Origin of the sequence: Wolbachia endosymbiont of Aedes albopictus (genome assembly GCF_024804185.1) — a bacterium.
GTDB lineage: Bacteria > Pseudomonadota > Alphaproteobacteria > Rickettsiales > Anaplasmataceae > Wolbachia > Wolbachia pipientis_B.
This window is the reverse complement of sequence record NZ_CP101657.1, coordinates 1,038,086-1,094,395: the sequence shown is the minus strand read 5'-3', so window position 1 is coordinate 1,094,395 and position 56,310 is coordinate 1,038,086. Positions and strand designations below refer to the sequence as shown.

The following is a 56,310-nucleotide window of genomic DNA, read 5'->3' as shown; positions in this document are numbered from 1 at the left end:
GCTAACCCAAGCAACACGTCATACCGCCCATAGCTGTACGAACATTCATTTTTGAAGACAGCAAATGGTGTCATTCCAGTCTGGAATCCAGAAATTTTGCTTATAACTGAGCTGATGAGCTAAAGGTAGTTGTCTTACGCTAAAACAAACGTTTTTAATTAAGTTGCATAGAACCAGTGTCTGGGCACTAGTAAAGGGTCACTTAAACTTTTTAGCTGATGCAGTTTTTAGTGGTGATGTTGATAGCATTACAAAATGGGTAAAGGAAAGTTTGATAAGCGAAAATTCAAGTGTTGAACCAATAAGTAAGAACTCCTTTTTTGATGCAGAAAAATCATTAATTAGAGGGTATATTGCTGGAAATAAATTTGAAAAGATTAAAGCACTTCTTAGTGCAGTTGATAATGATGAGTTTAAGAATGAACCTAGTTATCGAAAATTAAAATTAAATCAATGTAAAGTGCTTGCAGATGCAATAAAAATGGCTGAAGGATTTTTAAAAGAGCAGGAAAGTGATGCTATGCATAAAGATCTTAGTGCCTTATTACAGGCTAAGCAAGGTGAATTAAAAAATCTTGATCTTGAAGAAAGGGAAAAGAATTTTAGGGATAAATCATTATCTACTTCAATAAACGAAGCTCTTAGCATAGTACAGGTTAGTTCTCCAGGCAGTTCTAAGAGTAAGTAGTTCTGTAAATATATGTGCTGGCTACACTATATGCAATAAGTCTTGTAAGTTATTCTTACTTTTTATTAAAGTGTATTAGACAGAACTTAATCTGACAATAAAGAATCAACTGACAGAAGAATTGAGGAAGTCAAAACTAATATCAGTCTCTTGTTTAATGCTACTAATATTTTTCTGAAAAGCAATATGCTTGCTATCAAGAAAAGTCTGCATAGGCGTTTTACCATAGCAATATTTACCTGAGTGAGGTCTGGTCTCATTGTAAGAACTTAACCAATGATCAACGTCTATCTGTAGATCTTCCAAAGAACTGTAGATTTTCTTTCTGAAGATGATATTGTAACACTCATCTTGCATAGTCTTATGAAATCTCTCGCATATGCCATTAGTTTGTGGAGAGTTGGCCTTGGTTCTAGAATGATCAACATTTTCAACTCCTAAATACAGCTGATAAGCGTGATTTTCTGGTTTGCCACAGTATTCCGTACCCCTATCAGTCAAAATGCGCAATAATGGCACGTTTTGTCCATCAAAGAAAGGTATGACTTTATCATTAAGAAGATCTGCAGCAGTAATTGCAGTTTTATCTGTATAAAGCTTTACCATAGCAACTCTTGAATATGTATCAATAAAAGTTTGCTGATAGATCCGTCCTATACCCTTCTACATAATAAGTGTCTTGAGAACCCAAATAACCAGGATGCTCTGTTTCAATTTCACCATGCGCTTCCCTTTGTTCTTTAGTTTTTTCTAAAGCTGCAAGTTGCTCTTCTGTTAGAATTATTCCATCTTGCATGACTTTTGCTTCAAGTGCCTTAAGCCTTTTTTTGAAAGTTTCAAGATCATTTCTTAGCCATACAGATCTCACTTATATGTTGAGAATAAGTCTTTATAAGCATTGTAAAGTGGTAATATAAGGACATGCAGAGAAGAGGAACCGTAGGTCTTCTTGGTCATAAGGACCGCGGTGGAGCAAGGTTCTCTCCTCTGTTTATTATCTGAAAGTTCCGAACAACTGATTGAGCTTTTAGGCTCGCATATAAGACTGGAAAATGCAGTATATGTTATTATTACGGAGGAATTATGAATTCATCAAACATTATTGCTGGCATTGACGTTAGCAAAAGCAAATTAGATATCCACATTCACCCATTTGGACATTATAAAACGTTTGAAAACAGTGTACAAGCCATCAATAAAACACTAGACTTTTTACGTTTGCATAATGTAACCAAAGTTGGTCTTGAGGCAACTGGTGGATACGAAAAATTATGTGCCTATACTTTACTAAGCAATGGTTTTGAGGTGTACGTTATTCAACCAAGGTGGGTAAGAGACTATGCTAAAAGCCTTGGTATTACTACAAAAACTGATAAAATAGACTGCAGTATCATTTCACGTTATATCAATAACACAGATATGCGTGTTACTCCTTTAACAGCTGATAATGGTAATATTGATTGCTTGAAACAAAAATTATCTCGTAGAAACCAACTTGTAGAAATAGCAAAAATACAAAAAACCCAAATCCAACAGGTAGCTGATACATCTATAATCAAACAAATAGAGGAGCTTCTTGCAATTTTACGTAATCAAATTAAAACTTTAGAAGATGAGATGATTACATTTATCGATCAAAATCAAGAGCTTAAAAGAAAATACATATCAATAACTAGTATACCAGGCGTAAGCAAAATCACAGCCATTACTTTGATTTGCTATTTGCCCAAACTTGGAACCCTTCAAGAAAAGCAAATATCTAGCCTTGCAGGACTTGCACCTTTTAATCGAGACAGTGGTTTCAGTAAAGGAAAGAGATGTATTCAGGGCGGTAGATCACAAGTTAGGACGGTTTTACATATGTGTATTCTCAGTGCACAGAAAGTTAATTCTTATATCAAACCTTTCTTTACTAGATTATATAATCAATATAAAAAGCCATATAAGATTGCTTCCACTGCTGCTATGAGAAAATTGCTTATCCTTGCTAACTCTTTGATCAGAGATGATAGAGTATTTACTGAGGAATATAGACCTTAGTTTATTTCTATCTAAGCTAAATTTTAGCAGTATCTGTGGATAAGTTCTCTAATTGCATAAAAGTCAACAATAATTTTTTGTATCATGAAAAATATTTTTTGATGTAAAATTCAGCTCTAATACAACCTTTTATTTATTATCTTATTCAATCAAAAGAGGTTTTATTGGCAATAAAAACATCAACACTAATTTCCAATTAATCTCTTTTAAACTATGTAGCCAATGAATATGTGGATAAATACGTCCACACAAACTTAAAGTATTTATCCACATATTCATTAAACTTATAAAAACTAAGGTATCATTCTTTCCCTCTATAGTCTTAATATAAGTTAAAAGTAGCATGCTTCCATTGTTCTCTCCGCGGTCTAATATGGCTAATTTATATTGTAGCCAAGCCGCACTATACTTGTTAGGCGGAAGTGGACGGCAACATGTACGCCACGAAGTCTATGCTTCAACTTATCCTCTTGCTTATCCCTTCCATCGGCATTGCTATCTTTACTTTCAGTAAAATTATTGTTTTATACTTCTTTAGTGTTTATTGATAGCAAAACTCTTTTCTATCGATTAGCATCTTGTGCATAATCACGGCTAATTTTCTTGCTACTGCAACAATTGCTTTTTTCATGCCCTTTTTCTTTTTAAGCTTCAATCCCCAGCTTCTTAATTTAAATATCCTTTTACATTTTACCAGTAAGACCTGCGCGGCTTCATATAACATATTCCTACAGTCCACTGGTCCCATTTTTGATATACTTCCGTGTCGATCAATCTCACCAGAAGCGTACTGTCTTGGACTTAATCCCATATAGGCTCCAACTGTATAAGATGTTTCAAACCTATGCAGATCATCTATTGCAGCTTTATATGTCATTGCTACTATAATACCAACTCCTGGAACAGTAGTTAATAATTTACAATCCTCATCTTTTTTGCTTTGTTCTGAGAGCATTTTATCAAGTTTTCTTGTTGATTCTTCTATTATTTCTAAACTATGTACTAATGATTCAATTGAGGTTTGGCTAATTTCATCTAGATTATTAACCATTTCTTGCACTTTTAAAGCAAAGTTTGCAGAACTAAGACGTTGATTAACTTTTATCCCGTATATTTTCAGTAATCCCCTTATTGTTCCCGCAATTTGCTCTCTGCAACGTATTAATTGTCTTCTGCTTCCAAGTATTATTTTAACCTGACAAGCTTCGTCTGATTTTACTAATACCTTCTTAAATAGCCCAACTCTCATCATTTGTGCTATGCCTCTTGCATCATTTTTATCATTCTTATTGATTCTCGCAGATAATGCTGCTGCCATATGCCTTGCATCTACACAAGTTACTGGTAATCCAAGATTCCTCAACTCTTTGCACATCGATATTGATAATTGCCCGCTTTCTATTCCTATGGACTCGTATTTTTTGTTTTGACCAAGCAGAAACTCAGCTATTGCACTGCTTTCACTTGCAACAACCCCTTCTTTAACAATTTTTCCTTTCTCATCAATGATACTAATAAAAGTTTCTTTGAGTGAGACATCTAACCCGCTATAATGTTTCATGACCTACTGTAAAAGTTTAAATTATTCTTGAAGAACTAATTCATTGAATTTGTTACTTCGTGCTAAAATAATGGAGTATGTCTCTCCATCGTTCAATAGCAATTACAGTATGTACGCCTACACAAACTTAAAGCACAGTTACACTGATTTATGGAAGATATAAGCCTAAATTAAGTTTTTTGTTATTTTTTATTCTTTTTAGCCAAATAATTTGTTGACAGTAAAGACAGTATCTTTTTTGTGGTTTTGGAAGGAGTAAATAATCGAACCTTCCGTAACGCTAATTCGCAGTATGTTTCTTGTCAATTACTTTTGTTGATCAAACTATTGATTTCTTTGTCAAGATGTGCTATAATTAAATATGGTGTTTTGGGTAGGGTATGGTTGTATCTAATAAAAAATGGAAAGAAATATTCAATGCTGCGGTGAGGTCTAGTCGTAACTCAACTGGAAGCGATATACTTGAACAAATAAAGGCTAATTTAAGAAAGAAAGATGAAGGTGTTTATCAAGAGTGGGCGCAGAAGGGATTTGATATGGACCACATGTTCACGTGGGAGGATGCTCCTCTTTGTACTACGCTGCTTTGTATTGCTGTTAGAGGTGACCATAAAGATATAGTAAAAACTCTATTGGACAAAGGGGCTAGTGTTAATGCAAAAGATAGTCTTGAAATGGCTCCTTTACATTGGGCTGTTATAGATGCCCGTGGAGATATGGTAAGAATTCTATTGGGCAAAGGGGCTGATGTTGACGAGGAAGGTAGTCTTGGAAGAACTCCTTTACATTTTGCTGCTGAAAAGGGCCATGAAGGTATGGTAAGAATTCTATTGGATAAAGGGGCTAGTGTTGATGAGAAAGATGATCGTGGAAGGACTCCTTTACATTTTGCTGCTGGAGATGGCCATGAAAATATAGTAAAAGCTCTATTGGACAAAGGGGCTAGTGTTGATGAGAAAGATGATCGTGGAAGGACTCCTTTACAGTGCGCTGTTGCAGTGAGCAATGAGCGGGCATCAAGGTTTTTATATTGGACTTTTGCAAACGGCCATGAGCGGACATCAAAGTCTTTAATAGAAAATGAAATTAAGTTAAGGGGTTTGGAGGTAGAAAAGCCAGAATGTCTACAAAACCCTAATACTGATCTAAGAACAGGGATGTCAAAATATTGGGATGAATGTCTAGAGGAAATAGAGAAGATGCAAGAAAAAAAGATTGAAAATATCACACTTTATGATATTCTTGTAAGCAAGGGTGCTGATAAATTAGTATCTTATATACGAAGCAGAGATGTAAGTGATGAATTAGAAAAAGTTAACTATAAAAATGAATTTCCTATATATGGTAATGGTTTGGAACGTCAATACAAAATAGGAAAGCAGAGGCTGGACGCTTTCGGTGTGGGCGAGATGGGTATTAAATATTTTGGTGGTTTTACGAAGAATGAAATGGGTCAATCCAGTTTGAAAATCGCTGAGTATTTAAGTAATGAGGACATAGAAAATTTGGAAAAAGCAAGAATCCAAGCTATAAATGAAAGTAATCATAAACCTGGAGAGTCTAGTAAAAAAGCACCCAGGTCTTTCAAAACCAATGTAGATGTAGAGCATGCAGCGAAAAAACAAGAGAGCGCAAGTCGTTGCATAGTGAGTTAAGAAAGTAATGGGGGCAATTCAAGCAGCAGGCTCAAGAGTATGCGCTATAAACCGTAAGACCAAGTTGAGAGGAGGTAGAGGTTAAGTCAGAGGTTTTTCTAAACTTATGGTTTTTCAAATAGCTTTTTAAGATCCTGAAGTTGAGTGAAGAGAGGCAACTTTCTCCACTTAGATAATGTTATTGCCGCTAGTTATTTGAGGTTTATGCATCAAGCTTGACTTGTTTTGCTACTGGTTAATTTATAAAGGTAAATTAGGTGGATGATAAAGAAAAAGTATACCTATTTAAAGTCTCTCTGAACAAGAAAATCTATCGTGAAATGGCATTCCTTTATAAGTTTGCAGATAGATGCTTTTGATTTTGAATTGATTTGGTTTTTACAGTAACACAAATGATTTTATAAAGGTGGTGGTAATTGGGAGTTTTTAGTAGAATGTTATTGAAGCAGAAGCTGGAACAAGATATCCAAAAGTTACTAAGGAGCAAGCCTCAACAATATCCTAACTATGACGATGAGTAATAGAGTTTAGATGTTACTTCCTATCAAATTCTTCTATTTTTTTAAACTTTGTAGTACGTTAAAGAAAAAAACAAGCCCCAGGGGTGACCTTAAAATCGCACTTTAGGCTTTGGATGTACTTTTAGGTCATCTTTTACAACTACTGCTGTAAACCCCATAAAAACCGTAGCAAATGAATCTATGGATTTAACGGCATAAAAGACCACAAGAATGCCAATTATGCTGGATTCAAAGAAGACTCAACAACTGGCTGTTCTATGTCCTCTACTTTCTCGAGCTTGGTGTTGGATATTATACAGTGCAAAACTTACACACAACTATCCCGCCAACTACCGCTATGGCATACATTTTCAATACATAAGCTACGATACTACTATGCCACACCAATACTACCAGCCATCGTCTTTGTTGCATTACTTTTGTTGATGGTTCTTCTTTTTCGTTTACAGTGTTTTCTTTTCCAGATCGATTATCAAAACATGATTTCATTTCAGTAGAAGACAAGGTATTGGCTTTATCTGTACTATCAGCAGTACTTAGAGTTGGTTGTGCGGCAATTTCTGTTAAAATATTGGTGGCACTGTTTTCACATATTCCAGAAGCTTTTCTATTGAAGCAGCGATATCTTTGTCCTCTATAGCTATTGCATTACTGTTTTCGCATGGTTTATGTTCTATAGATTCTTCAAGACTACTTTTATTACTATTTTCACATGCATTAGCCGGTGTCTCGATATTACCTTGAAGCACTTTTTCACTTCTAGCTGTAGTAGTTTTGGCTGTTACAACAGTGGACTGCTGGGTTACTCTCTTATTAACAAGTTCTCCGGAGAATTTTAAGATTTCTTCTACAGCCTCACTATTTTTATGTGCTTCAGCATAGGTGAATGGAGTGTAAGTTGTTTCCTCGCCATTTGAATGTTTTATTGTTATTCTTTTTTTGACAATCTCTTTCAAGATACCCTTTTCCTCAGAGATCTTTAACACTGCTCTAATCATGTTATTGTCTCTACGTGATATAGCATCTGTAAGTATTGTATGAGTTTCTTCCCGACCATCTGAATGTTTTGTGGTCATCTCTTCATTCAGAACTTCCTTTAATAGTTTTTGTTTTTTGGCTTCTCCTAAAAGATCTTTTACAGCTTGATTATTTTTATGACTTATAGCATAATGTAGTAGTGACAATGTCTCCTCTCTACCCTGATATTTGTAAGCTATTTTCGCTAAAAGAATCGTGCTTGCGTTATAGCTGGACTTTTTGAATATTCTATTTCTAAACTTTTCTGCAACACCTCTCCCTTCCTCTATTTTTCTTGCTAGTTTTTGTATATTCTTTCTATCTTTATTTGTTAACTCATATATATCACATACTAATTCACCAGTCAGTTTTGGCATTTTCATAGTTCCTCCTATTATAAGATTTGTTGATTTAGTTGTAGTAGTTGAAATAGCAAACCGGTTAAGTTGCCTAGTTTGGTTCTTTCTTTCAATCGAAGATATTCTACTGTTTTAAATTCCCTGTAAAGATTTAGCTTATCTTTTTCATCTAAACAGCATTAACACGATTTGCCTTTTTTTGGATGTAGGAATTTCCTAGGAATTGTTCTCTTAAACTCTATGGTATTTTGTTTAACATTCAAGCACGGGTCTCTTGCTGTTTAATCTGCACAGATGAAGATAACTGAATACCTTCAGTTTCATGATAAGGGGGCTGGCGAAACTTGTCAAGCAAGTTTTTTCGTTTCTGCGAGCTACCTGGTTTTCCTACTGAAATTTTGAAAAATGTAATCTACTTCTATATTCAAATATATCAAGCAGTAATTCAAAATCAGCCATTGCACCTTTTGCATTATTATACGCGAGATTGAGCAGCTCTCTGTCCTGATATAAATCAGCAAATTTAAATTCCATACATCCTGATTGTTTTGTGCCTAAAATATCCCCACTGCCTCTTAGCATCATATCCCTTTCAGCAATGTAAAATCCATCTTGTGATTCACACATGATCTTTAACTTTGAAGATGAGCTTTTACTTAAATTATCGTATAATAATACACAAAAAGATGGCTTGTTTCCTCGCCCTACTCTGCCTCTTAACTGATGCAATTGCGATAACCCAAATTGCTCTGCATTTTCTATAATCATAATGGTTGCATCTGGCACATCTATACCAACTTCTATCACAGTGGTTGCAACAAGCAGAGAAAATTCATTTCTTTTGAAGGAAAACATAACTTGATCTTTCTGCTCCTGAGTCAATTTTCCATGTATTATACTAACTTTATCAAGAAATGTTTTTTGTAATTCTTGAAAACGCATCTCTGCTGCAGCAATATTGGTCTCTTCGTTTTCTTCTATATATGGACAAATCCAATATGCTTTTTCGCCCCTGTTTATAGCACCTTTTAGCTTTTCAATAACATCTGGCACCCTACTAATGTTCATAGTTACAGTTTTTATTGGCAATCTGGATTTTGGTTTTTCTTTCAACATTGAACATTCAACGTCACCATACATAGCTTGCTGCAAGGTTCTTGGAATGGGAGTTGCAGTAACGAAAAGTATATCGGCATTTTCTCCTTTTCCTACCAAGCGATTTCTCTGCATCACTCCAAATCGCTGTTGCTCGTCTATGACTGCAAGCCCTAAATTTTTAAATATAACGTTAGCTTGAAATAACGCGTGAGTACCAATCACTATATTTAAAACACCACTTGCAAGTTCGTTCATAATAATCTTTCTTTCCTTGCGCGAAGTTTTACCAGTAAGAAGCGCAACTTTTATATCGGTACAGGATAAAACTTCCTCAATCCAATTATAATGTTGCTCCGCCAAGATAGTAGTCGGTGCCATTAGAGCTGCCTGCATGTTGTTTTCTACCACATTTAGCATCGCAAAAAGTGCAACTACGGTTTTGCCACTACCAACATCACCTTGTAGCAAGTTTATCATGCGGTACTTGGATTTTTGCCTCTCTGAGATTTCATCTATTGCACGAATTTGATCGTTTGTTAATTGAAACGATAATTCATTTAAAACTTGCTCTTTATATTTATTCAATACTATAAATTCTCTTCCCCTTTCTTTTACATGATTTTCTCTTGCAAGTTTCAGTGCTAGCTGATACGCAAACAATTCATCATAAGCAAGCCTTTTTCTACAAACCTCGGCTTCCACCAATGAGCTTGGTCTGTGCAACTTTATGATGCTTTCCCTCCAACTTAGCCATTTTTTTTGCTTGATTAATGTATCATCTATCCACTCTGGCAAATCAGGCAATTCTTTCAGGTTAGAGCTTATTATGTTTCCAATGCTCTTATTGGTAATGCCACGGCATAATTGGTAGACTGGCTCTATGCGAGCTATTTCTTTAAATTGGTTGATGTCAAGCGACACGTAATCTGGATGAGTAATCTGCCAATGCTCAGCAAATTTTTCGAGTTTGCCACTGATGATTACATAGGCTCCAATTGGAAATAGTTTATATAAATACTTAACTGAGTAATTAAAAAAGATTATGAATATATACTGACTCTCACTTTCAACGACTATTTTATATGGTCTACCTCTAAAAGTGGGCGACTGATGCTCATAAACTTTTGCAATAAAAGTTATAAATTCTCCAGCTTGAGCGTCGGGAAGTGACTTACTTCTATCTACATAACTAAGTGGCCTATAAAATAGCAGGTCCATCACTTTGTCCCCACCACAAAGTTTAGGCAATATTGCGGAATGGAATTTAGGTATATTCTCCAGCCTGCTATTTAGAAAAATCTGATTGCTCATTGAGATTCATACATGTGTAAAACTGTTATAGAGTCTTCTTAAGATCATGTCACCTTATAGTCAAACTATTTGCTATCATAGAACTTGCGTTTATATAAAATATTTTATTGACTTATTAATCATTTTTATGTACTATTATACTATTAATAATTCATATACAGGGTATTAACAATGAATAGCTTCATACCAGAAGAAAAGGAAAATCCAATAGTTACACTAAAAGCTCAAGCAGAGAAGTTTGGTTTTAGCAGGTTGAAGGCTGGTAAAGATAATGCTGAAGCGAATTCTGGTAACACAGCGTTCTGCGATCTGCGCAGAATGGATTTTGTTATTAATAAGAAAAGCACAAGTAGGGATTTTATTGCTAAGCTATACAAAAAACATGACAATTTGCTGCCAAAAAATGAGGACAACAATAAAGGCTATCGTCCTTTTGCAAAAGAAGTTTTTAAGGAGATGTTTAAATATGCTGAAGCAAAAGTTCCAAGTGATTCTATTCTAGAAGAACTGGTTACCAATTGTAATCAGGCAGGGTATGAAGCTGGTGTATTTATAGAATCTCAACTTGCACTTGGCCAACATTCATTTCTAGTACTCTCCCCTAAAAGAGTAATGAATATTGATTATATTGACCAAAATAATGTAAGTATTAGATCGGATATGAAATTACCAATATTTTTCCAAAGGAGTGATGGTAAAGCCGGTGACAAGGTGTGTGATCTATCCAGCTCAATTGAATTCACACTTGAATCTCAAGATGGGAAAGAGGGTGTAATATATAAAGATGGTAAATTGTCACTTACTGTTCCTAAGAGACTGAAGGACTATAATATAGGTGATAAAAACTTGTTTGATGTTATAAAAGAGTGTTTTCAGAAATTTTGCGAGAGGCTTGGATTTTTTAAAATAAAAATAGAGCATGGCTTGGATAAGCCACCAAAAGTGAACAGCCATCTGGAAAATATGGAACCGCCCATTCATAGCAATGAGCATGGAAATACACCTGGAAACTAACAATTAAAATATTTCAAGCGCTGTTAGCTCATTTGCACAATCAATTACTTCAGAACTTGGGAACTGGTTTTTAAACCAAGTGTACTGGCGTTTTGCGTAGTGTCTTGTGTTTGTTTGAGCAACCTGTATCGCTTCGTCTAAAGTAATCTCACCTTTCAAATACTTTACAATTTCTGGCACTCCATGTGCTTTCATAGCTGGCAAATGTGGAGCTAAGTTCATACTAAGTAGCTTTTTTACTTCATCAATTGCTCCATTTTCGATCATTTTGATAAAACGAGAATTTATTTTTTGGTATACATCCTCACGTTTAGGCAAAATTGTATGTATCTTAAAATTATCGAATAAAGGAGGCTGTCTATTTTCTTGCCATGCAAAGATTGTCTTACCAGTTTCAGTGATAACTTCAAGTGCTCTTGAAAGACGGTGCGAGTCATTAATACAGATTTTATCTTGAACTTTTGAGTCTTTGCTTAATACTAATTTATAGAACTCCTCTTTACTTAAATTTTTCCTGAGCTCACTTACGTTTTTTTTCACTTTCTGACTTATTTGTGGCATTGATGATAAGCCTTTGATTAAACTGCTGATGTAAAGCCCGCTTCCTCCAGTGATGACAGGTATTTGTGAATTTTCCAGCGCGTTATTGATTTCCTTCTTCAAATCCTCTAACCACAGACCCACAGAATAATTTTCTTTTGCTGAAACATAACCATATAGTTTATAAAATACTTCTTGCTTTAGTGGTTGAGCAGTAATTATGGGAATTTCTTCATATACCTGCTTTGAATCACAATTTATTATGCTGATATTATTATATTTTTCTATCAGGTTATCACACAATTCTGATTTACCTGAAGCTGTAATTCCTGTAATGATTACTATATTATTTTTCATTTATATTAATTTAATTAACATATGATAAGGTGTAGTAAAAATTTGGATTCTACAATCTAAAGTTTGGAGGTTTTTATGGCAGAAAACAATGACAATAATTCATTTACTAAGCGTTTTACAAACAGGACTCCTGGCGGTACAGGGGAAGGTTTTTCCAGTAAGTATTCATCTGGAAATACCAAGGAACGTGCACTAGGAGCAAAAGGAAAAATTTCTGAATTGGCAAACAAAAAAACCGAATCCAAGGAAGCTTTTTCTGAAAGTGGCGGCATAAAAAGTAAAAGCAGAACTGTCAATGAAAGATCTTTTGCTGATGCAACAAAAAGAAGTAGGTCAGATCTTATATATTTAGTCCGTGGTAAAGATCGTGGAAAATCAGCGTGGCATTATGTATTAGTTGATAAAGAGAAAAGAGAAATGTTTTTAGCAAAAAGCAGAACTGGCTCTATAGATGTTGCAGACTATGGAGAGATTTTGTATTCAGGATGGGGAGAGGATCCACCACAGGCAATAGTTGATAAAGTCAATGAAGAGTTTGGATTGTAGCAAGTCTGCATAACAAATGGTAAACTGCGTTGCATTACGTTCACAAAAACTAGCAGTTACTATATAAGATACAATTCAACAAAACTGATCTAGTTGTTATGAATAAGTTTTGAGCTATATGGTATCTAAAATAATAAATGCAATACAGAACAACTTGTTAGTGTGTTTTCCAACAGAAACAGTGTATGCTCTTGCTTGTAATGCACTAGATAATGAATCTATAGGAAAAATATATCAGATAAAGAAACGCTCTCAAAATAAGCCACTCTCCATATTTGTTAGTGATATTTACAATTTGATAAAAATAGCAAAGGTGAAGGAAAGATATATTGATTTAATAAACCACTTTTCTCCTGGACCGATTACCTATATTTTACCACTTAAAAACAATAATATATTGCCAAACGCATTCTTTAAAGATAGTATAGGCATCAGAATCCCTGAGCATCCTATTGCAATTTCAATATTAAATAAACTGAAAGTTCCAATAGTGGCAACTAGTATAAATATTTCAGGAGAAAAAAGTGTATGTAAGGCAGACGATATACCACAATCCATTAAGCAACATTTATCTGCAGTGATTGAAGATGATGAATTAGTTTCTGGTATAGAATCTACTATTATTGACTTAACCGAAGATAAGATTAAGGTTTTAAGGGAAGGTGTAGTTTTATTATAAACAGTAACCAATGCATTTTCAAACTAAGATCTATAGGAGAAAGAATGAAAAAAGTAATAGGTCACAACCAGGCCAAAAAAAAATTAATGAATAACTTATCTGTTCAGTCTTGGCTGATCTGTGGTAAAAAAGGTATAGGAAAAGCAACACTTGCAAAATCCTTCTCCAATTGGTTACTCATAAAAAGCTATAATGAAGTAGCATTGGACTTACACATTGTTGAAGGTGATACTATCGGAATAGAAAAAGTCAGAGAGATGAAAAACTTTCTACACTTAAGTCCCATTCAATCAGAACACAAAATAGCTATAATAGATAGCTTAGAGGCAATGACTAATAACGCTAAAAACGCAATATTGAAAATATTAGAAGAGCCGCCAAAAAATTCTAAGATATTTATAATTAGCCATAAGCCATATGATATACAAACTACTATCCGGTGTAGGTGCTTTCAGCTAAATTTACTTCCATTAACTTATGATGAAACAAAGCAAGTTGCTTCATCTCAATGTAAATTTGATGATCAAACGTTTGATGAAATGATCACTTTATTTCCTGGAATGCCAGGAATGATAATAAATGCAATAAGTAGTGATGCTTATGAAGCATACAAATGCTTTTATAAATTTCTTCATGATTTAAAGAATCCCAATATGATTAATAAAGTAATTAATAGCGAAATCGAACTAGAACTAGCATCATATATAATTCAGGCCTTCATTTTAGAAAGCATAAAGAGAGAGGTAAATGGTGTTGAAATTCTGCTAAGTCAGTGGAAAAAAATAGATAAACTTTTCGTTGCCGCAAAGCAACTCCACTTAGATAAAAAGCATGTTTTAGCTAATGTAGTTAATATCATGACATAAGTTTACGAAGTATAATACTTTTAACATAAATTCATGATAAAATTCTGTTAATTTAATACTCGAAGTATATAATTTGACTGATAATAAATTAACTGTATGGCAATCAATAGAAGTTTTGACGAAAGCCATATTGAACATGCAGAAAAAATTAAGCTTAATTAAGAATATAGCTTCAGATCAAGACGTAACCCTAGAAAAAGGAAAGGAGTTGTTAAGTGGTATTTATGAAGCAAATTTTAAGCTAAACAAGACAATCAATATAGCTACTTTGCCAAAAATTGGCTATCATATGCTAAATGATGAACTTGTTGTACGTAATCATATTACGGAAGAGGAAGTAAAGATTCCTAGAGATTTTCATTACCTTAAAGTCGTTAAATCCGATCATGATAATTATAAATTAACGTTTTGTAATTTTTTAGGTAATGAGTTTTTTGAATATAAAAAGTATGATCCACAATATTCTGGCGTTTCAGGTGAATATAAATTTGTGGATTTTGGTAGTGTAAAAAAGACTCATAATCTAAAATTTAAGGAATATGTTGGTCATGCACCTAAGTTTTTTGCTGCGGAAGGGCCTATTGAGCCTGGATCTCAAAACCATGTAATTGATCTATTTAGGCTAGTCAAAGATGGTAAAGGTAGCAAAGTGGGAGCCCTTGCTGATGAATTTGGTTATTTTGATGATCAAAATAAATTACATTATTATAATTATCACAAAAGTGCTGAAAGTAATATTTACAATCCTGAAAATTTCAGTGTAAAAATGATCAATGTAGATGTGAGCAAAATCGATAAATTCTACCTTATTGCGGAACAAGGTGATATAATCATTCATCCTATTTTGGAAAATTTAGACATATTTTAAAGTTTTTTAGAGTATCTAATCTTATTGTTATTATAGTTGGGTTTGGTAGCATTGTGTTATGGAAGATAAATTGCTTGAATCAGTAAAAAACAAAAGTTATTTCAGTAAAGCAGTCGAATGGTACTGCCATAGGTATCTGTTTTGTGTAGCAGAAAGGTCTTGGATGGCATTAATAGTATCGCTTCTCCTAGTATGCTTATGTTTATTAATATTAAACATATACCTGTTATTTCCTGTTAAAAAAGATTTAAATTTTGTGAAGTACATGAACCACACAGAAGATGAGTTCTCTGCAATGCATAAGCTTAGTTTCAGTAAAAAGGAAGATGAATACACTTCCACAGCGAGGTACTTAATAAGTAAATACATTGAAATATACGAGTCCATTAAGATCGTTGAACCGAAGTACCAAGAAAATTTTATAAGAAACAATTCTATACATAAAATCTATCAAGGCTTTCAGGAAAAAACGAACAAAGAAGCTGTTAGTTCACCTTCATCCAAAAGAAAAACTGCCAACATAAATGTAATAACATTATCTATTGATCGATCGACCAAGGACTTAGTTACATTTGCTGGAAATGCTACTGTCGTTTTTACAACCGAGCAAAATAAGGAAGTGAAAGATCATACTGTGGAGATTAGCTTCACTTTGTCGAGTATAAAAGCAACTCTGGCTGGTATAATACCATTTAAATTTATTGTTAATGGTTATAAATACAGATTTTAAAATATTACTTGGTAGCTAAAAAAAATAACTAAAGTGCATGTAGCAGTGATAACTGGAGGTAAAACTAGAAGAATTGGCGTTTTTTTAATAAAATAATTCTGAGAAGGTTTTAAGAAAAAGGCATTGTAAATTATCGGTAAAAAGTACAGAGCGTTAAGTATAGTGCTAACAATTAACACTAGAGTTACAAACACAGAAAGTATTACATTGCCAGAGTTGAAAACAGCTTGAAAAATAAGAAATTTACCCCAAAAAGTCGGAGCAGGCGGCACCCCTATCATAGACAATGCACCTATAGCAAATGCTGTCATGCTAATTGGCATACTGCGTCCTATACCATGAATCTTATCTATATATTTCTCACCTGTTTTCGTTATTATTGCTCCGGCAATGAAAAACAAAGTGATTTTTGCAAATGCGTGGCAAACTAATTGAAAAATTGCAACCCTCATGCTGAGCTCACTAAGAATTGAAGCAAATAATATAATATACGACAATTGAGAGATGGTAGAGTAAGCAAGCAATTTCTTTAATTCTTTTTGCTTTAATGCAATCAATGATGCAGTAATAATAGTAAATCCAGCAGCGTACGGAAGCCACCCTCCAGCAAACCAATTTTGCTGCACAAAACGTTGCATGTTATCGACGCCGAAAGTGTATAATATAACTTTTATGATGATGAAAACTCCGGATTTCACAACAGCAACAGCATGTAATAGTGCACTCACAGGAGTTGGTGCAACCATTGCTTTTGGTAACCAAAAATGCATTGGCATTAATGCAGCTTTTCCTATTCCGTAAATCAGCATAGCAAAACACACTACAATGAAAGTGATGAGTGAAGTATCAAATTTGAATATTCCACCACTTACAAAATCTAAAGTATGAAATTCATTATATAAGAGGCCTATTGCGGGAAAAAATAATACCAAAGAAGAGAAAAATAGCACGCCAAAGTAATAGCGTCCTGCAACTACTGACTCATTTGTTGAGTTGTAGGTAACCAGAGGGTATGTACTAATAGTTAGAAGCTCATAAAAGACAAATGTAGTGAGCAAATCTCCAGAAAAAGCAATAAACATTGCACAGCTAATTGATATTGAAAAAAAGCATAGAAAACTTGAGTGATTGCTATCAGCATAGTTATTCTGCATATAACATATTGCATATATACTGGTCAGCACCCATAAAAACGATATTAATAAACTGAATATTACTCCGATAGACTCTAGCTTTAAACTAATGTGCAAATTATTACCAAAATCCATGAGAATAAATTGAGGATGATCACCATATACCCAATATAAAGTGCACAGACACGTATACGTAAACAGAAATACAGAAGAAGTGACAGTAATACTATTGTTCACTCCGGGCCATTTACCAGTAAAAAAGATAATAAAAGCACTTAAAAGCGGAATCAACGCAGTAATTAATAAATAATTCTCAGTAATTGAGAATGGTAAGGAAAGATACATTAAGATATAGTCCATTAAATTTTCTGTTTAGGTAAAGCTAGAATTATACTCAAATCATAGAAAAACCGCCATGTTTTTTTGGCAAACTAGTTGTTTGTATATGCTATAGCTATATCAACTATGTTTTTTTTAAATTTTTTGAATTTAGTTTTATTACAACTCTTGTTTATAATTTTGTATTTTTATTCAATTAGAAAATGCATTTTTGACAATAAACACCCTAATTTATCATAGAAAAATTTTATATCAAACAACAGTTACTGCTTAGATTTTATGGTTAACGAATATGTGCTTTAAGTGTGTGTGGACGCACATATTCGTTAACTTATTTTCTATGCAGATTTTTTAATTCACATTAACTGCTTCTTTAAGCCTGGCATTAGCAATAACCATAATTTTACGCATTAGAGCTTACCATCTTCTTCTTACCACTTTCAATGAGCTTGGAATAAAAGGCACCAAGTGCAGATTTGGACTTTGCAGCAGCCATTGCAGCCGTAAAAAGCTTAGTACGAACATTGCTTCTACCGCCTGTTATTCTTCGATAACCAATAGCTTTTCCACTTTCTTTTGGATGCGGTGCAACTCCAGCAAGACTTGCTACTTCTTTTCTGTTTAAGTAGCCAAGCTCCGGCATCAGACACACAAAATCTTGTGATAACTTTGGACCTATTCCTGGCACTGTTCTCAGAATTTTTTGGCGCTTCTGTAACTCTAGATTTTTATCAATGATTTTTTGTATGGCATTATTGAGCTTATTTATCTGACTGTTAAAAAAGTCAATGGTTTTTTGGCAACTTTTTTTTGTGTAGTCATTTTCAGGTGCTTCCAACCTACATTTCTCTTGGGCTCTCATTTGTGTAAGGTCATCACGACGTTGACAAAGTGCAATCAAAGTTGATTGTTCTTTAGAAGTAGGGAGAAAGAGTTCTATGGCGCATACTGAGCAAGAGCCATTGCATCTGATTTATCAGACTTTGCTAAAGTTCCGTGAGACAAGATAAAGCTTTTTACTTTACGGGTATTAGCTCGATGTACAGCGATATTCTTGTCAATAAGAAAATGCGATAAACCAAGCTCATATTTTCCTGTATTTTCTAAAGTTACTAAAGAATTAGGTAAGATACCTGAAAACTTTTTAAACAATTGTTGCCAACCAGAAGCATTATTATCAAATTCGACAACACTCTTCTGTGTGTGAACCGCAACAACATTTTTAAATTTTCCGATGTCAATACCAATAAAGTTTTGATAAGATGTAACCATATTAACAACCTCGATAGTTTATTGATTTAAGATTGTAAACGGGTGCATACATATGTCCCATGCAACTATTCAAACGTATCGAGGGATAGGGCTAGTGTACCTTGATATAGACGGTTGTTATAACACCAACGCCGCGCACACGCCCGTGATAGCTCTATTCCTATAGTGAGTAGAGTTATCTTCCCTCTTGTTTCTTTTATAACATATTTTTAACTTACAACCGCCGCGGTGCTAACAAGAGATCCCGCTAACAAGCAGCGGGATGACGAAGTTATCGTCATTCCACCGCATACCGCCGCGGCGCTAACAAGTGGCAACTGTTCTCCCTCGTCATACCCTTACTTTTACCCACAATTTTGAGAGGTCATTATGTGAAGCATAACTATGCTCTCCTTAAGGTTTTCATAGCCCCGCCATAGAGTCATAGACCCTGGTAAATTATCACTTTTTCTATTCATAAATCCACCCAGTTTTCCTAACCAAATAATAGCTTGTTTTATGTTTGGAGGTTCTTCGGGTAATGTTGCTACCCAATACTCACGCATGTAAAGGACCTTCCACTCTTCGTTGCTTAAAATTTTAGTACAAATTTCCATGGGATTTGATAAAGCCACTTTTGTCAAATATAAAATTTTAAACGCGATTATACTTTTTATAGCAATTAACTTCTGTAATCTTTCTTTTGTAGCTAAGCGAGAGCTTTCTATCTTACATCCTGATTTTAAAATCCTAAAATACTCTTCAATTTTCCATCTTAGCTTATACCAATTTATCTTTTCTATGGCATCTAAAGTATGGTACATTAGTTAGTAGAGTCCAGTCGACAGCTTCCAATCCATCAGGAGCTTTTGCACTTACCACATATACAGGGACTTATTTTATGTATTGTATCTTTTGACCCATAAATGGAAGAAGATCTGATAGGCTTTCATATACTTAACTTCAATATTAGCTTTCCTTGATCTCTGGTTTCCACCTTTAGTAACTTCTAGAGAAATTTTCTTTTTTACTGGCAGTTGAGTGATGCGTGTTTGCAAATCTGTTTTTCCGACTTCAGTACAGATAAATCTTCTATTAGCTCGATTGCGGATTACATAAAAACTACCTAACGTCTCAGCCACCCATAAAAATTTGAAGATGTCTGCTTCCCTATCACCAAGGGTAACAAGTTGTACATTTGGAGGAAGGTTGTTTATAGTTTCTTTGAGAGCTGTTATCCACTTATAACTTTCTTTTTCTTCTATGGAGGTACGGTATTTTCTGTTTGCTTTTTCTTGTGCCGTTTCTTCTTCCCTAATAGAACGCGCCCAACATTGTTGGGAAGATAGACCTAAAGGTAATCCTTCTTTGCTGACTATTAAGGCACTATGCAACAGTAAACCCATTTTATGCTTTGTATAAGCTTTAGAAATACTCCCTAGTCTCTTGGTCTTTATATGAGAGTCAAAATCCAAATAACTTGTATCTTGAACTGAAAAGACCAACTGGTTTCCTTTTATTCTTTCCTTAGTTTCTTTACAATGGGAAGAATAAATTTCCTTATCTTCAAGCTTTTCATTGCTAAATAATCTATATGCACCCTTAGCTTCTTTCCATCCACTACAGCTTTGATTAATTGAACCAGATGCCTTACCCTCTATGCAATAACTTGTTTTTATAAGTCTTTTTTTAAGCCTTATATCTCCCAAATTAATGTGTTTTAACTCTCTTTCCAGCCATTTATCCCCTAAGCCATCTGTATATTGCACGCTTGTACTTGTTTCTATCATTTTGATCCTAAATTATTTAGCTTACTCACTTTTTACATTTGTGGGTAAAAGTAAGAGCTATAGGGCCTGGTTCTAAGTCATTTTTGCGAGCTAAAAACCCTCCTAACTTGGCCACCCACCTCACAATTTCTCTTATAGGTGGTGGAGTCTCAGGATAGTTTTTTGTCTTAAGCATTTTGGTATATAAAACCTTCCATTCGTCATCAGTCAGTATGACAGTGCAAGAAAGATTCGGATTTGTTCTAGCTACCAATGTGATAAAAAATATTCTCCATGCAATTATACTCATAATTGTAAGAAAGCGGATCAATCTATCTGCTGTTTGGAGCCTACATTCTTCAACTTTAAGACCGGATTTCAAAATTTTATGAAAAACCTCTATTCTCCATCTTAAGCAATACCATTGTATTTTTTCTACTGCTTCTTCAAAATTATTGATGTTTATATTTGTCAATAAAACCCAATTCACAGGCTCTTCGCCAAATGGGGGATATTTTTCTATAACATAGACAGCATTTAAATTTAAATTAGGAAGTTTTTGGGTTTTACGTCTAGCGTTGTTTTTTGACGCATTCATCACAAAGTTACTAAACTTTACTTCTAAAACTGTTGTTCTTTGAGGTTTGTTATCCCGAGCAGACTTGAATTTCTCCTTGACAAGACATGCGATTCATCAAATCCCACAACCTTTCACCACCTTTTTCAGAATAAGTCGACTTCTTGTTTACTGTTCTGTTTTGATTTCCTCTTACTACAAAAAGAGATTGATTAGTGGAAGCAACTTCAAATAAATCATAAATATCTGCTTCTCTATCACAAACGGTAACTACCTTAACATCCTTTAATCCAGGATGTTTAGTAGAGTCTTTAAGTGATGCTATCCACCGTATGCTTTCTTTCTCTTCTATGGGAAGAGCAGTGTTATGGCTTCTTCTTTTCAACTCCTTTAGATCTTCAGCTAAGGAAGGTCTAGTACTAATTTTTTGATCCAATAATCCTATAGGTAGTCCTTCTGTTGTAACTGCAAAGGATAATCCAGCATTAAATAGAAATTATCGGAGGCATAATGAAAAATTTTCTTCTACTTGTAGCTTTAATTCTCTCCTTTGCATTTGATGCAGGTGCTCCTCCTGTTCCCAACAAAAGTACTACTTTTGTTGATACAAATGATACAACATCATCGGTGATATGCAAGATAATAGGCTATACTCACGGCATAGGTGGCCCAATGATCACAATAGTGATAATTGGTGCAGCGTTGCTTGCAATATTCGGCAGAATGCCATGGCCAGCGCTTTTTGCACTCGGTGCATTTACTGCTGTGTTTTTTGGCGCTCCTGTAGTCGTTTCAAAAATAACACCAGGAGGTGTGATTTGTAAAGACGGTGCAGTAGCGAATAATCCATAGAAATTATAGGAGGCGTAAACGTAGTTTTCTTTACTTGAAAGTGGTAAGTTTTACCACTTTCAGTGTCTATAACTACCTAATAAATTCTCTTTCTGTAATCATATCAGTTAAAGTCTGGATTCCAGCGTCACGCGCTAGAATGACAAGGCTTATCGTCATGCCGCCGCGGCGCTAACAAGAGATCCCGCTGCGGGATGACGATTGTCATCCCAGCGTCTCTATGATGTCATCCCAGTGCCCAGACACTGGGATCCAGGAAACTTAACTTTAAATAAGTGGCTGCATAATAAAGACTAGATTCCAGCGTCACGCGCTGGAATGACACCCTACTTAACCGTCATACCGCGATTCATTCGCGGTATCTCATCCGCTAACACGCAGCGGGATACTTGACCTTTACAGGGATGACGGTTGTCGTTTAGCTATAAATGTTTAAGAAATTTACCAAACGAAAAAAAAGGCAAAAGAAGCCCCGTGGTGCGAGTTTTGACTCTATATTACTGTAAGTGGCGCTGTAATAATGTGCTAACGCTTAGTTTAAGCGCGATTTGGCTGAATGTAGAAAAAATAAAAAAGACATGCAGCCGCTATAATTTTATGTAATCCGCCAATAAATACCCTGAGTTTTTTACTGAATTTTGTCATTGAGCCTGCAGGTCAAAAACAAGTTTTGAGTCATAAATACCATTACTATCATAATAAGGGGACTGGCGGAGTTTGTCAAGCAAGTTTTTTCGTTTAATCCATTTCTATGAGCTACTTGGATAACGAGGAAAGAGCACTTACATATTTATGGCAACCTCATTACCTCCTCTCAAACAGTTTTTCAATATCACTCAATTTCATTTCTATATAAGTTGGTCTTCCGTGGTTACATTGCCCGGAATATGGTGTTTTTTCCATTTGTCTCAGCAGCTCATTCATCTCCTCCAACTTCATTTCCCTGCCTGCTCTAATTGATCCATGACAAGCGATAGTAGCTAATATCTTATTCACTTTGTCTTCTACTGGCAATGTATCTTCTATTTCCGTTAATCTATCAATTATGTTAATTAGCATCTCTTTCACATCTATTGCTCCCAAAATTGCAGGGATTTCTTTTACTATCACTTTATTCTCTGATTTGATTTCAATATCAAAACCCATTTCAAATAACTTATCTTTATAAGTTTCAATCATCTCCATTCCGGCTTGATTTTTGATTTCAACCATTTCAGGAAGAAGCAGTTTTTGTTTTTTTATACTTGATTTTCGTTTTAAGCATTCATATACTAATCTTTCGTGGGCTGCATGTTGGTCGACTATAATCAATTTGTCTCTTACCTCGGCAATAATATAAGTATTATAGATCTGACAGCGTGCAAACCCGAGCGGGTGGCTCTCTATCAAATCAACTTGTTCTAATACCTTTTTTTCTAGAACCATAATTTCCGCTTGTGATGGGGATTTTTGTATGCCGGTAAACGATTTTGACTGTTCTGATAAGCCTTTTGCTCTTTCATTTGGAGAAGTAAATTCTTTTATTAGTTGATTTTCAAAAGGACTTGGCCTTCTTTCATTTTGAACATTAGACTTATCAAAAGAATCTGATAATGAACCTTTCAAAAGACCCTCTATCGTATTAGTAGTACTAGCTGGAAAGGTGCCTATCCTTCTTGACAATGCTTTGATTAATCCTCTTGTCACTATCTCATATATGAGCTTCTTATTCTGAAACCTTACTTCTGACTTATTTGGATGCACATTTACATCTACTTGATCGTATGGTACTTCTAAGTGCAGCACTGCAAAAGGATATCTATCGCTTGAAATAAAGTCGTGATACGCATATCGAATTGCACCAATAAGTAGATTATCCTTGATTGGCCTCCCATTAACAAATGTATAGATCTGAGTTGACTTACCACGATTGACGGTCGGCTTACAGATGTGTCCCGTAAGTTTAATGCCCTCTTCTTCTTCATTAACTTCCAGCGCATTACCCTGAAATTCCTCTTCTATTTCACATAATCTGCTAAATAACGAAGTTTGCTTAGCGTATTTTAAGAGCTTTTTATTACCTGAATTGAAAGTAAACCCTATTCTATAATTTATCATTGCTAAGTTGTTTACGATATCAACAATGCTTTGAGTTTCTGCTCTTTCGGTTTTCAGAAATTTTAGCCTATTTGGAGTGGCAAAAAATAAATCTCTCACTTCAATATGTGTACCTTGCAATAAAGAACAAGGCATAAGCTCCCCTATTTTTTCTCCGCCCTCATACCTTATAGACCACGCTTCACTTGCTCCTTTTGCCTTAGATGATAATTTTATTCTGCTTACTGCTGCAATCGAAGGTAAAGCTTCTCCCCTAAAACCAAGATGTTTGATTTCTATCAACTCACTATCACTTAATTTTGAGGTGGCATGACGCATAAATGCGAGTTCTAAATCGTTTTTTTCTACTCCGTTACCATTATCTGTCACAATAATAAGGTTACGCCCACCACTTTCTATTTTGATCTCTATTTCTAAACTTCCAGCATCTATTGCATTTTCCACTAATTCCTTTACTACACTTGCAGGCCTTTCTATCACCTCCCCCGCTGCTATACGGTTTATGGTTTTTGTGTCTAGAAGGATTATTGCCATAGATTTATTATGAAACTGGTTTTTCTTTTACTTCTTTGGTCTGTCTCTCTCTCCACTTTTTTAACCTACCTGCAATTTCACTGTTGGAAATTGACAATATAGATACGGCGGTAATGGCAGCATTATATGCTCCATTTTCTCCTATAGACATGGTTGCAACTGGAACACCCTTTGGCATTTGAACTATAGAGAGTAGACTGTCCAGTCCATTTAATTGTTTACTATGCACAGGAACGCCGATAACTGGTAAACAAGTTAATGACGCAACCATACCAGGTAAATGAGCTGCACCTCCTGCACCAGCTATAATAACCTTAAAACCTTCTTCTTGTGCAGATTTAGCAAAATTGAAGAGCCTTTCTGGTGTTCTATGTGCAGATATTATGAATATGTCATGTGAAACTTCTAATGCTTTTAGCATATCGACGGTATGGACCATAGTGGTGTAATCTGACTCACTTCCCATAATAACGGCAACATCTTTTTTTATTTTTGTCATATTCAACACAATTTTACTTACTAACTAAATAGTGTTCCAGCTAAAAAGCAACAAATATTTAAGTTATATTATAAATATAATATATAGAATTCTCGTTAAAATAGAAATTTTAAAAATTTAAATAAATATCTATGTTAAGATATAGAGATATAAACTTCTTATGTAAGATAAATTTATAAAATAATTATTTTTGTATTTCAAGCTTTGTAATTTTAGCTTGTTCTTTCTGTAAATGATTTTTTCAGATGGGCTGATAGTAAAATGGTAATTTAAAATTACTAGAAATTTGATTGAAATATTAATATACAATCAACTTAAAGTTTTAAATTTGATATCATATAATTATTGACAAGTTATATGATATTAATATCTTGGTATATTAAATATTATGTTATAATGTTTAATAAAGTTAATTGATATGTGAGTGTAAGAATTATGGAAGTAATATCGTTAAATAACTTAGACAGTGCAGAAGTAAAAACAAAGTTGCTTTATATAATAAATAAAATTATAGAAAAAAATGCTTGGACTCAGGCTTTTGCAGCTGAGAAACTTGGTATTGATCAGCCAAAGGTATCACAAATTAAAAATGGTAAAATAGATGGTTTTTCTTTAGAGCGATTGTTAGGATTTCTAAAAAAGTTTGATCATGAAATAACAATCACAATGACAGAAAGCCAAGAAATAAAATCTGAGGCAGAAAAAGTAAAACATGAAATTGAATCGCAATAGATACAAAGTTGACAACTTGTTTTTTGTGATATAGTATAAAACTTATTAAGGTAGTATCTTATGGCTGAGTCTATTGTAGAAAAGTGTACAGAACAGGTAAGTAACCGTTTCAAATTGGTTCTATTGGTAAGTCAAAGAACACATGATTTAAATACAGGAGCAAGTAATCCAGTTCAAACAGTTCAGTTTAAAGACCATAAAAACACCATAGTTTCCTTACATGAAATAGCAGAAAAACAGGTGGATACTCATGAGCTATTTAACCTTTTGGTAGGTAGGTGCAAGGAGTACATGAAAGGAAATATGAATAATGTTTACAGCAGTAATACAAGTAAGCTAGCGAATTTATTAAATTTTTCTGATGGTCAATTTAACACAGATCTTGATGCAAGTCAAGAAAGCCAAGATTATGAAGTGGATGGTGAAATAGATGATGAAATAAATGATCAAGATGGCGATGAAGAAGTATCCGTTTAGAAATCTACTGAAGTTACATAGTCTTTAAATGCTTCACATTGCTATCTATACATTGTTGTTCTGTATGAGTGTAATGTTGTGCCGCATAGTGTCTAAGTCAAGTGATGTGTACAATAAGGTTTTAGCGTTCAATAATTTCTCAACGCAAGTAGTTGTACTCATAACAGCAATATCAATCATTCTGAATAATTTTTTTTTAATTGATATAGCATTGTTGTATGCTGGCGTTAGCTTTATATCAACTATAGCACTAATGAGATTAATGTTGTTTTAATAATTTATGATAGGATCCGTTCTTATATTTTTAGGCATTTGTTCAGTAATCATTTCAAGTGTGGGAGTAATTAGATTTCCTGATTTCTATACTAGGTTACATGCAGCAGGTATTACAGATTCTAGCGGTGCAACGCTATTGTTAATTGGTTTTGCTTTGCAGAATGGATTTTCAATCAATACTGTTAAAATAATATTATTAATTCTTATAATATGGGTAGCTAGCTCAACTAATGGTTATATTTTAGCGCGCACTTATTATAAAGTTAAGAAAAAAACTGTTAAAGAAGGTTAAGGTGTTAGAAATATTAAATGTAGTGCTGCTTTTGTTGTTACTAACAGTTACGGTTTTTATAGTCTTCTCGCGACATTTAGTCGTAAGTGCTGTTCTAATGTGTGTATTTAGTTCACTTATTGCGCTTATATACTTAATTATGAATGCACCTGATGTTGCAATTACTGAAGCTTCTGTTGGTGCAGGGCTCAGTACGATTTTTACGTTTGCAGCACTCTCCTTGATAAAGAATCATAAAGTAAATCTATCTCATAACCCTATAACGCTTTTTTTTATGTTATTTCTGGCTGTATGTTTGTCATATTTTATGATTCAATTGCCAGATTTTGGCAGCAACAATGCTCCTATCCACTTGCATGTCGCTCCTTATTATGTGGAAAATACCGAAAAAGCTATCGGTATTCCTAACATAGTGACAGCTGTTTTGGCAAGCTTTCGTGGTTATGACACGTTTGGAGAAACTATAGTAGTTTTTACTGCTGCGCTTTGTATAACGTTGATATTAAAAGAAGAAAAAGAAAATGATTAAAGATTCGGTATTAAATGCAGTAACATTTTTGATGATACCTTTTATCATTTTATTTGGTTTATACATACAATTTCACGGTGATTATACTCCAGGTGGAGGTTTTCAAGCAGGAATAATTATTGCCTCCGGGATAATATTATATTCAATGCTATTTGGTGTATCTACAACTCTAAAAGCAATACCTTATTCTGTGATTAGATTGGCTAACGTGTTAGGTATTTTAATTTATGGAGGAACGGGCGTTGCAACAACTTTACTTGGCCAAAATTTTTTATCTTATGATATCTTGTCAGCCAATAATAGAACCGGTCAAAAATTGGGTATTTTTTTGGTGGAATTAGGTGTAGCATTTACTGTCTGCTCCTCTATGTTAATTATATATATGAATTTTGCTCGTAGAAAAAAACAATGACTTTATATAATTATACGATTATTATTGTATTAATGGTGCTAGGTTTATATATTATTATAAACGATAAAAATTTAATCAAGAAAATGATAGGGGTAAGCGTCTTCCAAGCATCTGTTTTGTTGTTTTACATATCTCTAGGATATATAAAAAGTTCTTTGCCTCCTATATTGGTTTCAAATTTTTATTTATATAGCAATCCTATACCTCATGTTTTAATGCTTACTGCTATAGTGGTTGGAATTGCAACATTTTCAGTTGGGTTGTCCATAGCAGTAAAAATGGAAGAAAAGTATGGAACAATTGATCAAGACAAGTGTACATAAATTAACAGTATCTTAAACTATATGAAATAACAAATAGCCACAAGTTAAAAGTAAAATTATAGACTTGCTCGTTGTAAGTTTATTTGTTAATAAGAAATAAAATTATAAACTGTAAAGGTAATGATGTCAACTATTAATGATGCAGAAGATAAGAAAAAAATTATCAGAGATCTTGTAACTAAAAGTATAAAAAAAGGTGGTTTTGTCACCTTTGATGATATAAATGATAAATTATCAGATGAAAATTTTTCGTCTGATTTTATAGATGATGCTATATCTTTATTGCAGGATTCCGGAATTAATGTGCTTGAAAGTAGCGAAGATGAAGAAGATATTCCTTCCAACAGTGATGATAGTAAACTTGATGATGATGACACATTGCCAAATGTTACTGCAACTTTAGTACAAAATGATGATCCAGTGAGGATTTATTTACAAGACATGAGCTCTGTAAAGCTTTTGTCAAGGGCAGATGAAATCGAGATAGCAAAAAAAATTGAATCTGAAAAGCATAACATGTTACGTGCAATAATTGAAACATCAGTAACATTAAAGGTGATAAAAGTATGGCGTGATGATTTAAGTAGTGGAGCTCTCTTACTGAGAGAAATTATAGATCTGGATGCAATTTATAACTCTGACTTTAATGTGGTGCCCAAAGAAGAGAGTGAAGAAAGTGCTGAAGATGTTGAGGATTCTGAAGATGATGGGTACTGTAGTGATGATGAGAAAGATAGTAAAAAAAGTGATGATGAGAAAGACGGTGATAATGAAGATATAAATTCAGCGAATTTAAATGTTTCTATTCTTAAAATGGAAAGTGACTTATTGCCAAAGGTCATAGTTGCATTGGATGAGATAATTACTTTAACAAATGGAGCATTGGTATTAAGAAAAAATTCTAAAGATTCCTCTGATGAACTAGAGAATTTATATAGTCAAATATGGTCTATAGCATTACAAATTAAGTTAAGTGATGCTGCTGTTGCCAGAATTACACAAGAACTTTATAAGATAAATAGCTCCATCACGCTTGAAGAGGCTAATCTTATTGCTGAGGCTAGAAAATACGATATCGATAGAGAAAGTTTCTATAAAGTTTATGATGACGTGCTTTTAAAGCACGAATTGAAAAAGATAAGTCTTTTAAAGATCAATGAAAATCAGTCCTCTTTTACAGGTGAATTAAAAAATAAATTTTTAAGGTTTATAGACGATAACTCTGAACATATAGCTAGCACTTTGAACGGTATTAAGCAGCATATACAAGAAGATAACGTGCAAGAATTTAAGGAGCTAATCAGGAGAATACAAAAACACGAACGAGAAGTCTCTGAAGCAAAGCAAGAGATGATTAAGGCTAACTTAAGGCTAGTAGTTTCCATTGCTAAGAAGTATTCAAAAAGAGGCCTTGATCTGCTTGATTTGATACAAGAAGGCAATATTGGTCTTATGAAGGCCGTGGATAAGTTTGATTACAAACGTGGATATAAATTTTCAACTTATGGCACTTGGTGGGTAAGACAATCAATCACTAGGGCAATACCTGAGCAGTCTAAAGTAGTTAGAATACCAGTTCATATGGTAGAAATTATCAGTAAAATCAACAGAGCATTAAGAAAAATGGCTCATGAGATGGGAAGAGAGCCGACGTTAGAGGAATTGAGTGTAGAACTGGCAATGCCACTGGAAAGAATACGCAAAGTTATGAAAATAGCAAGGGACCCAGTAAGTCTTGAAGCTCCAACAGGAAAGGATGATAGTAGTACCTTCGGTGATTGTATAGAAGATAAGCGAGTCTCTAGACCAGAGGATGCTGCAATACTTGCTGACTTGCGTGGCATTACAACCAATGTTCTTGCAACTTTAACACCAAAGGAAGAAAGAATTCTAAGAATGCGTTTTGGCCTTGGTAAAGATGGGAAGGAGCATACCTTAGAAGAAGTAGGAAAAATTTTTAATGTAACGCGTGAGAGAATTAGGCAAATAGAGGCAAAAGCACTGCGCAAGTTGAAACATCCAAGCCGCGCTAGAAAACTTAGAGGGTTCTTTTAAGTATACGTGTCAAGTTAAGAAGAAGCTGATTTTGCCTGGAAAAAGTGGAGAGAAAGTTAGGCCAAAGTTGTATAATTTCACCACTATTTTTCTTTTTTTATGAATCTAATGAAACAACATGCTAATCTACGGTAAATATTATGACAAATAAACCAGATATAGGTAAAGAAGATTTATTTTGCATCATAATCGGCGGAAATGGTGTTATGGTTGCCACTGCTTATGACGATACTAAAGCGGAAAAAGTGTTGGAACAAGCAGTGAGTGAAATATGTAATGCACTTAAGGTTCTAAATGAACATGGTGTTAAGCATGTAGTTGTTGCAAACGCACCTGAAGTTGGCTCAATACCAGCTTTAATAGAGATGAAGAAGCAAGGGAACTAGCTACGAAGCTCACAGAGAGTTTCAATGCAAAATTGGCTAATGGCTTAGATTATATGAAGAAAAGTACAAATCTTGAAATAAAAGCATTTGATCTTAACTCTAAAATGAAAAGTATGCTTAGCGAATACAAGAGCAAAGGTTTAAATTGTCAAGATGCATGCACATCGAACATTGCAGACCAAATTGGGAGATTTAAAGAAAATATAAAAATACTCTTAAAGTTGATATTTAAAGGGAAACTTGACGTTCACTATAACCCTGGGTGTAGCGAAGAAACACTAAAGGATTATTTCTTTTTTTGATTATTTCCATCCAACTGCAGAACTTCATCATGAAGTTGGTAATGAAGTGTATGAGTTGATTTGACACAGTTTTTTGAACATTCCCTAGATCCCAGTGTCCCTATGATGTCATCCCAGTTCTTGACACTGGGAACCAGAAAAGTTTGCTTGTTCACAAGCAAACTAGCACAGAAAGTGATTACAACATTTTCGATGAGATTATATGGAAAACTGGATACCAGTGTCTGGGCACTGGGATGACATCGTTTACTATGTGCCATATTGCAATGTTCGTACAGCTGTGAGTCACGCACTTTGCTTCAATATTTGCACATTAGCCACTCCTCTGAACAGATACAGTCAGTTTAGCTATAATTTCCTAAGTTTGCTCACAATCTCTTGACTTGACCATATGTTTTTTTCCCAAATGTTACTATCTTCCTCCTTTTCCTTTCTCAATTGGTGCAACCATTTCCTTAACACTTACTTGTGTGGAAGGAGGATTTTTGCTGACATGAGATTTTGGATCAGATTTTGCTGTTATGTGTTTTGTTGCAAATCTTTTATTCTCTGTTAGAAATGAATGAGATTGTTTTTTCTTTATACCGATATCCGCATATTCATGCTCTTCATTTAATGAACTTCCATAGCCTGAATCTCCTGCTTGTAGCTCATATAAAGGATTTTCTTCTTGCTTTGATGCTGTTCTATCCTCTAAGTTCACTCCATACAATCTATATTCCTCCTGATTTTTTTTACTTTGCTCTAAATCTGAAATTTTCTTTAAAACATTTAGGTATTCGAATGTTATTTTTTCAGCAAGACTGGGCAATTTATCATTAGCAAAATTTCTTATATCGTTATCCTGAATTGAAGCATCTTTTCCCAAGATTTTATTAAATGTTTCCTTGAATATTCCAAAAAAACCTGATGGCTTTTTGTTCACCGGTTCTATATAATTATTCAAGTCACTACATATAACAAACTTAGCTACATCTTCTGCCTTATCTGTAAAACTCTCTAATGTCTGGGATAAATATCTCACTGTTTTATTATATTGTTCACCAATATTTTTCAGCTTTATAGCTTCTATCAAGGAGTCGAGATTTTTTTTATAGTTCTTACTTTTAAATGGATCATTCATACTAATTACAGCTCATTATTTATTAAAATATGGGTATAGGTTTAAAATATTAAGATTTAGTAAATATTACTTTTGTAATTCATGTAGAACTATAGCTATAATAAGTAAGATTTCCCTACGTTATATCGCCGCAGTATCCACAACTGTACGAACGTTGTAATTTTGGCCCATCAGGAGGGTGTCATCCATAAGTGTTGAAAGTGCTATAAGTGGCATTATATAAGGTGGTTAACGGTATAAATTTCAATGGTAAATTAAAAAAGCGCCTTTTTGCCTGTGGTTAGAAGGTTTAAGCGAATTTTCGACGTGGTTTATCTGCTTTCCCAACAACGAAGGTTGATATCAAGAGGAGATTTACATACCATTAATCACCTTGTGTGATTGCACTTTCAACACTTATGGGGTGTCATCCCAGTGCTTGACACTGGGATCCAGTCTTTTTTGCAATTTCATCAAAAACGCTCCCTTTTAACATAAAACCCTACACTTATCAAACTCAATACACAACCAAGTTTCCTGGATTGTATATTAAATCAAAGTCGCAAGGCTATAATGAGCAAGCTGTCAACTGGATTGATTGATAGAAATCGTAGGTACACTCCTTGCTTAAAAAATGTAGTACGAACGGTAGGGGGATCTAAAAAATCGAATCACAATCCTGTACATCATTTATATTGTTATTTAATTATATTTATAGGTGAAAAAATGGCTAGAACAGTTTTTATGGGTATTGATGTTTCAAAAGAGACACTTAATCAACAATAAACATCAGCGTATAGAAAATGCAGAAAAAGCTATATCTGAGTTTATAAAGTCAAAAATAGTTAATGTATTTGTTGAATTATGTGTAAACAGGCGGTTATGAAAAACTTGTCGTAAAATTGTTACAAGAACATAGTATAGCTGTTCATAGAGCTCACCCAAACCGGGTATATGCGTTTGCGAAAGCTTGTAACCATTTTGCAAAAAAAGACAAATTAGATGCAAAATTGCTAGAAAAGTATGCCGAATTTATTACAAAAAACGATGAGGTAGTAGAATGTATAGTTTCACAAAAACAAGAAGAACTAAAAGAACTAAGAGCAATTGAGCGTAACCTAAGCGATGATGTCCACGCAAATATGTGTCGTTTACACAATGTGACAGGAAAAGCCAGAGAATATATAGCAAAGCAGATAGAATTTGCCAAAAAACAATTAGAGCAAGTTAGGCGAGACATAGAAGACATAATAGACTCTGACCCTGATTTGAAGGAAAAAAGCAAACTTCTAACTAGCTATAAAGGTGTTGGACGCAAAATTGCGAGTATCCTACTCATAGAAGTACCTGAGCTTGGTAGATTAGATAATAAAGAAATAGCCTGTCTAATTGGAATTGCACCAAAAACTAATGAAAGCGGAAGAAAGGTAAGCAAAGCTCAAATCATAGGTGGCAGGTTTTATGCTCGAAAAGCATTATATATGTCTGCTGTGGTCGCAATGCGTCATAACAGGAAAATGAAAGCCCTTTACCAGCGCTTAGTTACTTCTGGCAAAGCCGCTAAAGTTGCATTAGTTGCTGTCATGAGAAAAATCATTATTTGTTTAAATGCCATGGTAAAAAACAATAGTTTTTATCTTGACGCTTAAGACGGTAGATTCCATACTGAAATAACACCATTTGCTGTGCAATTTACCTTCCAAAATGAATGTTCGTATAGCTATATCCATGACCTCCAGAATGTTGTTTCACATTAGAATGAGAAAACGTCCTACTAGGTTCGATGCTTACTATTACCCACAAGTATAGAATTCATGAGCAAGTCTCCATCCTTCTGCTAAATCAAAGAGACGTTTCCATCCCTTCCACAAAGCTATAGGCTTACTTTTACCCACAATTTTGAGAGGTCATTATGTGAAGCATAACTATGCTCTCCTTAAGGTTTTCATAGCCCCGCCATAGAGTCATAGACCCTGGTAAATTATCACTTTTTCTATTCATAAATCCACCCAATTTTCCTAACCAAATAATAGCTTGTTTTATGTTTGGAGGTTCTTCGGGTAATGTTGCTACCCAATACTCACGCATGTAAAGGACCTTCCACTCTTCGTTGCTTAAAATTTTAGTACAAATTTCCATGGGATTTGATAAAGCCACTTTTGTCAAATATAAAATTTTAAACGCGATTATACTTTTTATAGCAATTAACTTCTGTAATCTTTCTTTTGTAGCTAAGCGAGAGCTTTCTATCTTACATCCTGATTTTAAAATCCTAAAATACTCTTCAATTTTCCATCTTAGCTTATACCAATTTATCTTTTCTATGGCATCTAAAGTATGGTACATTAGTTAGTAGAGTCCAGTCGACAGCTTCCAATCCATCAGGAGCTTTTGCACTTACCACATATACAGGGACTTATTTTATGTATTGTATCTTTTGACCCATAAATGGAAGAAGATCTGATAGGCTTTCATATACTTAACTTCAATATTAGCTTTCCTTGATCTCTGGTTTCCACCTTTAGTAACTTCTAGAGAAATTTTCTTTTTTACTGGCAGTTGAGTGATGCGTGTTTGCAAATCTGTTTTTCCGACTTCAGTACAGATAAATCTTCTATTAGCTCGATTGCGGATTACATAAAAACTACCTAACGTCTCAGCCACCCATAAAAATTTGAAGATGTCTGCTTCCCTATCACCAAGGGTAACAAGTTGTACATTTGGAGGAAGGTTGTTTATAGTTTCTTTGAGAGCTGTTATCCACTTATAACTTTCTTTTTCTTCTATGGAGGTACGGTATTTTCTGTTTGCTTTTTCTTGTGCCGTTTCTTCTTCCCTAATAGAACGCGCCCAACATTGTTGGGAAGATAGACCTAAAGGTAATCCTTCTTTGCTGACTATTAAGGCACTATGCAACAGTAAACCCATTTTATGCTTTGTATAAGCTTTAGAAATACTCCCTAGTCTCTTGGTCTTTATATGAGAGTCAAAATCCAAATAACTTGTATCTTGAACTGAAAAGACCAACTGGTTTCCTTTTATTCTTTCCTTAGTTTCTTTACAATGGGAAGAATAAATTTCCTTATCTTCAAGCTTTTCATTGCTAAATAATCTATATGCACCCTTAGCTTCTTTCCATCCACTACAGCTTTGATTAATTGAACCAGATGCCTTACCCTCTATGCAATAACTTGTTTTTATAAGTCTTTTTTTAAGCCTTATATCTCCCAAATTAATGTGTTTTAACTCTCTTTCCAGCCATTTATCCCCTAAGCCATCTGTATATTGCACGCTTGTACTTGTTTCTATCATTTTGATCCTAAATTATTTAGCTTACTCACTTTTTACATTTGTGGGTAAAAGTAAGGATTCCACTACTTTTTCATCCAATAATTTTGATCTTAATGCCATTTATACCTCGCTATTACACTTAGTTTAGTATGGCTTTTTTTCCATTATTGTCTATCTGTTTGTTGTGCAGTGAGAATTGGTATTAGCTATCCAGGACACGAGTTATATTTCATATAAAAATCATAAAAAGACCGAAGGATTAGGGATTATAGCAGCAAGATTAACATCTAAAACAACTAATTTTAAAACCCATGATGCATACAACGTTTGCAGTTACAACAGAAGGACTACCTATAGGATTATTGGATCAAAAAATTAGTACTAGACCTTCCTTAGCTGAAGATCTAAAGGAGTTGAAAAGAAGAAGCCATAACACTGCTCTTCCCATAGAAGAGAAAGAAAGCATACGGTGGATAGCATCACTTAAAGACTCTACTAAACATCCTGGATTAAAGGATGTTAAGGTAGTTACCGTTTGTGATAGAGAAGCAGATATTTATGATTTATTTGAAGTTGCTTCCACTAATCAATCTCTTTTTGTAGTAAGAGGAAATCAAAACAGAACAGTAAACAAGAAGTCGACTTATTCTGAAAAAGGTGGTGAAAGGTTGTGGGATTTGATGAATCGCATGTCTTGTCAAGGAGAAATTCAAGTCTGCTCGGGATAACAAACCTCAAAGAACAACAGTTTTAGAAGTAAAGTTTAGTAACTTTGTGATGAATGCGTCAAAAAACAACGCTAGACGTAAAACCCAAAAACTTCCTAATTTAAATTTAAATGCTGTCTATGTTATAGAAAAATATCCCCCATTTGGCGAAGAGCCTGTGAATTGGGTTTTATTGACAAATATAAACATCAATAATTTTGAAGAAGCAGTAGAAAAAATACAATGGTATTGCTTAAGATGGAGAATAGAGGTTTTTCATAAAATTTTGAAATCCGGTCTTAAAGTTGAAGAATGTAGGCTCCAAACAGCAGATAGATTGATCCGCTTTCTTACAATTATGAGTATAATTGCATGGAGAATATTTTTTATCACATTGGTAGCTAGAACAAATCCGAATCTTTCTTGCACTGTCATACTGACTGATGACGAATGGAAGGTTTTATATACCAAAATGCTTAAGACAAAAAACTATCCTGAGACTCCACCACCTATAAGAGAAATTGTGAGGTGGGTGGCCAAGTTAGGAGGGTTTTTAGCTCGCAAAAATGACTTAGAACCAGGCCCTATAGCTTTGTGGAAGGGATGGAAACGTCTCTTTGATTTAGCAGAAGGATGGAGACTTGCTCATGAATTCTATACTTGTGGGTAATAGTAAGCTCTAACAAGCAGCGGGATGACGGTTGTCAGGGTGTCAGCTACTCGGATGAAACCCTTTCCCGGTGGAGATCACTATCAAATCACATAAGAGAAAACTAAGACCAATCACATTTTTTATCTTGCGGTTTTATTTGCAATATTGCTACCACACTGACCAACAAGCAGAAGACTATATAAAGCCCAGCAGCAAGGTTTGTTTGAGGAAATGTTACAGTCAACCAAATACAAACCATAGGAGTAAATCCTCCATGTAACGCATAAGAGATGTTGCGTGATAAGCTCACACCACTAAATCTAACATTGGTGGGAAAGAGTTCAGATGCAACTATTCCTATGGGAACTATACCTCTTTCTATTATAGAAAGAGCCATTACACTGAGCATAATTATAAGGTAATTCTTGTAGTAATATGCAATAGATAAAGCAGGACAACACAGTACCATTGTAATTACTATAAATAAGATTGCAGTGCGCTCTTTTCCAACTTTATCAGCCAACATTCCAAACGCTATTGAAGATATCGGCATTAATACACTGGTTATAATCAATATAATTTCGTTGATATATGTCGTTACATACACATCCACTAATGCTATTTCCTTTGCGAGTGTTCGAAGAAATATGGTAAATCCGACAGCAACATTAACAGGTACAGATATTAAAATAGCAAGTATAAGAGCTCTCTTGTGGCGCTTTATAAGCTCTATTATTGGCAAATCAGGTAAATTTCTTTGTTTTCGATTTTTTTCATATGCTGGAGTTTCTCCCAATGTGTATATACTATACGCGCTAATTAATCCTAAAATAGCTGAGAAAATAAATGGCAATCTCCAACCCCAGGCACAAAAATCAGTAGTTTTTTTGCAGATAATTACTATCACCGCAGAAAGCAAGACACCAATGGAACGACCAAAGCCCATTATTCCAAAATACATCCCTAAGTTTTCTTTCCTACTGGATAAATGCTCTATAAGATAAACAGAACTTCCTTGTTCACCACCAAGTGCAATTCCTTGTGTTATATGGATTGCAAGAAGCAATATAGTAGCTACTTGATTGTGACTTGGAATAAATGCAATAAGACTTGATGGTATCGATATTAGCAAGATAGTAATTATTAATGCTATCCTTCTTCCATACCTGTCACCAATGTGACCAAATATGAATGCACCAAGTGGCCTTACAATTGCGCCTATTCCTACAATTCCAAATAATTGCATTATGTTACTGTAGACATCTTTTGCAAAACAAAACTCTCTGCTGATTATGTTAATCAAATCAATAAAGAGCATGTAGTCATACCATATTGCGATTCTGCAGATTATGGTTGATATCAACACCCTTGTTTGCACTAAATTCAATTCGTAAATGTTTGCTTATTCTATTCTGGCTGCTTTTTGGGATTTTGCAACCTAAGGTGTGGGTTGACTTTTTTGTTATGGTATGTGATAATTGAGATTAGACTTCTTTCAAAATTAGAAGAAGGAGTGTAAGATCAAGTATTTGAAAGCATGAAATATAAGGAAATAGAAAAGTTAGGTATCCGTTCAGGCAATGGCGTCAACTTAAGGGATGTTAAGGAGTAAAATACTACAAGAAACAGCACTTTTGTTTCTATTTTATTTCAACAAAAAAGTTTAAAATGTGTCCTTTTTAGAGGATGCATGCAGAAAGGAAAAAATCTTATCTTACAAATTAAAAATATAATATACTCGAAAACTTTTCAGAAACTCCACTGTATTGGAAAAAATAGTTTCACACGAACAAGAAAACTTCCTTTTACGACAGTATTTTCTATGATTTTAAAGTTAATTAAGAAAAGTTTAGGAATAGAATGTGAGCTTATGGATCCATTGACTTGTAAAGTTCCACCCTCAAAGCAAGCTTTTTCTAAAGCAAGATATAAGATTTGTCATACAGGTTTTAAAGAATTATTAGAGCTAAGCATCCAAACAGCCTATCAAGATGAGCCTGAGTATGGAACTTGGAGAGGCTATAGGCTTATTGCAGCAGATGGTTCTGGTATTCGATTACCGAGCTCTGAAGAAATTGTATCCGAGTTTGGCCGTTTTAAACCAAATGGAACAACAGGTATAATGCCACCATTAGCAAGGGTTTCTTTGTTTGTTGATTTATGTACTTCGCTGATTTGCAGTGCTCGCCTTGCGGCTTGGAATGTGGGTGAGCAAACATTAGCAGAAGAACAATTACCTGAAGTCGTTACTCAAATGCGTTCATTAAATCAAGATAGATTATTATTTATCTACGACCGTGGCTATCCTTCACTAAAATTCATTCAGCAGCATTATGAATTGAAAGTAGACTTTATTTTTCGCTTGCAAAAAAGAAATTATAGCAAGCTATGGAAACGAATTTCATCTGATGAATTAGATTTTGATTTTATACTAGAAAATAAAAAGCTAGAAAATAAAATGAAAGGACAAAAAGTCAGGGTTATAGTACTTACATTAGCCAATGGAGAAACAGAAGTGCTGATTACCTCACTTTTTGACCGAGACTTTGGAAGATATCAGCAAAGCTTATGTATTAAGGTGGCACATAGAGGAAACGACTCAAAATAGGTGCAGAATTAGAGAATTTTTCTGGAGTAAATTTAGAGGCTGTATTACAAGAATTTTGGGCGAACTTAGTTATGTGCAATATATTGTCGCTTCATATGTGTGATGCACAAGGGCCTTGGAACCCAGATCAAATCGCTGAATATCGTTTAAATTTTTCAGTTTTATTTGGTGTAATGAGACAGAAACTCTATCAAGTGCTGGTCGGAAATTGTTCGCCAAAAGATTTTCAAGCTCTTTTTGATAGAGCAAGTATACGTGCTAAAGTTAAGATCCGACCAGGAAGATTGTATAGCCGCAATAAAGTAGATAAGCCTAAACGCCATCATGTCTTTAGGAGAGTTTGCTGATGGAGGCTCTTAAGTTGACGCCATTGTCTGAACGGATACTCTGAAGTTGCTAAACTGCTGGCAGAATTAGACAAAGTTTAGGTTTTGAGCAATACTAGACTAACAACAACTCATTTGAGCTACACTTCCAAAACTAATCTATTTGGATCTTCTATGTAATTTTTTACCTTAACAAGGAAAGTTACTGCTCCTTTGCCGTCAACTATTCTGTGGTCGTAGGAGAGGGCAATGTACATCATAGGTCTAATTTCAATTGAGTTGCCAACAGCAACTGGCCTGTTTTGTATTGAATGCATTCCAAGTATTCCAGATTGCGGAGGGTTTATTATCGGAGTGGAAAGAAGTGAACCGTATACTCCACCGTTTGAAATAGTAAATGTTGCACCTTCCATTTCTGATACTTGTAATTTACCTTCTCGAGCTTTTTTGCCAAGAGCAACTAAAGTCAACTCAATTTCTGCGAATGACATCTGATCAGCATTCCGAATAACTGGTACAACAAGACCTTTATCGGTGCCAACAGCAACACCTATGTCATAGTAATGTTTATACACGATTTCATCGCCTGAGATCTCAGCGTTAATTTCAGGGATCTCTTTCAGTGCTTGCACCGCTGCCTTTATAAAAAACGACATAAAACCAAGTTTTATTCCATATTTTTTTTCAAAAATGTCCTTATATTTTGCTCTTAGATCCATGACATTTTTCATGTCAATTTCATTGAACGTGGTCAGTATTGCGGCAGTATTTTGCGACGCTTTCAAACGAGCGGCAATTACTTGCCTTATTTTGCTCATTTTTACTCGTTCCTCTCTTTGCTCTCCACTTACTATACTTTTTGGCAATTCATATTGTTTTATTGCAGGCTGTTCTGCTTTGTTTATATGGCCTATCACATCTGCTTTTGTTATTCTATCCCCCATACCAGTTCCTTTAACACTTTCTGCATTGATTGCATTTTCCTCCATAATTTTGCGAGCTGACGGAGCATCTTTTTTAGCAGAACTTTCGCTTTTATCTTCTTTTCTCGCTTCCTCTTTTACTTCCCCCACAGAAAGCTTCGCTAACAATTGATCAGGACTTATCACATCATCTTCCTTTACAAGAAATTCAGTTATTTGCCCTGAAGCTTCTGCAGTTAATTCGAGTGCTGTTTTGTCAGTCTCAATTTCAAAGATCAAGTCATCTACTTTTACTGCTTCTCCAATATTTTTCTTTATTTTTACTATACCTTCCGTAACTGACTCACCACCAAGAGTTTTTGGCGCTCTGATTTCTATAATTTTGCTCATAAAACAACTTCCGTATAAAACTTTCTATAGATTTATACATGAAAAGAGACATGTAATAAACTAATAAATTTATTGAGGCTCTTATCATTTAGAAGTGACAAACGGATAACATACTTCCAAATGTCATTCCAGTGCGTGATGCTAGGCCATCTTGACACATTTTGCCAACCCCGTCTCTCGGCTATGGTATTGCTAATCAAACAATGACTATACAAAAGACCTGATAACATGTATAATCCATAAATAATTTTTGAGGTAGATTGTGAAACTAGGTGTTAATATTGATCACGTTGCAACCCTCCGCAACGCACGCGGAACTTCCTACCCAGATCCATTGAAAGCAGCAGAAATAGCTATTGATGCTGGAGCAGACTTTATTACTGTACACTTACGAGAAGATAGAAGGCATATTAGAGATGAAGACGTATTTAACCTAAAAAAGAGCATTAGCACTGAGCTAAATCTTGAAATTGCAGCCACGGAAGAAATGCTTGAAATAGCAAAGAGGGTAAAACCCTATTCGATTAGTATAGTACCAGAAAAAAGAGAAGAATTAACAACCGAAGGTGGCCTGGATATCGTGAATATGCACAGTAAACTTTCTAATATAATAGAGGAAATGCATAGCTCTAGCATAAAAATCTCACTGTTTATCGATCCAAATATTAATCAACTAAAATATCTTGAGAAGCTAGAGATAAAACCTGACATAATAGAAATTCACACAGGGGATTACTGTGATAATCCATCAGAGAAAAAGTTACAGTTAATTACTAATGCTGCAGAGTACATCAATAAATTAGGAATAGAATGCCACGCAGGACATGGCATAACTTATAAACACGCTAAGAAGATGACAAGAATACCTCACATCTCAGCTCTTAACATAGGCCACTATTTAATTAGCGAAGCTATATTTTATGGCTTACACAGCGTAGTAAAAACAATGAAAATGATAATGTCTACCTAACTGCTGCTTTTTTCTTCTCATTTAAAATACTTAAAAGAGTTTGGCTTGTTTTAAACTTTACCCTTGTCTTTTCAGGAACAGTCATGATCTCACCATTTTGGGGGTTACGACATTGTTTCTCCTGACTTATAGCAGTAGAAAATGTTCCTATTCCATGCAAACGTATTTCACCTTTCCCATGCAGCTCATCCTTTATTATTTTAATAAATGCATCATGAATCTTGCTCAAATCAGATTTTGTTATATCTATATTCTGACCAGAACAATCTTCCTTTAATTGTTTTATTATATCTTCTTTACTCATAAATTACCTTAATATTGAAAAAATCACACAAATAGCATATTATGTTGACACCGATAGTCAACTAAATTCATCACAAAAATATAGGGTATCATACACTTTTGCAAATATTTTTATAATACTTACAAAAAAATACCACTATGAAATAACTATCTCTTAGAAAATTGACACTTTTTCCGAGCTTTATGTTGACCATATTTCTTACGTTCAACAACACGCGAATCTCTAGTTAAGAACTCACCATTACGTAATATAGAATGCAAATCTTGGCTTACACTACTCAAAGCTCTGCTTATTCCATGAGCTAGAGCACCTGCTTGACCAGATAGCCCTCCACCTTTTACAGTTGCAAATACATCATATTTGTCTAACGTAGAAGTTGCTACAAACGGCATTTTCACTATTTGGCATACTGACTCTCTTTTAAAGTAAGAAATTAGATCGCCTTTTTTGTTAACACTAAATTTTCCACTTCCCGGCTTTATCCATACCCTTGCTACAGATTCTTTTCTTCGGCCTGTAGCATATAAACGACCAAGCGAATCAACTGCTGATTTAATTGTCTTTTCTGACCAATCATTATTATTTATTGTAGAACTCTTCATTTTTACTCCATTACTTTTTATTTTTACGATTCAAAGAGGCAAAATCTATCTTTTCAGGTTGCTGCCCTTGATGCTTATGCTCTGAACCAGAATAAACATACAAATTTTCAAAGCGTCTACGCGCCATAGGGCCATCATCAAGCATCCTTTTCACTGCCATTTTTATTATACGCTCAGGAAATTTGCCATTTAAAATATTATTTGGAGTAGTTTTCTTCAAACCACCAGAATAACCTGTATGCTTATAGTAAACTTTATCTTTAAGCTTCTTCCCGGTAAAATGCACCTTTTCTGCGTTAATAATAATTACATTATCGCCACAATCCATATGAGGTGTATACTCAGGCTTATGCTTTCCACGCAATAGTGTCGCTACAAATGCTGCAAGCCTTCCTACCACTAATCCTTCTGCATCTATGACAAACCATTTTTTGTCGATTTGTTTCTCTTTTAAGAAAAAAGTTTTCATTGTAATTTAACTAAACAATAGTAAGCTACTATATACTTAATTTCTCAATAGTGTCAACAATATTAGTTGTTGATTATTAAAGTAATTTATGTTAGTAATTGAACTGCGTAACCAATATGCACAGGAAGTAGAATGTTTCGATTGATTATTACACTTGCGATCATTTTTGGTACTATAAGTTGCTATGCAACTGATGTGGGAGAAGTGATAAGCAAAGCCATCAAAAATAGCTCAAAAATAAAGTCTCAATTTTACCAATATAAAAGCGCAGAAAAACAGCTTAAGTCTTCTGGGTTAGCTGGATTTTTACCTGACATTAGTTTGCAGTACAATTTTGATAGTAATTTTAATCTTTATAATCAACCTAATTTACCTGGAAAACGTCTAATATTAAGCCAAAGGATAATAGATGGCGGTGGCACCTTTGCCACATTCAGTCGATCAAGTCATCTTCTCAAAGCAGAAAAAATGCGATTTCAGCAATTAAAACAAGAGGTTGCACTTAATGCTGTGAAAGCATATGTTGGTGTTTTACAAAAGACAGAAATATTAAAGCTCAGAGAACATAAAGAACGCGTTTCTTTGGAACATTTGTCAGCTATGAAAAAACGCTTTTCCCTTGGAGAGGTAACCAATGCTGAAGTTTTGTTAGCAAAAGCAAAATTCTCGTCTTCTATATCCGAAAGAGTTGATGCTGAGGGTAAATTAAAGTTGGCAAATATTGCTTATTATCATTTAATTGGCGAAGATGCTGATGAACTTTCTGAGGCTAATGATAAACTACCTTCTGTTCCAGAGCTAAATGAATGTTTACAATTAGCAAAAACCAATAATTTATCTTTAAAAGCAGCAGTTTATCAAAAAAGAGCAGCCGGAATGGAAGTGATCGCTGAAAGCTCCAAGTGGCTTCCTTCTTTAAATCTAAGCGCAAGCAAAAATTTTGGGAAGGATGGTGTAAAATTAGACAAGCTATTAGAAAATGTTCATATAGTTTTTACTCTTGATGTTCCAATCTTTAAAAAAGGAGTGAATGCTTTTGGTGTCAGTAGAGCTAAAATGGATGCAAAAAAATCTACCTACAATTATTATGAAATGGTAAAAAATATAGAACAAGCAGTTGTAAATGCTTGGAATAATGTGCTAACAGCAAAAGCCATTATTAAAGCAAGTCAAGAAGCGGAAAGAGCAGCAGCTCTAGCATTGGAAGGAGTTGAGCAAGAGGTAAACTTAAATTTAAAGAGTACATCTGACCTTTTGGACACTGAAGATGCATTATTTAAAGCACGTTTAGACTTAGTTGAAGCACAAAGCAATTATGTGATTAGTGTTTACAACTTGCTTTTTATGATAAATAGTATAAACCTCTAAATTTAATGGTATTAGCACTATGCATGATGAACAAGGCAATCAATCTGTAAAAGATATTCTAGAAGATATAAAAAAAGCTATATCGGGTAAAAACGCAAGTAACGATAAAGCAGAAATAAAGGATGAAAATGATGATGTGCTATGCCTTGAAGAAGAGTATCTAGAAGATATGGAAGAAGATGGCAAAAAAGAAAATGGTAAAGAAGAGGACATTGATAATGATGACCAAAGTGAGGAAATGGCTTACAACAATAACCAATTTAATGGCCATAGCTGCAATTCAGAAGAAAAAAAAGATATTTATTTGTACGATAACATCCAAATGAGTAATAACAAAGCAAGTAATAGTGGCTTACAAGCGCAAAATAATGATCATCTAATTTTAAAAGAGAATATGGAAGAGATCAAAGCGCTGCTTGGAAAAATGCAAAACAAATTGCAGCATAAACAACAAAAAAGAGCGAATCTTACTGTTGAAGAATTAGTTACATCTCTTTTAAAACCTCAGCTCTCAGAATGGCTGAATAAATATCTACATGCACTGGTAAAAGAAGTAGTTGAAAAAGAGCTCAAAGATATAATCAATAATAAGTAGGGTATTAGCAATAAAAACTAGAGTAAAGACGGCTAGAGGCAGAAAACTATCTTCAACAAGGTGGCTACATCTTCATTTGAATGATCAGTATGTGCGAAAAACTAGCAAGGATGGTTATAGGTCACGCTCAGCATATAAGCTGGTAGAAATGGATAATAAATTTAAATTATTCCAAGAAGGGCAAAAAATTATTGATCTTGGTGCTTCTCCTGGTGGATGGTCACAAGTCGTGTCTCAGAAAGGTGCAAATGTAGTTGCTCTTGACATGAAACCAATGAACGCAATTAATGGAGTAGAGTTTATACAATGTGATATTATCAATGGGCTTGAAATTTTAAGAGAAAAATTCAAGGATCAAAAATTTGATGTAATTTTATCTGACATGGCGCCCGAATCTTGTGGTTTAAAATCGTTGGATCATATCAGAATTATGCTTTTATGTGAAGCAGCACTCAATTTTGCAAAGCATTTCTTGAGCCATGGTGGGACGTTTGTAGTAAAAATTTTCCAAGGAGAATCTGATAAAGATTTTTGTAACGAGCTAAAAGAAATGTTTAAAACAGTAAAATATTTTAAACCGAAGTCAAGCAGATCTGAATCTACAGAAATGTATTTGGTAAGTTTAGGCTTTATTGGCAGCAGACCTTTTATATAATATTAACCCAGGTAGCCCGCAGAAACGAAAAAACTTGCTTGACAAACTCCGCCAGCCCCCTTATTATGATAATAAGGGTATTTGTGACTCAAAACTTGTTTTTGATCCGCGCGGGTTCAATGACAAAATTCAGTAAAAAACTCAGAGTATTTATTGGCGGATTACGTAAAATTATAGCGGCTGCATGTCTTTTTTATTTTTTCTACATTCAGCCAAATCGCGCTTATTTTAAGCGTTAGCACATTATTACAGCGCCACTTACAGTAATATAGAGTCAAAACTCGCACCGCGGGGTCTCTTTCGCCTTTTTTTTCGTTTGGTAAATTTCTTAATGTTTATAGCAACATGAACTGGGCAGGAAGGTGTTATTCCAGTGCTCCTTTTTTTGTCATCCGAGTAGCCCTCTTCTTGTCATCCCAGTGCGTGACACTGGGATCTAATTTTTTATGCAAAATTACTATATTTGCAAATAGATACAATTTGAAATAATTTATACTATGAAGTTACGAAATGAGATCCCAGTGTCACGCACTGGGATGACAAAGAAATAGGCACTGGGATGACACCCTTTTGGATGGAAAGCTACTTTCATGACATCATCATAAAGTAAACCAGTGTCAGCTACTTGCATAGAAAATGTTTATGACTAATTTTTAGATCAAACATGGAATTTCGACAAACTTAACTTTTTTGTGATACTATTCAGCAATAATAAATAAATTGAGAGGAAATGTTATGGCAATAGAAAAGGAAAAGTTTTTTGAAATAATAAATGAGGTAAGCAAGAGTAAAGATTTAAATAAGGATAATTTGCTTGAAAGAATAAAAAATGAGTTACACAAAAAAAATGAAGCAGAGTATAACAAATTTTGTTATTTTTTTGATAAGGATCATCAATTCAGTGTAGAAACTTCAAGTAAAAGAGAAGATTGGACATTATTACATCTTGCTGCGGCATGTAACAATTTATTGACAGTAGAACTTCTACTAGAAAGGAAAGCAAGTGTTAACGCTCGAGTGAAAGATGGATCTAAAGATGATGGACTAACTGCTTTGCACATTGCTGCTTTTTATGGCAATGAAAACATAATAGAGCTGTTACTAAGTGATAATCGAGTTAATCCTTCATTGAAAAGCAAAAATAGGACTCCAAGAGAGATGGTTGGTAATGTGCCAAGCAGGGATACTATAATAAAAATGTTAGAGGCAGCAGAAGAAAGTTATCGTACAAAGCCTAAGGAAAAAGCAAGAGATCTTAACATAAGGATTGAAGGAGGAGGTAGCTACCGTTTATTGCAGGGCAATCATGGAATTCCGGCACAAACTGTGAAAAAAAGAAGTATTGCAACTGCTGCACTAGAAAATGGTAATAAACGGACCTCTTTAAATTCTACTGATGAAAGTAGTAGTAGTAACGACAGTGGAATATTTACTGAATTAGAAGGTGAAGAAGACATTGATGCAAAGAAGGAACAGAACCAAAAGGAGAATGAATCACTAAAACAAAAAATGCAAGATCTAGAAAATAAAAACGCAGCGCTTAAGGATAAATTAGACAAAACAGAAAGTCAGCATTCTAATTGCTTAGAAGAGAATCTATCACTAAAACAACAAATACAAGATCTAAAAAGTAAAAACACAACGCTTAATAGTGAATTAGAAAAAACAAAAACTAAAACAAATGAAGTACCATTAGAAAAAGCGCAAAAAGAACTAACAGAATTGAGAAGTTATTTCACTGGACATGGGGCTAGGCTGGACACACTGGAGAAACTCAATGAAGAGAATCAATCACTAAAACAAAAAATAAAAAGTCTGGAGAATGAAAACACACCACTTAAGGGTGAACTAGACAAAACAAAAACTAAAACAAATGAAGTGTCGCTAGAAAAAGTAGGAAAAAGACAATTTTCCCCAAAAGTTGCCTACGCGAGCCTTGCAGCTATGTTAACAGTAGGTGCTGCTCTTAGCATTGCTTCCGGATTGTCTGCTCTATTAATAGTTACAGCTTCTGTGGTATCTGCACTGATAGCCGGTGGCATTACATACACAATATCAAAACCCATTGCTCCTGACACTGAATTGAAAGAAGTGGATATTCAAGGTTTAGCACAACATGGTGTTTGTAAAACTTAGCACCTACATCTGTACGAACATTGCAGTTTGTAGGTGGCAGATGCAAGTAGCTGCACTGAAATCCCCAAAAAAGGATGATGTCGTTCCAGTGCTTGACACTGGAATCCAGCCTTGCCGTAATCTCATCAAGAACGTTGTGTTTTAACATAAAACGGCTACTTTTATGCTTACCAACTTAATAAAATTCCTGGATCCCAGTGTCAAGCACTGGGATGACAAGAAGAGGATACTTCGATAAAAGACATTGCCCTCCTGGTAGGCCCAAATTGCAATGTTCGTACAGTTATGAGTTACACAGTAGTGTGAATTTTTTACTTCGGTAGTTTTTCATTATCATTATAATCATAATAGTAGTTGAGTTTAATTGATATGAAAACTTTTACGAAAAATTTTAAAAATAAAGAAAAAAAGCTAGAAGAGTTTAATAAGGAAATTGAAGATATAACAACTATAGCTCAAGATAAATTTGCACATGAACTTGAAAACATCGCATATGACAGTGTGCAAAAATTTCGCAGTCTGCTTGCTAAAGAGTTAAACTCCATCTTCAATAATATTCATTCTCAAAATGTTAATCTACTAAAATCCAGCCTAGTTGAATATGCTATAAGTTCAAATTTTATCAATAAAAAAGGAGAAGCAGCTTTAATACGTTCTCTTCTTAATATATTCATACGATAAAGAATTCAAGCACTCAGAGTTGTTGCTGCGCCAATTCAACTTAATTTGAATGCAAGCTGCATAGCTAAAGTAAGTAAGATTTACCCCACGATAAACGAGGTAAACCTTACTTATTCTAACTATATCAAAAAGGAGGGTTATCATGTCAACAAGATCTACTTCACCAAGAATACATGTGCAACGTAAATCTAAGCCTGAATCTTTTCCAGTTACTTTAGAAGAGGTTAAATCTTTTTTACGTATTGAGAACGACCAGGATGATAAGTTGATTTCAGATCTAATTTTTATGGCAACTGATTATGCTGAGTGGCATATGGAAAAGTCACTGGTGAAACAAACATGGCAAGTTTCATATGAAGATTATGTACCTCGTAGGATCTATTTAAGCTATGGCCCTGTGAGTAAGATAGTATTGGCTACTGCAATGATGTCTAAAGGTCAAGAGAAGAGAACACTTAAGTATTATTTTAGTGATGTAGGGGGCTACGTTGAGTTTTTCAATTATTTGAATGCAATAAGAGTTGATGTTGTATACGAGGCTGGCTATGACAATGTTCCTGAGCAGATAAAACTAGGTATTATGCGGCATGTTTCTGCTATTTACAAAGATCGTGAATCGGGGGTAAGTAGCCATTTGTCTGAAGTGAAGAAGATGTATTCTCCATTTCGCGAACCAAAGGTTGTTTTGTAGGTAGGTATTACAGTAATTGCTGGCCACAACTGTACCAACATTTTGATTTGAGTCCACCAAGGAGGGTGTCATTCCAGTGCGTGACACTGGAATCCAGAAATTTCGATTTGTAAGTAAGCACACTGAGCTGGGTGAGCATAAAAGTAGCTGTCTTATGCTAAAATAAATGTCTTTGGTGAGATTGCGGGAAGGCTGGATTCCAGTGTCTGGGCACTGCCGTCTTGGATGAAAAGGCTGGATCCCAGTGTCAAGCACTGGGATGACATCATAGAGGCACTGGAATGACACCTTCCTAGTGGAAATTGCTCTCAAATCATAATGTTCGTACAGTTATGGATTCATTCGCGGTATCTCTTAGCATAGATCCCGCTAACAAGTAGCGGGATGACGAGTTTGTATCACTGCTTATGTTTTAGCTATATATCTTTACGAGGATTAATCATGAAAAAAATTCAAGCTATAAACGAGTTGTACAATAGTATTTATGCAGCACTAAAAGCAAACTCTGATTTAAGGAAATATGTTACTAACATTTATGACTACTTACCTAAACAGGTCACCATTCCTTACCTGAGATTGCGCGTAGTGAATTATAATAACCTGCATATGCTGTCAAATTTTGCTACAAAGGCAAGATTTTCATGCGACATATATACCCATCATATAGGCAGTATGTTTGCCATTATAAGGCATATTAACTTGATACTTAAGAGTATTAAATATTCTGATAATGAAACTATTTTGGAAAGTAATTGTACTATGAGTCAGCATGATGAAATTTTACATTCAACAATTAATTTTGATATTTTAATGAAAGGAGGCGATAATGAGCAAATTACAGCTAAAAATTAAAGATCATGACAATAATTTTATTGTGTTAAATAATATACGAAACCTAAGGTTTACTTTGCGTAATAACAGAGAAGAGATGAAAGATATTTCTTCTTTTGGCTGGAGAAAAGTGCTCGATTGTGCTGGAAGCAGACACATTACAATAAAAATTAATGGAATTTTAGACTCGGTATTAGCTGATGAATTATTACGTAATTCTGCTATATCAAACTCTAATCATGATTATGAAATTAATTTTAACACTAAGGAAAAGATCAGATTACGGTGTTCAGTTGAACTGTATGAGAGGTATTATGACCCCGCTGCTTTTGACAGTTTTACTGTAATTTTAGCGAGTGCTGAAGTTGTAAACGCTTTTCATTAATGTTAATTTAATTTTTTCATATATAATATGAACTGGTGAGAATTTTAACTAAATTAAAAAAAATCATGAACGACGAAGACCTTTTCGAGGAAGACGGTAATAATATTGAAGAAAATAACGATGATAAAAGAGAGAGAAGTTTAGAAAATGAAAATCAGCAAAATCAAGAAGAACAATACAAAGAGGAAGATAAGCAATACATAATACAGTATATTCAAGACTATTTAAAAGTTTTTGAGGATATTCTAAATCAGATCGACGAAGGAATTGATAATTCGGATAGTTACGAAAGGACTATGCAAATAAAGCGAAGCATAGACAGGCTCATAGAGACTTTATATAGTCAGGCTGCATCTGAAGATATTGATGCAGAATTTGAAACCACAAAGCATACTCGCGATAAATCAGAATCTATGAAAAGAGTTAGGGAGAAAAGAAGGAAGCAAGCAATAGAAGAAGTATTAAGCAGCATGTTTGCCCAGCAACAAAAGGAGCTAATGAACGCTAAACACTTAAGTCATGGAGATGAAACAGCACATGACGATGAAGCAAAAAAACGAGTGAAGTCTTCAATCAGGGGAGTGTTGTTTTCGGTGATTGCTCATAGGATGGATCCAAGAAGGAGAGCAGGGGAAACTGCTGACGATAACGAAAAGCAAGCTCATATATATGGCAGGGAAGCAGTTGGTGGAGCTTTAGGTGCATTATTAAAAACATTTTTAACAGCAGTTACTGCCGTTGTGCGCGAAATTGCTAAGCCACTTCAGCATATCAGCAAACAGGAAACATCTTTTGCAAAACAAGTTGAAGAAAGCAGAAACGCAGATTCACAAAAGGGTCGATCTGTGTAAGATTTCCCCTTGTAATAATCTTTCGATTCTACTGTCTGTTAATTCATAATTAGGGTATAGTTATAATATTTACGTGCTACCTTCACTTCCGCCAAGATATTGCCGCTCTATTATCCCCTTTTCCATTCTTCGCAGATATTCTTTTGTATCAGTACCACTAGCAAATAAACCAACAATCTTTTTACCTTCTACAGTAAAATTAGTATTACAAGCATAATTATTTAAATTAAACACTTTAACCAGCTCTTTTATATCCATAACTACCTCTATTAAAAATTGTTCAGCAACAACAACACCACTTGCTTTTTCCTTTATCTTCACTATTACCGGCACTAATAGCACTACTACTATCCAGTTGTGTGTTAGACCTACTGCGTTCACGTGACAGCTTGAGGGGTTTATACTTATCAGAACCAATCTGCTCAATAATTGAGCTTGGTGAAGTTCGCTTATTACCACCACCATTGTCATTACTACTATGCATATTAACCTCCAATAAAAATATTGTATAATTAATATACTAAAAATAAAATTAAGTGCAAGCACTTTTTTATATTTTTTAGTATAAATTTTATTCGTCATCTTTATACTCCTGGATTCCAGACTGGAATGACACCATTTGTTGCACAACTGTACGAACATTGTGCTACCAGAAGGGCAATGCCTCTTATCCAAGTACCCTCTTCTTGTCATCCCAGTGCCTATTTCTTTGTCATCCCAGTGCGTGACACTGGGATCTCATTTTATTTTATGATGATGTCTGAAAGTAACTGACACTGGGATCCAGAAGACTTAATTTCAACCAAATAATAAAGGCTAGATCCCAGTGTCTGGGCACTGGGATGACAAAAAAAGGAGCACTGGAATGACACCTTCCTGCCCAGTTCATGTTGCTACAAATATTAAGAAATTTACCAAACGGAAAAAAAGGCAAAAGAAGCCCCGTGGTGCGAGTTTTGACTCTATATTACTGTAAGTGGCGCTGTAATAATGTGCTAACGCTTAAAATAAGCGCGATTTGGCTGAATGTAGAAAAAATAAAAAAGACATGCAGCCGCTATAATTTTATGTAATCCGCCAATAAATACTCTGAGTTTTTTACTAAATTTTGTCATTGAGCCTGCAGGTCAAAAACAAGTTTTGAGTCATAAATACCCTTATTATTATAATAAGGGGGCTGGCGGAGTTTGTCAAGTAAGTTTTTTCGTTTCTGCGGGCTACTTCTCGACACCAGTGGTGTTAAGTGTTCGTACAGTTATTGGTATTATTAAGATACTCCTTAATCTTCTTCAAATCCTCCCAAGCTAAACGTTTTTGCATTGGCTGACGCAGTAGGTAAGCTGGGTGAAATATAGCAGCTATAGTGATTGAGTGAGATAAATATTGGTTAGTGTACGTATGAAATCTACCACGCAAATTCGATATAGTTTTTGTGCTGTCAAGAAGGCTATAACACGCAATTCCCCCGACCAAAATTAGAATTTGCGGTGAAACCAGTGCAACATGCTTCTCAACAAATGGTCTGCACATATCAAGCTCTAGGTCGGTTGGCTTTCTATTGCCAGGTGGGCGCCAAAATACAGTATTGCTTATGTATACCTTAGTGCGATCAAGATTGATTGCATTTAACATTTTATCGAGCAACATTCCACTTGCACCACAAAATGGTATGCCTTGAAGGTCTTCATTTGCTCCTGGAGCTTCACCAACAAGCATAACTTTTGCATTTGGATTACCATCAGAAAAGACAGTATTAGTTGCAGTTTTTTTTATCTCACAACCTTCAAATGATTCAACTGCACTTCTTAGTTCATCCACACTACTACATTTACTTGCAAGTTTCCTTGCTTCAATTATCCAATCACTTGGAAACATGTCTTTTCCATCTTTAGTGTCACCCCAGCGCATATCTGCATCTTTCTTCTGGGTACCAGTTTGGATAACATAGGGTTGCACACCCTCTTTGCTCTCCAACTTTTTTTCCTCTTCACCCTCTGTTAGTGTGCAATCAACGCCCACTTCATGGTAAAATTTTAATAATTCTAGGTCTTCATTGTTCATAATGCTTTTTAACCTTTTGTGCTTTTTTCATGGCTATATCATACTTTAATTTAGATAAATGTCTAATATATAATATGCCATTTAAGTGATCTAGCTCATGCTGAATACACCTTGCGAGCCAGCCGCAAGCTTTTAGCGTCTGTTCCTCATTATCTAAATCCTTATATTTCACAGTCAAATATTTTGGACGCTTAATTTCATAGCTTTGCTCTGGAATTGAAAGGCACCCTTCTTTGAGAATTACTTGTTCATCGGATAATTCCGTAATTTCAGGGTTAATCATGTAAAACTTGCCAGTCGATTCATACCCTACTGGCTCGTCTTCAGCTCGAGAGAGCTGAATGTCCATAACAAAAACTCTCCTCAGCACCCCAACTTGCACTGCAGCAAGGCCAAGACCTTCTGCATCGTACACAGTTTCGAACATGTCGTTTACTAATTCTTTAATTTTATCGTTTATATCTGTTACTTCACTGGCACGTGTGATTAGCCTTTCATCAGGGGCAATTACAATTGGTAATATGGACATAAAATGGACATAAAAATTGTAATTCTATGTTTTGCTTTTCTTTTTGTCCAGAATTTAGTGTATATTAAAATGTTGCTATATCTATAATAGAAATATAAATTATTAAAGAAAGCTACAATTTAAATGAAATTGCGTAATAAGGTTAACTAATGTACTCTGCAGTAATAGCAAAACCAAAGAGAAACGTTTTTGCTGTTCTAGACATAGGTACAACAAAGATTATTTGTCTAATCGTTAAAATAAATGACAACTTCAGCTATAAAGTAACAGGAACGGGCTATAAGATTGCAGAAGGTGTAAACGGTGGGTCGATAACTAATGTAAAACACGCAAATTACTCCATCTCATCAACTATAGGTTTAGCTGAGCAAGTGTCAGAGGAAACTATAGACCAAATATATGTGAGCATTGCTGGATGTGGCATCTCATCTTTTAATGTACATAATGAAATTATTGCAGCTAATCATGAAATTTCTGACCGGGATATAAAACGTGTAGTTTTTCAGACGTTTGAGAAATATATTGAAGAAAATGTTATCATTCACAATACACCACTGAAATATCACTTAGATGACATGACTGACATAAAAGAAGTTGGTGGATTGTACGGAAAAAGACTATCTGCTGATGTTAATGTTGTCACTGCTTCGCGTCCAGCGCTTACCAATATTGAAAACTGTATTACCAATAATGGTGGATTAAATATGGCAGGTTGTATTGCTTCTGCATATTCTGCAGGTCTTGCGTGTCTCAGTGAAGATGAAAAAGAGCTCGGGACTGCTATTGTTGATATAGGCGGTGGGTGCACTGCAATTGGAATTTTCAAAAGAGGGAAACTTGTGTATGCAAGCAGCGTTCCAATTGGTGGCGTTCATATCACTCGAGATATTGCTTACGGGCTATGCACAAGCATAGAACGTGCAGAGTATATAAAAATACTGTATGGTAGCACTATCATAACTTCAATAGATGAGAACGAATATATTACAGTCCAAAATAGTGAAAATGATGAACCTACTCAAGTATTCAAATCTGAGCTTATTAACATCATAAGACCAAGAGTTGAAGAAATACTTGAAATGGTAAGAGAGCAATTTCAAGAGCAGAAAGATCCAATTAATAAAGTAGTGATCACAGGTGGAACTAGTCAACTCACAAGCATGAAGGAAATTGCAGGCTATATATTCAATAAGCAAGTTCGAATTGGGTGCCCTGAGTCTTGTAGCGGTCTTGATGGCGAATATGATAAAAATCCTGTATTTTCTGCTGCTATAGGTTCTATAAAGCTAATAGTTGACACTTTCTATAAAAATAACTCTGGAATGCTCGGTCAAGATGGTAAAATAAGTAAGTTGTACCATTGGGTTAAATCAAAAGTTACAGTTTAATTTTGCTGAATGAAATTCTTATATCTTTCAAAGGAAACATTATGAATAAAAAACATTGTTTCAAAATTAATAAACTTGTTTGTGATCATACAACTGAAATTATACGTTCCCATGGAATTATTGTTTATGAGAGGGTGATGGAAAAAGATGAACAAATTGAAGAAAAGCGTATCTCTAAAAAACAAGAGAGAGGTGGTTTTGAGAATCGTATCTACAATATTTACATTGAGGTGAATTCTAAGAGCATCGATTACTATCACAAAAAACCTTCAGATTATCCTGAGATAATAGTTGTATAGTTCAGATTATTAAATAGACTTCTTGCTTGACCACCTTTCATACAAATGACTTGACGCTAGGATCCATAGGGCTTATTTTCATAATACGCAAAGTTATTACATTTATGTACTGCAAGTAAGCGTACCAATTATGATAAGACATGGAAAATATGAACATAACTATACACTCACAAGAAGATTTTGAATTTATGCGCAAGGCTGGCAGGCTTGCTGCTGAAACTCTTGATTTCATTGCACCGTACGTAAAGATAGGGGTAACAACTAATGAGTTAAATGATCTATGTCATGATTTTATAATTAATGCAGGTGCAATTCCAGCACCACTAAATTATAGGGGGTATCCAAAATCAATTTGCACTTCAAAAAATGCAGTTGTGTGCCATGGTGTTCCCGATGATAAACTGCTTAAAGATGGAGATATTTTGAATATTGACGTTACGGTGATTTTAAATGGCTGGCATGGTGATACAAGTCGCATGTTTTGGGTTGGCAAACCATCAATAAAAGCAAAACGTTTGTGTGACGCTACTTATCATGCATTGATGGAAGCAATTAAACAAGTTAAACCCGGCAATAAGTTAAATGAAATAGGGCTTGCTATAGAGAAATATATTAGAGATTTTGGATATTCTATCGTACGTAGCTACTGCGGACACGGTATAGGAAAAGTCTTTCATGCTCCGCCAAATGTAGTGCATTTCTATGATCAAGATGAAAATCTCATCTTGAAGGAAGGTATGTTTTTTACAATAGAGCCAATGATTAATGCTGGAAAACATGAGACTCTGCTCAGTAAACTCGATGACTGGAC

At 34.6% G+C, this 56,310-nt stretch carries 63 protein-coding genes and 6 pseudogenes (1 of these 69 running past the window's edge); 41 read left to right on the top strand and 28 right to left on the bottom strand.

Annotated elements, in window-relative coordinates:
* The first annotated feature begins 163 nt into the window (after positions 1-163).
* Positions 164-688 carry a hypothetical protein gene (locus NHG98_RS05740; protein WP_096616512.1) on the top strand — a complete coding sequence of 175 codons (525 nt, stop codon included), beginning with the start codon at positions 164-166 and terminating at the stop codon, positions 686-688.
* A gap of 105 nt (positions 689-793) precedes the next feature.
* Here NHG98_RS05740 and NHG98_RS05735 read toward each other — a convergent pair.
* Positions 794-1,556, bottom strand: a pseudogene (locus tag NHG98_RS05735) (integrase core domain-containing protein); the annotation flags it as partial.
* 215 nt (positions 1,557-1,771) lie between these two features.
* Between NHG98_RS05735 and NHG98_RS05730 the strand changes: the two are divergent.
* A complete protein-coding gene (locus NHG98_RS05730; RefSeq protein WP_096616601.1) occupies positions 1,772-2,728 on the top strand; it encodes an IS110 family RNA-guided transposase in 957 nt (318 codons plus the stop codon).
* A gap of 541 nt (positions 2,729-3,269) precedes the next feature.
* Here NHG98_RS05730 and NHG98_RS05725 read toward each other — a convergent pair.
* Positions 3,270-4,289: an IS110 family RNA-guided transposase gene (locus tag NHG98_RS05725; RefSeq protein WP_096616603.1), complete on the bottom strand. Its 1,020-nt coding sequence runs from the start codon at positions 4,287-4,289 to the stop codon at positions 3,270-3,272.
* Between the two features lie 380 nt (positions 4,290-4,669).
* On the opposite strand from NHG98_RS05725, the gene NHG98_RS05720 reads away from it, so the two are divergent.
* Positions 4,670-5,944, top strand: coding sequence for an ankyrin repeat domain-containing protein (locus NHG98_RS05720; protein WP_096616605.1), 1,275 nt, complete (start codon positions 4,670-4,672; stop codon positions 5,942-5,944).
* 812 nt (positions 5,945-6,756) lie between these two features.
* On the opposite strand, the gene NHG98_RS05715 is transcribed toward NHG98_RS05720, so the two are convergent.
* The 3 genes from NHG98_RS05715 to recG form a co-directional block, all read right to left on the bottom strand.
* Complete coding sequence (locus NHG98_RS05715; RefSeq protein WP_259245378.1) at positions 6,757-6,969, bottom strand: hypothetical protein; 213 nt, start codon at positions 6,967-6,969, stop codon at positions 6,757-6,759.
* A gap of 59 nt (positions 6,970-7,028) precedes the next feature.
* Entirely contained in the window at positions 7,029-7,865 is an 837-nt protein-coding gene (locus NHG98_RS05710; protein ID WP_096616610.1) for a WD_0033/WD_0034 family tandem repeat-containing protein, read from the bottom strand.
* 363 nt (positions 7,866-8,228) lie between these two features.
* Entirely contained in the window at positions 8,229-10,250 is a 2,022-nt protein-coding gene (gene recG / locus NHG98_RS05705) for an ATP-dependent DNA helicase RecG (protein WP_259245377.1), read from the bottom strand.
* Positions 10,251-10,421: 171 nt separating this feature from the next.
* Between recG and NHG98_RS05700 the strand changes: the two genes are divergently transcribed.
* Entirely contained in the window at positions 10,422-11,264 is an 843-nt protein-coding gene (locus tag NHG98_RS05700) for a hypothetical protein (protein ID WP_096616612.1), read from the top strand.
* 3 nt (positions 11,265-11,267) lie between these two features.
* Here NHG98_RS05700 and miaA read toward each other — a convergent pair whose 3' ends face one another.
* Positions 11,268-12,161 carry a tRNA (adenosine(37)-N6)-dimethylallyltransferase MiaA gene (gene miaA / locus NHG98_RS05695; protein ID WP_096616614.1) on the bottom strand — a complete coding sequence of 298 codons (894 nt, stop codon included), beginning with the start codon at positions 12,159-12,161 and terminating at the stop codon, positions 11,268-11,270.
* A gap of 75 nt (positions 12,162-12,236) precedes the next feature.
* Here miaA and NHG98_RS05690 point away from each other — a divergent pair, with 75 nt between their 5' ends.
* From NHG98_RS05690 to NHG98_RS05670, 5 genes are all read left to right on the top strand, one after another.
* Positions 12,237-12,707, top strand: a complete 471-nt coding sequence (locus tag NHG98_RS05690) for a hypothetical protein (RefSeq protein WP_096616617.1) — start codon at positions 12,237-12,239, stop codon at positions 12,705-12,707.
* A 118-nt stretch (positions 12,708-12,825) separates the two neighbouring features.
* Positions 12,826-13,386 carry an L-threonylcarbamoyladenylate synthase gene (locus tag NHG98_RS05685; RefSeq protein ID WP_096616620.1) on the top strand — a complete coding sequence of 187 codons (561 nt, stop codon included), beginning with the start codon at positions 12,826-12,828 and terminating at the stop codon, positions 13,384-13,386.
* Between the two features lie 44 nt (positions 13,387-13,430).
* Complete coding sequence (locus NHG98_RS05680) at positions 13,431-14,252, top strand: AAA family ATPase (protein ID WP_096616622.1); 822 nt, start codon at positions 13,431-13,433, stop codon at positions 14,250-14,252.
* 73 nt (positions 14,253-14,325) lie between these two features.
* Positions 14,326-15,120 (top strand): hypothetical protein, encoded by a 795-nt coding sequence (locus NHG98_RS05675; RefSeq protein WP_096616624.1) that lies wholly within the window; start codon positions 14,326-14,328, stop codon positions 15,118-15,120.
* A 58-nt stretch (positions 15,121-15,178) separates the two neighbouring features.
* A complete protein-coding gene (locus tag NHG98_RS05670; protein ID WP_096616626.1) occupies positions 15,179-15,850 on the top strand; it encodes a VirB8/TrbF family protein in 672 nt (223 codons plus the stop codon).
* On the opposite strand, the gene NHG98_RS05665 is transcribed toward NHG98_RS05670, so the two are convergent.
* The 5 genes and pseudogenes from NHG98_RS05665 to NHG98_RS05645 all read right to left on the bottom strand — a co-directional run.
* Positions 15,847-17,343: a proton-conducting transporter transmembrane domain-containing protein gene (locus NHG98_RS05665; protein ID WP_096616628.1), complete on the bottom strand. Its 1,497-nt coding sequence runs from the start codon at positions 17,341-17,343 to the stop codon at positions 15,847-15,849. The two genes, NHG98_RS05670 and NHG98_RS05665, sit on opposite strands and share 4 nt — an antisense overlap.
* Positions 17,344-17,673: 330 nt before the next feature.
* Positions 17,674-18,594, bottom strand: a pseudogene (locus NHG98_RS05660) (IS110 family RNA-guided transposase).
* A 344-nt stretch (positions 18,595-18,938) separates the two neighbouring features.
* Positions 18,939-19,397 carry a transposase gene (locus NHG98_RS05655; protein ID WP_096617925.1) on the bottom strand — a complete coding sequence of 153 codons (459 nt, stop codon included), beginning with the start codon at positions 19,395-19,397 and terminating at the stop codon, positions 18,939-18,941.
* Positions 19,398-19,472: 75 nt separating this feature from the next.
* Positions 19,473-20,363, bottom strand: a complete 891-nt coding sequence (locus NHG98_RS05650) for an IS4 family transposase (RefSeq protein WP_096617923.1) — start codon at positions 20,361-20,363, stop codon at positions 19,473-19,475.
* A gap of 25 nt (positions 20,364-20,388) precedes the next feature.
* Positions 20,389-21,394 (bottom strand): annotated as a pseudogene (locus NHG98_RS05645) (IS4 family transposase); the annotation flags it as partial.
* A gap of 35 nt (positions 21,395-21,429) precedes the next feature.
* On the opposite strand from NHG98_RS05645, the gene NHG98_RS05640 reads away from it, so the two are divergent.
* Together NHG98_RS05640 and NHG98_RS05635 are read left to right on the top strand one after the other, a co-directional pair.
* Positions 21,430-21,771: a TrbC/VirB2 family protein gene (locus NHG98_RS05640; protein WP_259245376.1), complete on the top strand. Its 342-nt coding sequence runs from the start codon at positions 21,430-21,432 to the stop codon at positions 21,769-21,771.
* Positions 21,772-21,972: 201 nt separating this feature from the next.
* Complete coding sequence (locus NHG98_RS05635; protein ID WP_259245375.1) at positions 21,973-22,068, top strand: WPE palindromic element domain-containing protein; 96 nt, start codon at positions 21,973-21,975, stop codon at positions 22,066-22,068.
* Between the two features lie 507 nt (positions 22,069-22,575).
* Here the strand turns inward: NHG98_RS05635 and mutL are convergent.
* A complete protein-coding gene (gene mutL / locus NHG98_RS05630; RefSeq protein ID WP_096617032.1) occupies positions 22,576-24,402 on the bottom strand; it encodes a DNA mismatch repair endonuclease MutL in 1,827 nt (608 codons plus the stop codon).
* Between the two features lie 7 nt (positions 24,403-24,409).
* Complete coding sequence (gene purE, locus NHG98_RS05625) at positions 24,410-24,901, bottom strand: 5-(carboxyamino)imidazole ribonucleotide mutase (protein ID WP_253307285.1); 492 nt, start codon at positions 24,899-24,901, stop codon at positions 24,410-24,412.
* A gap of 435 nt (positions 24,902-25,336) precedes the next feature.
* On the opposite strand from purE, the gene NHG98_RS05620 reads away from it, so the two are divergent.
* The 11 genes from NHG98_RS05620 (at position 25,337) to NHG98_RS05570 (ending at position 30,925) form a co-directional block, all read left to right on the top strand.
* Positions 25,337-25,633, top strand: a complete 297-nt coding sequence (locus tag NHG98_RS05620; RefSeq protein ID WP_096617036.1) for a helix-turn-helix domain-containing protein — start codon at positions 25,337-25,339, stop codon at positions 25,631-25,633.
* A gap of 60 nt (positions 25,634-25,693) precedes the next feature.
* Positions 25,694-26,110: a DNA-directed RNA polymerase subunit omega gene (gene rpoZ / locus NHG98_RS05615; protein WP_096617038.1), complete on the top strand. Its 417-nt coding sequence runs from the start codon at positions 25,694-25,696 to the stop codon at positions 26,108-26,110.
* A 28-nt stretch (positions 26,111-26,138) separates the two neighbouring features.
* Positions 26,139-26,384: a monovalent cation/H+ antiporter complex subunit F gene (locus NHG98_RS05610; protein ID WP_096617040.1), complete on the top strand. Its 246-nt coding sequence runs from the start codon at positions 26,139-26,141 to the stop codon at positions 26,382-26,384.
* Between the two features lie 6 nt (positions 26,385-26,390).
* Entirely contained in the window at positions 26,391-26,678 is a 288-nt protein-coding gene (gene mnhG / locus NHG98_RS05605) for a monovalent cation/H(+) antiporter subunit G (RefSeq protein ID WP_096617042.1), read from the top strand.
* Position 26,679: 1 nt separating this feature from the next.
* Positions 26,680-27,207 carry a DUF4040 domain-containing protein gene (locus NHG98_RS05600; RefSeq protein ID WP_096617044.1) on the top strand — a complete coding sequence of 176 codons (528 nt, stop codon included), beginning with the start codon at positions 26,680-26,682 and terminating at the stop codon, positions 27,205-27,207.
* On the top strand, positions 27,200-27,619 hold the full coding sequence (locus NHG98_RS05595) for a Na(+)/H(+) antiporter subunit B (protein WP_096617046.1): 420 nt from the start codon (positions 27,200-27,202) through the stop codon (positions 27,617-27,619). Before NHG98_RS05600 ends, NHG98_RS05595 begins: the two co-directional genes overlap by 8 nt.
* The gene (locus NHG98_RS05590) at positions 27,616-27,942 is read left to right on the top strand and encodes a cation:proton antiporter subunit C (protein ID WP_096617048.1); all 327 of its coding nucleotides are present in this window, start codon (positions 27,616-27,618) and stop codon (positions 27,940-27,942) included. Before NHG98_RS05595 ends, NHG98_RS05590 begins: the two co-directional genes overlap by 4 nt.
* A 123-nt stretch (positions 27,943-28,065) precedes the next feature.
* Positions 28,066-29,997, top strand: a complete 1,932-nt coding sequence (rpoD, locus tag NHG98_RS05585; RefSeq protein WP_096676736.1) for an RNA polymerase sigma factor RpoD — start codon at positions 28,066-28,068, stop codon at positions 29,995-29,997.
* Positions 29,998-30,137: 140 nt separating this feature from the next.
* Entirely contained in the window at positions 30,138-30,383 is a 246-nt protein-coding gene (locus tag NHG98_RS05580; protein ID WP_096617030.1) for an SGNH/GDSL hydrolase family protein, read from the top strand.
* A 53-nt stretch (positions 30,384-30,436) separates the two neighbouring features.
* A complete protein-coding gene (locus tag NHG98_RS05575; RefSeq protein ID WP_259245374.1) occupies positions 30,437-30,685 on the top strand; it encodes a hypothetical protein in 249 nt (82 codons plus the stop codon).
* A gap of 60 nt (positions 30,686-30,745) precedes the next feature.
* Complete coding sequence (locus NHG98_RS05570) at positions 30,746-30,925, top strand: hypothetical protein (protein ID WP_259245373.1); 180 nt, start codon at positions 30,746-30,748, stop codon at positions 30,923-30,925.
* 172 nt (positions 30,926-31,097) lie between these two features.
* Here NHG98_RS05570 and NHG98_RS05565 read toward each other — a convergent pair whose 3' ends face one another.
* Positions 31,098-31,808 carry a hypothetical protein gene (locus NHG98_RS05565; protein ID WP_096617028.1) on the bottom strand — a complete coding sequence of 237 codons (711 nt, stop codon included), beginning with the start codon at positions 31,806-31,808 and terminating at the stop codon, positions 31,098-31,100.
* Positions 31,809-32,513: 705 nt separating this feature from the next.
* Here NHG98_RS05565 and NHG98_RS05555 point away from each other — a divergent pair.
* Positions 32,514-33,436, top strand: a pseudogene (locus NHG98_RS05555) (IS110 family transposase).
* A 238-nt stretch (positions 33,437-33,674) separates the two neighbouring features.
* Here the strand turns inward: NHG98_RS05555 and NHG98_RS05550 are convergent.
* Positions 33,675-34,133: a transposase gene (locus NHG98_RS05550; RefSeq protein WP_096617925.1), complete on the bottom strand. Its 459-nt coding sequence runs from the start codon at positions 34,131-34,133 to the stop codon at positions 33,675-33,677.
* A 75-nt stretch (positions 34,134-34,208) separates the two neighbouring features.
* Complete coding sequence (locus NHG98_RS05545) at positions 34,209-35,099, bottom strand: IS4 family transposase (RefSeq protein ID WP_096617923.1); 891 nt, start codon at positions 35,097-35,099, stop codon at positions 34,209-34,211.
* A 178-nt stretch (positions 35,100-35,277) separates the two neighbouring features.
* Here NHG98_RS05545 and NHG98_RS05540 point away from each other — a divergent pair.
* Positions 35,278-36,455, top strand: a pseudogene (locus NHG98_RS05540) (IS4 family transposase); the annotation flags it as partial.
* A gap of 103 nt (positions 36,456-36,558) precedes the next feature.
* On the opposite strand, the gene NHG98_RS05535 reads toward NHG98_RS05540, so the two are convergent.
* Positions 36,559-37,755 carry an MFS transporter gene (locus tag NHG98_RS05535; protein WP_410543659.1) on the bottom strand — a complete coding sequence of 399 codons (1,197 nt, stop codon included), beginning with the start codon at positions 37,753-37,755 and terminating at the stop codon, positions 36,559-36,561.
* 372 nt (positions 37,756-38,127) lie between these two features.
* Between NHG98_RS05535 and NHG98_RS05530 the strand changes: the two are divergent.
* A pseudogene (locus tag NHG98_RS05530) lies at positions 38,128-39,392 on the top strand (IS4 family transposase).
* A gap of 119 nt (positions 39,393-39,511) precedes the next feature.
* Here the strand turns inward: NHG98_RS05530 and odhB are convergent.
* Positions 39,512-40,684, bottom strand: coding sequence for a 2-oxoglutarate dehydrogenase complex dihydrolipoyllysine-residue succinyltransferase (gene odhB, locus NHG98_RS05525; protein ID WP_096617252.1), 1,173 nt, complete (start codon positions 40,682-40,684; stop codon positions 39,512-39,514).
* 262 nt (positions 40,685-40,946) lie between these two features.
* Here odhB and NHG98_RS05520 point away from each other — a divergent pair, with 262 nt between their 5' ends.
* Positions 40,947-41,654, top strand: a complete 708-nt coding sequence (locus NHG98_RS05520; RefSeq protein WP_096617250.1) for a pyridoxine 5'-phosphate synthase — start codon at positions 40,947-40,949, stop codon at positions 41,652-41,654.
* Here NHG98_RS05520 and NHG98_RS05515 read toward each other — a convergent pair.
* The 3 genes from NHG98_RS05515 to rplM form a co-directional block, all read right to left on the bottom strand.
* A complete protein-coding gene (locus NHG98_RS05515; RefSeq protein WP_096617248.1) occupies positions 41,647-41,958 on the bottom strand; it encodes an HU family DNA-binding protein in 312 nt (103 codons plus the stop codon). The two genes, NHG98_RS05520 and NHG98_RS05515, sit on opposite strands and share 8 nt — an antisense overlap.
* 146 nt (positions 41,959-42,104) lie before the next feature.
* The gene (gene rpsI, locus NHG98_RS05510) at positions 42,105-42,560 is read right to left on the bottom strand and encodes a 30S ribosomal protein S9 (RefSeq protein ID WP_006279875.1); all 456 of its coding nucleotides are present in this window, start codon (positions 42,558-42,560) and stop codon (positions 42,105-42,107) included.
* Between the two features lie 10 nt (positions 42,561-42,570).
* Positions 42,571-43,029: a 50S ribosomal protein L13 gene (gene rplM / locus NHG98_RS05505; RefSeq protein ID WP_096617246.1), complete on the bottom strand. Its 459-nt coding sequence runs from the start codon at positions 43,027-43,029 to the stop codon at positions 42,571-42,573.
* Between the two features lie 132 nt (positions 43,030-43,161).
* On the opposite strand from rplM, the gene NHG98_RS05500 reads away from it, so the two are divergent.
* The 4 genes from NHG98_RS05500 (at position 43,162) to NHG98_RS05485 (ending at position 46,136) form a co-directional block, all read left to right on the top strand.
* Complete coding sequence (locus NHG98_RS05500; RefSeq protein WP_096617244.1) at positions 43,162-44,397, top strand: TolC family protein; 1,236 nt, start codon at positions 43,162-43,164, stop codon at positions 44,395-44,397.
* 19 nt (positions 44,398-44,416) lie between these two features.
* Positions 44,417-44,992: a PopZ family protein gene (locus NHG98_RS05495; protein WP_096617242.1), complete on the top strand. Its 576-nt coding sequence runs from the start codon at positions 44,417-44,419 to the stop codon at positions 44,990-44,992.
* Between the two features lie 76 nt (positions 44,993-45,068).
* Positions 45,069-45,647, top strand: coding sequence for an RlmE family RNA methyltransferase (locus NHG98_RS05490; RefSeq protein ID WP_096617240.1), 579 nt, complete (start codon positions 45,069-45,071; stop codon positions 45,645-45,647).
* 345 nt (positions 45,648-45,992) lie between these two features.
* Positions 45,993-46,136, top strand: coding sequence for a hypothetical protein (locus NHG98_RS05485; protein ID WP_259245370.1), 144 nt, complete (start codon positions 45,993-45,995; stop codon positions 46,134-46,136).
* Between the two features lies 1 nt (position 46,137).
* Here the strand turns inward: NHG98_RS05485 and NHG98_RS05480 are convergent, their stop codons facing one another.
* Complete coding sequence (locus NHG98_RS05480) at positions 46,138-46,278, bottom strand: hypothetical protein (protein WP_259245369.1); 141 nt, start codon at positions 46,276-46,278, stop codon at positions 46,138-46,140.
* A 104-nt stretch (positions 46,279-46,382) separates the two neighbouring features.
* On the opposite strand from NHG98_RS05480, the gene NHG98_RS05475 reads away from it, so the two are divergent.
* The 4 genes from NHG98_RS05475 (at position 46,383) to NHG98_RS05460 (ending at position 49,155) form a co-directional block, all read left to right on the top strand.
* Positions 46,383-47,783 (top strand): ankyrin repeat domain-containing protein, encoded by a 1,401-nt coding sequence (locus NHG98_RS05475; RefSeq protein WP_259245368.1) that lies wholly within the window; start codon positions 46,383-46,385, stop codon positions 47,781-47,783.
* Positions 47,764-47,928, top strand: coding sequence for a hypothetical protein (locus NHG98_RS05470; protein ID WP_259245367.1), 165 nt, complete (start codon positions 47,764-47,766; stop codon positions 47,926-47,928). Before NHG98_RS05475 ends, NHG98_RS05470 begins: the two co-directional genes overlap by 20 nt.
* A gap of 224 nt (positions 47,929-48,152) precedes the next feature.
* The gene (locus tag NHG98_RS05465; RefSeq protein ID WP_096617915.1) at positions 48,153-48,464 is read left to right on the top strand and encodes an ECH_0659 family protein; all 312 of its coding nucleotides are present in this window, start codon (positions 48,153-48,155) and stop codon (positions 48,462-48,464) included.
* Between the two features lie 142 nt (positions 48,465-48,606).
* A complete protein-coding gene (locus tag NHG98_RS05460) occupies positions 48,607-49,155 on the top strand; it encodes a head-tail connector protein (protein ID WP_096617913.1) in 549 nt (182 codons plus the stop codon).
* A 7-nt stretch (positions 49,156-49,162) separates the two neighbouring features.
* On the opposite strand, the gene NHG98_RS05455 is transcribed toward NHG98_RS05460, so the two are convergent.
* Positions 49,163-49,294, bottom strand: a complete 132-nt coding sequence (locus tag NHG98_RS05455) for a hypothetical protein (RefSeq protein ID WP_259245366.1) — start codon at positions 49,292-49,294, stop codon at positions 49,163-49,165.
* A 302-nt stretch (positions 49,295-49,596) separates the two neighbouring features.
* On the opposite strand from NHG98_RS05455, the gene gp17 reads away from it, so the two are divergent.
* The 3 genes from gp17 (at position 49,597) to NHG98_RS05440 (ending at position 51,222) form a co-directional block, all read left to right on the top strand.
* Positions 49,597-50,007 (top strand): tail completion protein gp17, encoded by a 411-nt coding sequence (gene gp17 / locus NHG98_RS05450; RefSeq protein WP_096617911.1) that lies wholly within the window; start codon positions 49,597-49,599, stop codon positions 50,005-50,007.
* Positions 49,982-50,371 (top strand): phage tail tube protein, encoded by a 390-nt coding sequence (locus NHG98_RS05445; RefSeq protein ID WP_096617909.1) that lies wholly within the window; start codon positions 49,982-49,984, stop codon positions 50,369-50,371. The genes gp17 and NHG98_RS05445 overlap by 26 nt, the downstream gene beginning before the upstream one ends.
* A 65-nt stretch (positions 50,372-50,436) precedes the next feature.
* Positions 50,437-51,222: a hypothetical protein gene (locus NHG98_RS05440; protein ID WP_096617907.1), complete on the top strand. Its 786-nt coding sequence runs from the start codon at positions 50,437-50,439 to the stop codon at positions 51,220-51,222.
* Between the two features lie 69 nt (positions 51,223-51,291).
* Here the strand turns inward: NHG98_RS05440 and NHG98_RS05435 are convergent, their stop codons facing one another.
* Entirely contained in the window at positions 51,292-51,543 is a 252-nt protein-coding gene (locus tag NHG98_RS05435; protein WP_259245365.1) for a hypothetical protein, read from the bottom strand.
* Positions 51,503-51,706: a hypothetical protein gene (locus tag NHG98_RS05430; protein ID WP_259245364.1), complete on the bottom strand. Its 204-nt coding sequence runs from the start codon at positions 51,704-51,706 to the stop codon at positions 51,503-51,505. The genes NHG98_RS05435 and NHG98_RS05430 overlap by 41 nt, the downstream gene beginning before the upstream one ends.
* 135 nt (positions 51,707-51,841) lie before the next feature.
* On the opposite strand from NHG98_RS05430, the gene NHG98_RS05425 reads away from it, so the two are divergent.
* On the top strand, positions 51,842-51,976 hold the full coding sequence (locus NHG98_RS05425) for a hypothetical protein (RefSeq protein ID WP_259245363.1): 135 nt from the start codon (positions 51,842-51,844) through the stop codon (positions 51,974-51,976).
* Here the strand turns inward: NHG98_RS05425 and NHG98_RS05420 are convergent.
* The 3 genes from NHG98_RS05420 to def all read right to left on the bottom strand — a co-directional run bounded on the left by NHG98_RS05420 (position 51,966) and on the right by def (position 53,812).
* Positions 51,966-52,094: a hypothetical protein gene (locus NHG98_RS05420; RefSeq protein WP_259245362.1), complete on the bottom strand. Its 129-nt coding sequence runs from the start codon at positions 52,092-52,094 to the stop codon at positions 51,966-51,968. The genes NHG98_RS05425 and NHG98_RS05420 overlap by 11 nt on opposite strands.
* 367 nt (positions 52,095-52,461) lie before the next feature.
* Positions 52,462-53,283, bottom strand: a complete 822-nt coding sequence (locus NHG98_RS05415; RefSeq protein ID WP_096617853.1) for a uracil-DNA glycosylase — start codon at positions 53,281-53,283, stop codon at positions 52,462-52,464.
* Positions 53,273-53,812, bottom strand: a complete 540-nt coding sequence (def, locus tag NHG98_RS05410; RefSeq protein ID WP_096617855.1) for a peptide deformylase — start codon at positions 53,810-53,812, stop codon at positions 53,273-53,275. The genes NHG98_RS05415 and def overlap by 11 nt, the downstream gene beginning before the upstream one ends.
* Positions 53,813-53,961: 149 nt before the next feature.
* Between def and ftsA the strand changes: the two genes are divergently transcribed.
* The 3 genes from ftsA to map form a co-directional block, all read left to right on the top strand.
* Positions 53,962-55,200: a cell division protein FtsA gene (gene ftsA / locus NHG98_RS05405; RefSeq protein ID WP_096617857.1), complete on the top strand. Its 1,239-nt coding sequence runs from the start codon at positions 53,962-53,964 to the stop codon at positions 55,198-55,200.
* 41 nt (positions 55,201-55,241) lie between these two features.
* Positions 55,242-55,499 carry a hypothetical protein gene (locus NHG98_RS05400; RefSeq protein ID WP_096617859.1) on the top strand — a complete coding sequence of 86 codons (258 nt, stop codon included), beginning with the start codon at positions 55,242-55,244 and terminating at the stop codon, positions 55,497-55,499.
* A 149-nt stretch (positions 55,500-55,648) separates the two neighbouring features.
* Positions 55,649-56,310 carry the 5' portion of a type I methionyl aminopeptidase gene (map, locus tag NHG98_RS05395; RefSeq protein WP_096617873.1) on the top strand. 121 nt of this gene lie beyond the right edge of the window, so the window shows 662 of its 783 coding nt (coding positions 1-662); it begins with the start codon at positions 55,649-55,651; the stop codon falls past the right edge of the window.

Excerpts from the sequence above, each read along its gene's own strand:
- NHG98_RS05730 (WP_096616601.1), top strand. The coding sequence starts at position 1,772 with ATGAATTCATCAAACATTATTGCTGGCATTGACGTTAGCAAAAGCAAA.
- NHG98_RS05725 (WP_096616603.1), bottom strand. The coding sequence starts at position 4,289 with ATGAAACATTATAGCGGGTTAGATGTCTCACTCAAAGAAACTTTTATT.
- NHG98_RS05720 (WP_096616605.1), top strand. The coding sequence starts at position 4,670 with ATGGTTGTATCTAATAAAAAATGGAAAGAAATATTCAATGCTGCGGTG.
- NHG98_RS05710 (WP_096616610.1), bottom strand. The coding sequence starts at position 7,865 with ATGAAAATGCCAAAACTGACTGGTGAATTAGTATGTGATATATATGAG.
- recG (WP_259245377.1), bottom strand. The coding sequence starts at position 10,250 with ATGAGCAATCAGATTTTTCTAAATAGCAGGCTGGAGAATATACCTAAA.
- NHG98_RS05700 (WP_096616612.1), top strand. The coding sequence starts at position 10,422 with ATGAATAGCTTCATACCAGAAGAAAAGGAAAATCCAATAGTTACACTA.
- miaA (WP_096616614.1), bottom strand. The coding sequence starts at position 12,161 with ATGAAAAATAATATAGTAATCATTACAGGAATTACAGCTTCAGGTAAA.
- NHG98_RS05690 (WP_096616617.1), top strand. The coding sequence starts at position 12,237 with ATGGCAGAAAACAATGACAATAATTCATTTACTAAGCGTTTTACAAAC.
- NHG98_RS05685 (WP_096616620.1), top strand. The coding sequence starts at position 12,826 with ATGGTATCTAAAATAATAAATGCAATACAGAACAACTTGTTAGTGTGT.
- NHG98_RS05680 (WP_096616622.1), top strand. The coding sequence starts at position 13,431 with ATGAAAAAAGTAATAGGTCACAACCAGGCCAAAAAAAAATTAATGAAT.
- NHG98_RS05670 (WP_096616626.1), top strand. The coding sequence starts at position 15,179 with ATGGAAGATAAATTGCTTGAATCAGTAAAAAACAAAAGTTATTTCAGT.
- NHG98_RS05665 (WP_096616628.1), bottom strand. The coding sequence starts at position 17,343 with ATGGACTATATCTTAATGTATCTTTCCTTACCATTCTCAATTACTGAG.
- NHG98_RS05655 (WP_096617925.1), bottom strand. The coding sequence starts at position 19,397 with ATGTACCATACTTTAGATGCCATAGAAAAGATAAATTGGTATAAGCTA.
- NHG98_RS05650 (WP_096617923.1), bottom strand. The coding sequence starts at position 20,363 with ATGATAGAAACAAGTACAAGCGTGCAATATACAGATGGCTTAGGGGAT.
- NHG98_RS05640 (WP_259245376.1), top strand. The coding sequence starts at position 21,430 with ATGAAAAATTTTCTTCTACTTGTAGCTTTAATTCTCTCCTTTGCATTT.
- mutL (WP_096617032.1), bottom strand. The coding sequence starts at position 24,402 with ATGGCAATAATCCTTCTAGACACAAAAACCATAAACCGTATAGCAGCG.
- purE (WP_253307285.1), bottom strand. The coding sequence starts at position 24,901 with ATGACAAAAATAAAAAAAGATGTTGCCGTTATTATGGGAAGTGAGTCA.
- NHG98_RS05620 (WP_096617036.1), top strand. The coding sequence starts at position 25,337 with ATGGAAGTAATATCGTTAAATAACTTAGACAGTGCAGAAGTAAAAACA.
- rpoZ (WP_096617038.1), top strand. The coding sequence starts at position 25,694 with ATGGCTGAGTCTATTGTAGAAAAGTGTACAGAACAGGTAAGTAACCGT.
- NHG98_RS05610 (WP_096617040.1), top strand. The coding sequence starts at position 26,139 with ATGCTTCACATTGCTATCTATACATTGTTGTTCTGTATGAGTGTAATG.
- mnhG (WP_096617042.1), top strand. The coding sequence starts at position 26,391 with ATGATAGGATCCGTTCTTATATTTTTAGGCATTTGTTCAGTAATCATT.
- NHG98_RS05595 (WP_096617046.1), top strand. The coding sequence starts at position 27,200 with ATGATTAAAGATTCGGTATTAAATGCAGTAACATTTTTGATGATACCT.
- NHG98_RS05590 (WP_096617048.1), top strand. The coding sequence starts at position 27,616 with ATGACTTTATATAATTATACGATTATTATTGTATTAATGGTGCTAGGT.
- rpoD (WP_096676736.1), top strand. The coding sequence starts at position 28,066 with ATGTCAACTATTAATGATGCAGAAGATAAGAAAAAAATTATCAGAGAT.
- NHG98_RS05580 (WP_096617030.1), top strand. The coding sequence starts at position 30,138 with ATGACAAATAAACCAGATATAGGTAAAGAAGATTTATTTTGCATCATA.
- NHG98_RS05575 (WP_259245374.1), top strand. The coding sequence starts at position 30,437 with ATGAAGAAAAGTACAAATCTTGAAATAAAAGCATTTGATCTTAACTCT.
- NHG98_RS05565 (WP_096617028.1), bottom strand. The coding sequence starts at position 31,808 with ATGAATGATCCATTTAAAAGTAAGAACTATAAAAAAAATCTCGACTCC.
- NHG98_RS05550 (WP_096617925.1), bottom strand. The coding sequence starts at position 34,133 with ATGTACCATACTTTAGATGCCATAGAAAAGATAAATTGGTATAAGCTA.
- NHG98_RS05545 (WP_096617923.1), bottom strand. The coding sequence starts at position 35,099 with ATGATAGAAACAAGTACAAGCGTGCAATATACAGATGGCTTAGGGGAT.
- NHG98_RS05535 (WP_410543659.1), bottom strand. The coding sequence starts at position 37,755 with ATGCTCTTTATTGATTTGATTAACATAATCAGCAGAGAGTTTTGTTTT.
- odhB (WP_096617252.1), bottom strand. The coding sequence starts at position 40,684 with ATGAGCAAAATTATAGAAATCAGAGCGCCAAAAACTCTTGGTGGTGAG.
- NHG98_RS05515 (WP_096617248.1), bottom strand. The coding sequence starts at position 41,958 with ATGAGTAAAGAAGATATAATAAAACAATTAAAGGAAGATTGTTCTGGT.
- rpsI (WP_006279875.1), bottom strand. The coding sequence starts at position 42,560 with ATGAAGAGTTCTACAATAAATAATAATGATTGGTCAGAAAAGACAATT.
- rplM (WP_096617246.1), bottom strand. The coding sequence starts at position 43,029 with ATGAAAACTTTTTTCTTAAAAGAGAAACAAATCGACAAAAAATGGTTT.
- NHG98_RS05500 (WP_096617244.1), top strand. The coding sequence starts at position 43,162 with ATGTTTCGATTGATTATTACACTTGCGATCATTTTTGGTACTATAAGT.
- NHG98_RS05495 (WP_096617242.1), top strand. The coding sequence starts at position 44,417 with ATGCATGATGAACAAGGCAATCAATCTGTAAAAGATATTCTAGAAGAT.
- NHG98_RS05485 (WP_259245370.1), top strand. The coding sequence starts at position 45,993 with ATGAACTGGGCAGGAAGGTGTTATTCCAGTGCTCCTTTTTTTGTCATC.
- NHG98_RS05480 (WP_259245369.1), bottom strand. The coding sequence starts at position 46,278 with ATGCAAGTAGCTGACACTGGTTTACTTTATGATGATGTCATGAAAGTA.
- NHG98_RS05475 (WP_259245368.1), top strand. The coding sequence starts at position 46,383 with ATGGCAATAGAAAAGGAAAAGTTTTTTGAAATAATAAATGAGGTAAGC.
- NHG98_RS05470 (WP_259245367.1), top strand. The coding sequence starts at position 47,764 with ATGGTGTTTGTAAAACTTAGCACCTACATCTGTACGAACATTGCAGTT.
- NHG98_RS05465 (WP_096617915.1), top strand. The coding sequence starts at position 48,153 with ATGAAAACTTTTACGAAAAATTTTAAAAATAAAGAAAAAAAGCTAGAA.
- NHG98_RS05460 (WP_096617913.1), top strand. The coding sequence starts at position 48,607 with ATGTCAACAAGATCTACTTCACCAAGAATACATGTGCAACGTAAATCT.
- NHG98_RS05455 (WP_259245366.1), bottom strand. The coding sequence starts at position 49,294 with ATGCTCACCCAGCTCAGTGTGCTTACTTACAAATCGAAATTTCTGGAT.
- gp17 (WP_096617911.1), top strand. The coding sequence starts at position 49,597 with ATGAAAAAAATTCAAGCTATAAACGAGTTGTACAATAGTATTTATGCA.
- NHG98_RS05445 (WP_096617909.1), top strand. The coding sequence starts at position 49,982 with ATGAGCAAATTACAGCTAAAAATTAAAGATCATGACAATAATTTTATT.
- NHG98_RS05440 (WP_096617907.1), top strand. The coding sequence starts at position 50,437 with ATGAACGACGAAGACCTTTTCGAGGAAGACGGTAATAATATTGAAGAA.
- NHG98_RS05430 (WP_259245364.1), bottom strand. The coding sequence starts at position 51,706 with ATGCATAGTAGTAATGACAATGGTGGTGGTAATAAGCGAACTTCACCA.
- NHG98_RS05415 (WP_096617853.1), bottom strand. The coding sequence starts at position 53,283 with ATGAACAATGAAGACCTAGAATTATTAAAATTTTACCATGAAGTGGGC.
- def (WP_096617855.1), bottom strand. The coding sequence starts at position 53,812 with ATGTCCATATTACCAATTGTAATTGCCCCTGATGAAAGGCTAATCACA.
- ftsA (WP_096617857.1), top strand. The coding sequence starts at position 53,962 with ATGTACTCTGCAGTAATAGCAAAACCAAAGAGAAACGTTTTTGCTGTT.
- NHG98_RS05400 (WP_096617859.1), top strand. The coding sequence starts at position 55,242 with ATGAATAAAAAACATTGTTTCAAAATTAATAAACTTGTTTGTGATCAT.